The sequence below is a fragment of the Stappia sp. WLB 29 genome (assembly GCF_023507705.1).
Classification (GTDB): domain Bacteria; phylum Pseudomonadota; class Alphaproteobacteria; order Rhizobiales; family Stappiaceae; genus Stappia.
The window spans coordinates 167,322-222,580 of record NZ_JALBGD010000005.1; the positions used below are offsets into that span (position 1 = coordinate 167,322).

The 55,259-nt window shown below is 65.6% G+C and carries 56 protein-coding genes (1 of these 56 only partly in view); 30 read left to right on the forward strand and 26 right to left on the reverse strand.

Translation table 11 applies throughout. The features are described from left to right. Nucleotides 1-73 precede the first annotated feature (73 nt). Complete coding sequence (locus MNI96_RS11870) at nt 74-685, reverse strand: HD domain-containing protein (protein ID WP_249693362.1); 612 nt, start codon at nt 683-685, stop codon at nt 74-76. Between the two features lie 46 nt (nt 686-731). Continuing rightward, nucleotides 732-1,652 carry a CAF17-like 4Fe-4S cluster assembly/insertion protein YgfZ gene (gene ygfZ, locus MNI96_RS11875; RefSeq protein ID WP_249693363.1) on the reverse strand — a complete coding sequence of 307 codons (921 nt, stop codon included), beginning with the start codon at nt 1,650-1,652 and terminating at the stop codon, nt 732-734. A gap of 299 nt (nt 1,653-1,951) precedes the next feature. On the opposite strand from ygfZ, the gene MNI96_RS11880 reads away from it, so the two are divergent. After that, nucleotides 1,952-2,776 carry a class II glutamine amidotransferase gene (locus MNI96_RS11880; RefSeq protein WP_249693364.1) on the forward strand — a complete coding sequence of 275 codons (825 nt, stop codon included), beginning with the start codon at nt 1,952-1,954 and terminating at the stop codon, nt 2,774-2,776. 63 nt (nt 2,777-2,839) lie between these two features. On the opposite strand, the gene MNI96_RS11885 is transcribed toward MNI96_RS11880, so the two are convergent. After that, nucleotides 2,840-3,598, reverse strand: a complete 759-nt coding sequence (locus MNI96_RS11885; protein ID WP_249693366.1) for a hypothetical protein — start codon at nt 3,596-3,598, stop codon at nt 2,840-2,842. Between the two features lie 341 nt (nt 3,599-3,939). Here MNI96_RS11885 and MNI96_RS11890 point away from each other — a divergent pair, with 341 nt between their 5' ends. Beyond that, a complete protein-coding gene (locus tag MNI96_RS11890; protein WP_249693368.1) occupies nt 3,940-5,202 on the forward strand; it encodes a L,D-transpeptidase family protein in 1,263 nt (420 codons plus the stop codon). Between the two features lie 84 nt (nt 5,203-5,286). On the opposite strand, the gene MNI96_RS11895 is transcribed toward MNI96_RS11890, so the two are convergent. Beyond that, nucleotides 5,287-5,973, reverse strand: coding sequence for a hypothetical protein (locus MNI96_RS11895; protein ID WP_249693370.1), 687 nt, complete (start codon nt 5,971-5,973; stop codon nt 5,287-5,289). Between the two features lie 245 nt (nt 5,974-6,218). On the opposite strand from MNI96_RS11895, the gene MNI96_RS11900 reads away from it, so the two are divergent. Then, nucleotides 6,219-6,803 carry a LysE family translocator gene (locus tag MNI96_RS11900; protein ID WP_249693372.1) on the forward strand — a complete coding sequence of 195 codons (585 nt, stop codon included), beginning with the start codon at nt 6,219-6,221 and terminating at the stop codon, nt 6,801-6,803. 28 nt (nt 6,804-6,831) lie between these two features. On the opposite strand, the gene MNI96_RS11905 is transcribed toward MNI96_RS11900, so the two are convergent. The 4 genes from MNI96_RS11905 to MNI96_RS11920 form a co-directional block, all read right to left on the reverse strand. After that, nucleotides 6,832-7,104, reverse strand: a complete 273-nt coding sequence (locus MNI96_RS11905) for a hypothetical protein (RefSeq protein ID WP_120268737.1) — start codon at nt 7,102-7,104, stop codon at nt 6,832-6,834. 142 nt (nt 7,105-7,246) lie between these two features. Beyond that, nucleotides 7,247-7,675, reverse strand: coding sequence for a TIGR02301 family protein (locus MNI96_RS11910; protein WP_249693374.1), 429 nt, complete (start codon nt 7,673-7,675; stop codon nt 7,247-7,249). Between the two features lie 67 nt (nt 7,676-7,742). Further along, entirely contained in the window at nt 7,743-8,168 is a 426-nt protein-coding gene (locus MNI96_RS11915) for an NUDIX hydrolase (RefSeq protein ID WP_249693375.1), read from the reverse strand. A gap of 69 nt (nt 8,169-8,237) precedes the next feature. Then, complete coding sequence (locus tag MNI96_RS11920) at nt 8,238-8,744, reverse strand: hypothetical protein (RefSeq protein WP_249693377.1); 507 nt, start codon at nt 8,742-8,744, stop codon at nt 8,238-8,240. 128 nt (nt 8,745-8,872) lie between these two features. Here MNI96_RS11920 and MNI96_RS11925 point away from each other — a divergent pair, with 128 nt between their 5' ends. Continuing rightward, complete coding sequence (locus MNI96_RS11925) at nt 8,873-9,640, forward strand: SOS response-associated peptidase (RefSeq protein WP_249693378.1); 768 nt, start codon at nt 8,873-8,875, stop codon at nt 9,638-9,640. A 5-nt stretch (nt 9,641-9,645) separates the two neighbouring features. Here the strand turns inward: MNI96_RS11925 and MNI96_RS11930 are convergent, their stop codons facing one another. Next, nucleotides 9,646-11,070 (reverse strand): FAD-binding oxidoreductase, encoded by a 1,425-nt coding sequence (locus MNI96_RS11930; protein ID WP_249693381.1) that lies wholly within the window; start codon nt 11,068-11,070, stop codon nt 9,646-9,648. 223 nt (nt 11,071-11,293) lie between these two features. On the opposite strand from MNI96_RS11930, the gene fabI reads away from it, so the two are divergent. Both fabI and MNI96_RS11940 read left to right on the forward strand, forming a co-directional pair. Further along, complete coding sequence (gene fabI, locus MNI96_RS11935) at nt 11,294-12,112, forward strand: enoyl-ACP reductase FabI (protein WP_158195178.1); 819 nt, start codon at nt 11,294-11,296, stop codon at nt 12,110-12,112. Nucleotides 12,113-12,207: 95 nt separating this feature from the next. Then, nucleotides 12,208-12,834, forward strand: a complete 627-nt coding sequence (locus MNI96_RS11940) for a histidine phosphatase family protein (protein WP_249693383.1) — start codon at nt 12,208-12,210, stop codon at nt 12,832-12,834. Between the two features lie 13 nt (nt 12,835-12,847). On the opposite strand, the gene MNI96_RS11945 is transcribed toward MNI96_RS11940, so the two are convergent. Next, the gene (locus tag MNI96_RS11945) at nt 12,848-13,108 is read right to left on the reverse strand and encodes a DUF1344 domain-containing protein (RefSeq protein ID WP_249693384.1); all 261 of its coding nucleotides are present in this window, start codon (nt 13,106-13,108) and stop codon (nt 12,848-12,850) included. Between the two features lie 298 nt (nt 13,109-13,406). Further along, the gene (locus MNI96_RS11950) at nt 13,407-14,267 is read right to left on the reverse strand and encodes an alpha/beta fold hydrolase (protein ID WP_249693674.1); all 861 of its coding nucleotides are present in this window, start codon (nt 14,265-14,267) and stop codon (nt 13,407-13,409) included. Between the two features lie 318 nt (nt 14,268-14,585). Here MNI96_RS11950 and MNI96_RS11955 point away from each other — a divergent pair, with 318 nt between their 5' ends. The 12 genes from MNI96_RS11955 to MNI96_RS12005 all read left to right on the forward strand — a co-directional run bounded on the left by MNI96_RS11955 (nt 14,586) and on the right by MNI96_RS12005 (nt 28,123). After that, nucleotides 14,586-15,044 (forward strand): MarR family winged helix-turn-helix transcriptional regulator, encoded by a 459-nt coding sequence (locus MNI96_RS11955; RefSeq protein ID WP_249693386.1) that lies wholly within the window; start codon nt 14,586-14,588, stop codon nt 15,042-15,044. A 137-nt stretch (nt 15,045-15,181) separates the two neighbouring features. Next, nucleotides 15,182-16,390, forward strand: coding sequence for a DUF3095 family protein (locus tag MNI96_RS11960; protein WP_249693388.1), 1,209 nt, complete (start codon nt 15,182-15,184; stop codon nt 16,388-16,390). Between the two features lie 95 nt (nt 16,391-16,485). Continuing rightward, nucleotides 16,486-17,571 (forward strand): chorismate synthase, encoded by a 1,086-nt coding sequence (gene aroC / locus MNI96_RS11965; protein ID WP_249693390.1) that lies wholly within the window; start codon nt 16,486-16,488, stop codon nt 17,569-17,571. Nucleotides 17,572-17,639: 68 nt separating this feature from the next. Continuing rightward, nucleotides 17,640-18,959 (forward strand): 3,4-dihydroxy-2-butanone-4-phosphate synthase, encoded by a 1,320-nt coding sequence (gene ribB / locus MNI96_RS11970; RefSeq protein ID WP_249693392.1) that lies wholly within the window; start codon nt 17,640-17,642, stop codon nt 18,957-18,959. A gap of 423 nt (nt 18,960-19,382) precedes the next feature. Further along, the gene (dxs, locus tag MNI96_RS11975; protein WP_249693394.1) at nt 19,383-21,302 is read left to right on the forward strand and encodes a 1-deoxy-D-xylulose-5-phosphate synthase; all 1,920 of its coding nucleotides are present in this window, start codon (nt 19,383-19,385) and stop codon (nt 21,300-21,302) included. Nucleotides 21,303-21,548: 246 nt separating this feature from the next. Further along, nucleotides 21,549-22,973: an MFS transporter gene (locus MNI96_RS11980; protein WP_249693396.1), complete on the forward strand. Its 1,425-nt coding sequence runs from the start codon at nt 21,549-21,551 to the stop codon at nt 22,971-22,973. Nucleotides 22,974-23,571: 598 nt separating this feature from the next. Beyond that, nucleotides 23,572-24,087: a copper chaperone PCu(A)C gene (locus tag MNI96_RS11985; protein ID WP_249693398.1), complete on the forward strand. Its 516-nt coding sequence runs from the start codon at nt 23,572-23,574 to the stop codon at nt 24,085-24,087. Nucleotides 24,088-24,093: 6 nt separating this feature from the next. Next, the gene (locus MNI96_RS11990) at nt 24,094-24,711 is read left to right on the forward strand and encodes an SCO family protein (RefSeq protein ID WP_249693400.1); all 618 of its coding nucleotides are present in this window, start codon (nt 24,094-24,096) and stop codon (nt 24,709-24,711) included. A 38-nt stretch (nt 24,712-24,749) separates the two neighbouring features. Further along, nucleotides 24,750-24,872 (forward strand): hypothetical protein, encoded by a 123-nt coding sequence (locus tag MNI96_RS21865; RefSeq protein WP_283776454.1) that lies wholly within the window; start codon nt 24,750-24,752, stop codon nt 24,870-24,872. Nucleotides 24,873-24,875: 3 nt separating this feature from the next. After that, nucleotides 24,876-25,619 carry a TlyA family RNA methyltransferase gene (locus MNI96_RS11995; RefSeq protein WP_249693402.1) on the forward strand — a complete coding sequence of 248 codons (744 nt, stop codon included), beginning with the start codon at nt 24,876-24,878 and terminating at the stop codon, nt 25,617-25,619. A gap of 70 nt (nt 25,620-25,689) precedes the next feature. Continuing rightward, the gene (locus MNI96_RS12000; protein ID WP_249693404.1) at nt 25,690-26,949 is read left to right on the forward strand and encodes a class I SAM-dependent RNA methyltransferase; all 1,260 of its coding nucleotides are present in this window, start codon (nt 25,690-25,692) and stop codon (nt 26,947-26,949) included. Between the two features lie 43 nt (nt 26,950-26,992). Then, nucleotides 26,993-28,123 carry a class I SAM-dependent methyltransferase gene (locus tag MNI96_RS12005; RefSeq protein WP_249693405.1) on the forward strand — a complete coding sequence of 377 codons (1,131 nt, stop codon included), beginning with the start codon at nt 26,993-26,995 and terminating at the stop codon, nt 28,121-28,123. Between the two features lie 12 nt (nt 28,124-28,135). Here the strand turns inward: MNI96_RS12005 and MNI96_RS12010 are convergent, their stop codons facing one another. From MNI96_RS12010 to MNI96_RS12020, 3 genes are all read right to left on the reverse strand, one after another. Beyond that, nucleotides 28,136-28,390: an exodeoxyribonuclease VII small subunit gene (locus MNI96_RS12010; RefSeq protein ID WP_158195192.1), complete on the reverse strand. Its 255-nt coding sequence runs from the start codon at nt 28,388-28,390 to the stop codon at nt 28,136-28,138. 107 nt (nt 28,391-28,497) lie between these two features. Beyond that, nucleotides 28,498-29,427, reverse strand: coding sequence for a histone deacetylase family protein (locus MNI96_RS12015; RefSeq protein WP_249693408.1), 930 nt, complete (start codon nt 29,425-29,427; stop codon nt 28,498-28,500). A 443-nt stretch (nt 29,428-29,870) separates the two neighbouring features. Next, nucleotides 29,871-30,863, reverse strand: a complete 993-nt coding sequence (locus tag MNI96_RS12020; protein WP_249693410.1) for an L-threonylcarbamoyladenylate synthase — start codon at nt 30,861-30,863, stop codon at nt 29,871-29,873. A 170-nt stretch (nt 30,864-31,033) separates the two neighbouring features. Here MNI96_RS12020 and MNI96_RS12025 point away from each other — a divergent pair, with 170 nt between their 5' ends. Next, entirely contained in the window at nt 31,034-32,803 is a 1,770-nt protein-coding gene (locus MNI96_RS12025) for an acyl-CoA dehydrogenase family protein (protein ID WP_249693413.1), read from the forward strand. A gap of 21 nt (nt 32,804-32,824) precedes the next feature. After that, on the forward strand, nt 32,825-33,568 hold the full coding sequence (locus MNI96_RS12030; RefSeq protein WP_249693415.1) for a crotonase/enoyl-CoA hydratase family protein: 744 nt from the start codon (nt 32,825-32,827) through the stop codon (nt 33,566-33,568). A gap of 26 nt (nt 33,569-33,594) precedes the next feature. On the opposite strand, the gene MNI96_RS21870 is transcribed toward MNI96_RS12030, so the two are convergent. The 11 genes from MNI96_RS21870 to MNI96_RS12080 form a co-directional block, all read right to left on the reverse strand. Continuing rightward, the gene (locus tag MNI96_RS21870) at nt 33,595-33,726 is read right to left on the reverse strand and encodes a hypothetical protein (protein ID WP_283776455.1); all 132 of its coding nucleotides are present in this window, start codon (nt 33,724-33,726) and stop codon (nt 33,595-33,597) included. A gap of 8 nt (nt 33,727-33,734) precedes the next feature. Next, nucleotides 33,735-34,727, reverse strand: a complete 993-nt coding sequence (locus MNI96_RS12035; protein ID WP_249693416.1) for a DnaJ C-terminal domain-containing protein — start codon at nt 34,725-34,727, stop codon at nt 33,735-33,737. Nucleotides 34,728-34,886: 159 nt separating this feature from the next. Continuing rightward, nucleotides 34,887-35,264, reverse strand: coding sequence for an RT0821/Lpp0805 family surface protein (locus MNI96_RS12040; RefSeq protein ID WP_249693418.1), 378 nt, complete (start codon nt 35,262-35,264; stop codon nt 34,887-34,889). Between the two features lie 306 nt (nt 35,265-35,570). Beyond that, the gene (locus MNI96_RS12045; RefSeq protein ID WP_249693420.1) at nt 35,571-36,572 is read right to left on the reverse strand and encodes a class I SAM-dependent methyltransferase; all 1,002 of its coding nucleotides are present in this window, start codon (nt 36,570-36,572) and stop codon (nt 35,571-35,573) included. 61 nt (nt 36,573-36,633) lie between these two features. Further along, on the reverse strand, nt 36,634-37,608 hold the full coding sequence (locus MNI96_RS12050; RefSeq protein WP_249693422.1) for a magnesium transporter CorA family protein: 975 nt from the start codon (nt 37,606-37,608) through the stop codon (nt 36,634-36,636). Nucleotides 37,609-37,741: 133 nt separating this feature from the next. After that, on the reverse strand, nt 37,742-37,888 hold the full coding sequence (locus tag MNI96_RS12055; protein WP_249693424.1) for a hypothetical protein: 147 nt from the start codon (nt 37,886-37,888) through the stop codon (nt 37,742-37,744). A 243-nt stretch (nt 37,889-38,131) separates the two neighbouring features. Then, on the reverse strand, nt 38,132-39,103 hold the full coding sequence (locus MNI96_RS12060) for a DUF1499 domain-containing protein (protein WP_249693426.1): 972 nt from the start codon (nt 39,101-39,103) through the stop codon (nt 38,132-38,134). Between the two features lie 91 nt (nt 39,104-39,194). Continuing rightward, nucleotides 39,195-40,823 (reverse strand): long-chain-fatty-acid--CoA ligase, encoded by a 1,629-nt coding sequence (locus MNI96_RS12065; protein ID WP_249693428.1) that lies wholly within the window; start codon nt 40,821-40,823, stop codon nt 39,195-39,197. A 110-nt stretch (nt 40,824-40,933) separates the two neighbouring features. Continuing rightward, nucleotides 40,934-41,650 carry an HAD family hydrolase gene (locus MNI96_RS12070; RefSeq protein WP_249693430.1) on the reverse strand — a complete coding sequence of 239 codons (717 nt, stop codon included), beginning with the start codon at nt 41,648-41,650 and terminating at the stop codon, nt 40,934-40,936. Between the two features lie 2 nt (nt 41,651-41,652). Next, a complete protein-coding gene (locus MNI96_RS12075; RefSeq protein WP_249693431.1) occupies nt 41,653-42,360 on the reverse strand; it encodes an HAD family hydrolase in 708 nt (235 codons plus the stop codon). Nucleotides 42,361-42,479: 119 nt separating this feature from the next. Next, entirely contained in the window at nt 42,480-43,400 is a 921-nt protein-coding gene (locus MNI96_RS12080) for an MBL fold metallo-hydrolase (protein ID WP_249693433.1), read from the reverse strand. A gap of 346 nt (nt 43,401-43,746) precedes the next feature. Between MNI96_RS12080 and MNI96_RS12085 the strand changes: the two genes are divergently transcribed. The 6 genes from MNI96_RS12085 to MNI96_RS12110 all read left to right on the forward strand — a co-directional run bounded on the left by MNI96_RS12085 (nt 43,747) and on the right by MNI96_RS12110 (nt 49,430). Continuing rightward, on the forward strand, nt 43,747-44,865 hold the full coding sequence (locus MNI96_RS12085; RefSeq protein ID WP_249693434.1) for an extracellular solute-binding protein: 1,119 nt from the start codon (nt 43,747-43,749) through the stop codon (nt 44,863-44,865). A 99-nt stretch (nt 44,866-44,964) separates the two neighbouring features. Further along, nucleotides 44,965-46,062, forward strand: coding sequence for an ABC transporter ATP-binding protein (locus tag MNI96_RS12090; RefSeq protein WP_249693435.1), 1,098 nt, complete (start codon nt 44,965-44,967; stop codon nt 46,060-46,062). Continuing rightward, nucleotides 46,055-47,332 (forward strand): ABC transporter permease subunit, encoded by a 1,278-nt coding sequence (locus tag MNI96_RS12095; RefSeq protein ID WP_249693437.1) that lies wholly within the window; start codon nt 46,055-46,057, stop codon nt 47,330-47,332. Before MNI96_RS12090 ends, MNI96_RS12095 begins: the two co-directional genes overlap by 8 nt. Further along, nucleotides 47,329-48,174 carry an ABC transporter permease gene (locus MNI96_RS12100; protein WP_249693439.1) on the forward strand — a complete coding sequence of 282 codons (846 nt, stop codon included), beginning with the start codon at nt 47,329-47,331 and terminating at the stop codon, nt 48,172-48,174. Before MNI96_RS12095 ends, MNI96_RS12100 begins: the two co-directional genes overlap by 4 nt. A gap of 63 nt (nt 48,175-48,237) precedes the next feature. After that, a complete protein-coding gene (locus tag MNI96_RS12105) occupies nt 48,238-48,723 on the forward strand; it encodes an SRPBCC family protein (RefSeq protein WP_249693441.1) in 486 nt (161 codons plus the stop codon). Beyond that, the gene (locus MNI96_RS12110) at nt 48,720-49,430 is read left to right on the forward strand and encodes a hypothetical protein (protein WP_249693443.1); all 711 of its coding nucleotides are present in this window, start codon (nt 48,720-48,722) and stop codon (nt 49,428-49,430) included. Before MNI96_RS12105 ends, MNI96_RS12110 begins: the two co-directional genes overlap by 4 nt. A gap of 6 nt (nt 49,431-49,436) precedes the next feature. On the opposite strand, the gene MNI96_RS12115 is transcribed toward MNI96_RS12110, so the two are convergent. Next, nucleotides 49,437-50,045: a tetratricopeptide repeat protein gene (locus MNI96_RS12115; RefSeq protein WP_249693445.1), complete on the reverse strand. Its 609-nt coding sequence runs from the start codon at nt 50,043-50,045 to the stop codon at nt 49,437-49,439. Between the two features lie 242 nt (nt 50,046-50,287). Here MNI96_RS12115 and MNI96_RS12120 point away from each other — a divergent pair, with 242 nt between their 5' ends. The 4 genes from MNI96_RS12120 to pstA form a co-directional block, all read left to right on the forward strand. Continuing rightward, entirely contained in the window at nt 50,288-51,697 is a 1,410-nt protein-coding gene (locus tag MNI96_RS12120; protein ID WP_249693447.1) for an ATP-binding protein, read from the forward strand. A gap of 109 nt (nt 51,698-51,806) precedes the next feature. Beyond that, on the forward strand, nt 51,807-52,847 hold the full coding sequence (locus tag MNI96_RS12125) for a substrate-binding domain-containing protein (RefSeq protein WP_249693449.1): 1,041 nt from the start codon (nt 51,807-51,809) through the stop codon (nt 52,845-52,847). 72 nt (nt 52,848-52,919) lie between these two features. Beyond that, nucleotides 52,920-54,380: a phosphate ABC transporter permease subunit PstC gene (pstC, locus tag MNI96_RS12130; RefSeq protein ID WP_249693451.1), complete on the forward strand. Its 1,461-nt coding sequence runs from the start codon at nt 52,920-52,922 to the stop codon at nt 54,378-54,380. Continuing rightward, nucleotides 54,377-55,259 carry the 5' portion of a phosphate ABC transporter permease PstA gene (gene pstA, locus MNI96_RS12135; RefSeq protein WP_249693454.1) on the forward strand. 482 nt of this gene lie beyond the right edge of the window, so the window shows 883 of its 1,365 coding nt (coding positions 1-883); the start codon lies at nt 54,377-54,379; its stop codon lies off the right edge, out of view. The genes pstC and pstA overlap by 4 nt, the downstream gene beginning before the upstream one ends.

The window sequence follows — 55,259 nt, forward strand, 5'->3', positions numbered from 1 at the left end:
ATGACGTGCGGCCGACGCCGCATCGGGTGCCACGGCGTCCACCTGAATTATTTAGGGCCTGTGCCCGCGCCTGTCACCGGCTTGACGCGGCGCGCATCCGGTCGAGTTCGGAAAACCGGTCGAGAAACAGTTGCTGAGCCGTTGCCACCGGCAGGGCTTCCAGCCCGAGGCGTGGGGGCTGGCCGCGCCGCTTCGGGAAACCGGTCGGCTCGCCGAACAGGCGGCATGCTTCCTCGTCGCTGAAGCCGGCGAGTTCCACCGCCTCGAAATAGGCGGCGACATGATCCGCCTTCTTGGTCAGCCTGCGCAGGATGGCCGGCGTGGTTGCCGGTAGGGCGAAGCGCATGTGAATTGCCGCCTGCAACCGCGCCTCGATCTCCTTGTAGCTACCGCCCATTACCGCCTTGAACGGCGAGATCATGTCGCCGATGACGTATTCGGGAGCATCGTGCAGCAGGATCGTCAGGCAGCTGTCGGGCGACAGGCCCGGCTCCATCTGCAGCGCAAGCCGTTCCACCAGCAGCGAATGCTCGGCGACGGAAAAGGCGTTGTCGCCGATGGTCTGGCCGTTCCAGCGCGCCACGCGCGCAAGACCGTGGGCGATGTCCTCGATCTCGACGTCGAGCGGGGAGGGGTCGAGCAGGTCGAGCCTGCGGCCGGACAGCATGCGCTGCCAAGCCCGCATCGGCTCCGCCTTCTTTCCGGCCGCGCGGCTCACGGACGCGCCGCCGTCATTCGGCCGTTTCCGGATTGGCGGCGGTCTCCGGCCAGGTGAAGCGGGCGAAGTCCGGCAAGGCCGGCTCCAGCTGCACTCCGCCGGCGGTCACCGGCTCGCCGCGGACCCGGGCCTGGGCGATCCTGTCGAGCCGGACGAGCGCAAGGCCCGCAGTGCCGTCGACGGTGCCGAGCGTTCCGGCAGTTTTTTCGCCTGCAAGGATCTCCGTTCCCGGGGCTGGAAGGTTGCCCATGCCGGTCACCTTGATGATGCGGCGGCGCGCGGTGCCGCGATGGCGCATCCGGCTCACCACCTCCTGGCCGATGAAGCAACCCTTGTCGAAGGCAACGCCGTTGAGGTCGTCCATGTCCGCATCGTGCGGGAACGCATCACCGAGCGCGAAGTCGAAAGGCGCTTCCGGTACGCCGGCTGCGACGCGGCGCGCATGGTACTGCGGTTCGGTCCCGCCGGCAGCCAGGGCGTCGATGACGGCGGGCGGGCCGATCACGCGCCAGCCGAATCCGGCAAGGCGCGGGTCGGCGACGACGAGGCAGCCCTCCGCCTTCGGTTTCGGCCCGAAGGCTGCCGCGACCTTGTGCGTCTCGCTGACATCGGCGATTTCGACCTTGGAGCGCAGCTTGTAGAAGCCGAGCCGGCGGGCGAAGTCGCTCGCCGTCTCCTGCGCCGTGTCGAGCAGGTAGCCTGCCTCGTCCGCCAGCACCAGAAAGTCGAACAGGATCTTGCCCTGTGGTGTCAGCAGGGCCCCGTAACCGGCCCCTTCCGCGTCGACATCGTCCATGTCGCAGGTCAGAAGGTTTTGCAGGAAGCTATGCGCATCCGCCCCGGCGACGCGAAGAACCGCGCGCGAGGGGAGGGAGACGAGGGCACTGTCGCCCTCATCCGTCGGCGCCGGCTGGTTGGGTGTGTCTTCACTCATCGCGTCGCCGCTCCTCGGTGTTTCTCGCGGTGAATGCCGATGGTGCAAGCCGACTCAGGCCGGCTGCAATCCGTTTCTCGCGACATAGGCCGGAACGCGGCGCCCAACAAGGGGAGCGGGCTCGCCAGTGGGGTTACGGGAAAGCTGCGCAAAAGCGCGAGACGCCGGGTGTCCTGCCGAAAATTCGACACGGTTTGTTACCCTCTTCGCATTACGATCCGTTTCGGGTCCGTTGTCACCCATTTCCCGCTCTCGGGCCCTGTTGCCGGCATTTCCGGCAGTTTCTGGGGTTTGCTGCCATGTGCCGCCTGGCTGCCTATATCGGTACCGAAATTCCGCTGGAAAACATCATCGCCCGGCCGCGCCACTCGCTGCTGGTGCAGAGCCAGGACGCCCAGGAGGCGAAGCTGCGCGTCAACGGCGACGGCTTCGGCATCGCCTGGTACGGCCATCTGCCCGAGCCCGGCCTGTTCAAGGACGTGCTGCCGGCCTGGGCCGACACCAACCTGCCGAGCATTTGCCGGCTGGTGCGCTCTCGCCTCTTCCTGGCGCATGTCCGAGCCGCCACCACCGGCGCCTCGTCGCGCGAGAACTGCCACCCGTTCACCCATGGCCGCTGGGCGTTCATGCATAACGGCGGCATCGGCAATTTCGGGCATCTGCGGCGGGACATGGAGGCGCTGATCGGCGACGACTATTACGCGCTGCGCCGCGGCACGACCGATTCCGAACTGTTCTTCCTGATGATGCTGTCCAATGGGCTGGACCATGATGCGCCCGCCGCGCTGCAGAAGACGCTGGTCCAATTGCTCGGCATTGCCGAGCGGCGCGGGACGGCCGGCCAGCCGATCCGCCTGACTTGCGCATTCAGTGACGGTGCGCGGATCTTCGCGTTCCGCTTTGCCGACGACCGTCAGGCGCCTACGCTCTATCTATCCGATTGCCTCGACCATGGCGGGCGCGCCTTCGCGTCCGAGCCGCTGGAGGGACCTTGCGCGCGCTGGCGCACCGTCGAGCAGGATCTGCTCTACGAGTTGGCGCCGGACAGGCTCGACGTGCACGCCATCGCAGCCGCTCCCACGTCGATGGCGGTCGTGGCTCCGCTGCGGTCGCTATCCTCGTAAAAACGCTCCGCACCTTTCGGGCGGGGCGTTCGGGTCGCGACGGGCCTGGCGGGAAAGTCGAGATCAGGCGGGGCTTGGCAGCGGGCCGCGGCCCTTGCCGAAGGCTGCGGTGATCGAGGCGATGCGGGCGCTCGCCGGGATCGGGCGAATGGTGAAAAGGCGCGGGATGCGGTTGTGGCCGGCATCGCTCGCCAGAGCCATCAGCGATTCGACCTGCTCGCCGACCCGGCGATGCGTCTCCGTCTCGATGCGGATGCGCCGCCAGACGTGCCGCTGGACGACGAGGTCCAGACACGCCTTAATGTCGCCGATCAGGAATTCGAGATCGAGCGTCGGCAGGCCCAGATAGGCGCGCAATTCGTCGAACACGGTCTTCAGCACGGCCGCATAGGCGAATTCCTCGGAGGCGGGGCGCAACTCGTTGATGTCGAGGCACTGGATCTGTGCCTCTTCGCGGGCGGTTTCGATGAAGGCGGCGATCTGGCCGCTGGTAAGCGTCGCCGTGCCGTCCTCGAGTGCCAACTGCTTCATCAGCAGCGAGGCTTCGAAAATGTCCAGGATCCGGCGCGACAGCAGCTGTACCAGCTCCCGCAGGGCTCGCTCCTGGGCGGGATTGCACTCGACGAAATTCATCTCGACGATATCGAAGAGCCCCGCCTCGAAGGTTTCGCTCATGTTACGGAAGCACGCATGGTGGTGGAGCAGCTTGTTGACCGCCGGCAGCGCATCCACCTCCACCGGACAGTCCGACATGCAGATATCGTTGATGTCGGTGAAGCGCGGTGCAGTGGTGCGGTTCTGGCTATTCTGGCTCTTGAACACGGCAATCTCCTTTGCCGTCCCGCGTGGGGCGGCACGATCTCTCGTCTTGTCTTTTGGGTGTCCGGCCGGAGATGGCCGTCTTGGTTAAACGATTCCGAATCGTGATCTGAGTCGCAATTAGGAAACGCCGCACAAGGGCAAGGTTATTTCGCTCCTAGGTGGCGATTTCATGTGGACAATCGCGAATCGGGCACACAGGCGCACCAAGCGCCGGCATGTGACGACAATCACGGCAAGTTGAGCGGCTTCCAGGGCAAGATCTGCGGCAAATAACGAGGGGTTTACGGCTTTGCGCTAGATTTCGCTCAAGCCGCATCCGTGAGACTGCGAAGGTTGTTCGAATGATCGAGATTTCCCGCGAGACATTCCCCGGCGCCGGCCGGTTTCCGTCCGCCCTTGCCGCACTGCTGATCGCGGCGGGCACGCTGGCGATGGGCGGCGATGAAGCGGCCGCTCGCGATCCGGCGCCGATGACCCCGATCGCAGGCGCGAGCCTAGCGGCCGAGGCAGACGATCCGGACATGCCCTTGCAGATCCTGGTGTCGCTCGACGACCAGAAGCTCGACGTCTATCGCGGCACGAAGCTGATCGAGACCACGCGCATCTCGTCGGGCAAGCGCGGGTATGGCACGCCGACCGGCGTCTTCAGCATCCTGGAGAAGCGGCGGCGCCACTTCTCGAACCTCTACAACAATGCGCCGATGCCCTACATGCAGCGCCTGACCTGGTCGGGCATCGCCCTGCACGAAGGTGTCGTGCCGAACTATCCGGCTTCGCACGGCTGCATTCGCATGCCGCGTGCCTTCGCGCAGCAGCTCTTCTCGATGACCGATCGCGGCGCTCATGTGATCGTGACGCGCAAGCGGGCCGAACCTCGCTCCGTCACCCATGCGGCGCTGCCGGCCTTGCGCCTTCCGGAGACGGAGGTCGCGAGCCTCGCGGGCGAGTTGCGACCGGGCCTGCCCGGTGCCGTAACGGACGGCGATGCGGGCACCGTCGGCTCCATCGGTCCCGCCGAGCCTGCCCTGCAACTGCCTTCGCAGCCTTTGCGCATGCTGGTGACGCCGACCTCCGCGCAGGAGCGGCTGCGCGACATGCAGCGTGTTCTCGACCAGCTTGGCTACGACCCCGGTCCAGTCGACGGGGTGATGGGGCGAAAGACCCGCGCGGCGATCCGCCTGTTCCAGGAAGGGGCCGAGCTGCCGATCACCGGCGAGCCGACCGACCTTGTGCTGCGTGCGCTCTACGCCGAAGCCGGAGAAGCGGGTCCGGCGACCGGCCGGCTTTATGTGCGGCGGAACTTCAGGGAAGTCTATTCAGCCAACGTCGTGCTGAAGGAACCGGACCAGCCGCTTGGCACGCATCTGTTCACTGCCATTGCCGGCCTTGCCCCCGGCGCCGAGCCGCGCTGGATGGCGGTGGTGGCGGACGAGGCAGAGAACCGCACGCCTGAGGCGGTTCTCGACCGGATCGAATGGACGCCGGAGGCACGTGCCTTCGTGGAGGAAAATCTCGCTCTCGGGTCGTCGCTGATGGTCACCGACCGACCGTTCCGCCTGCATTCGGGGCTGGGGACCGACTTCGTGGTGATGACGCGCCAGTAAGCCTCAAGGCGCTTCGCACAAACGAAAAAGCGGCGGAGGGGGAGCCTCCGCCGCTTTTTCATTGCGTGTCGCCCTGTCCGGCGCTCAATCGCCGGCGACGAAATAATGCAGCGTTCCGTCCGGGCCGATGCCGACGCGATAGAAGGTCCAGGCGCCGGTTGCCTCCATCTCGGCCAGATCACCGGACGTGACGACGCGGTACATCTCCACCTTCTGCTCCTTGGTCAACCGGGCAAGGGGAATACGCGAGAAATACGGCCAGATATACATTTCCTGCGCCGTGCCCTGGTCGACATGCACGTAGCCGGTCTCCAGCAACTCGGTCAGGATCGCCATCACCTCCAAGCCTTCCCCATCGCCGGAGCTGGTCTTGATGAACTCGATCGGGTCGTCCATCTCGCCGAAGGTGAGGGTAGGCATCATCTCGTTGCCCTCCAGCACCATGCGCAAGTGGTCGAGATCCCCGGCATGCGCCGCCTCCAGCAGTTGGGCGCGCGTGCGGGCCACCGCCTTGGGCAGCTCGGCATCGCCGTATTTCACGTCCGGAAGGTGGAGAGGCTGCACGCCATAGGCGCCCGAGGCGGCGGTGCCCGGTTCCGGTGCGGCGGCAGGAGCCTCCAGAGCGTCGGACGGGATCCGGGTCGTGTCCGCCGGTGCTTCGGTCGGCGTCACCTGGATCCGTTCCGTCCGCACGGTTGCCGCTTCCGCACTTGCAGACGTGTTGAGCGCAACGGTGAGCAGAAGGGCGGCAAGGGCCGGACCAGCGTGCATGTCGATCATCCTTTTGTCGGGGCGGGCTCTCGTCGGCAGACCCTATACCAAGCAGGGAGCGGGGGAAATCACGCCTTGCCGATCAAGGATTGCACTCTGTCCCCGGCCGGTTCGGCCGGAACGGTTGAGCTTGCCGGTGCGGTTGGTTAGGGATGAGCGGGAGCAGGCTGCGGGGCTGTCCGCTGGCAGGGGGTCGGGAGCTTTTGCAGGAACCGTTCTTCTTCTTCATCGGGCTGGGCATTGGTATGGCCACCAGTGCGCCCGTCGGTCCCGTCAATATCGCGGTCATTCAGCGCGCGTTCCGCTCGGGGCTTTTGCCGGGCCTGTGTGCGGGCTTCGGCGCCATGCTCGCGGACGGGCTCTATGCGACCTTTGCGGCCTTCGGCGTGACCGTGGTCTCCGATTTCGTCGAACTGCACAGCAGGATCATCCAAACGGTCGGCGGCGCGCTGGTGATCCTCTTCGGTCTTCGCACCCTGATGACACGGCCGCATTTCGAGGCCGGCGACGAGGCGCCGCAGGGGCTGATGTCCGGCCTGGTCGGCGGGTTCGCGATGACCGTCACCAATCCGGGCGTGGTGCTCGGATTCCTGGCGATCTTCGGCAGCCTCGGCGAATGGGCGCCGGATCCGGGCAACTATATCGGCGCCGCCACGCTGGTGCTCGGCGTGCTGACAGGCGCGCTGGGCTGGTGGATCCTGCTGGCGTCGCTCGTTTCGCACTTGCGCGAAAGGATGAACGACACCTGGCTGTTGTGGATCAATCGCGTCGCCGGCGGGGCGCTCTGCGCCTTCGGCCTGGCGATCTTCGCCCATCTCTACCTTTTGTGAGGGCGCCTCTTGCGGGCCCTCAGAATCGTCAATGCATGGGCTTGAACAGCGTGTAGTCACCCCGGCGGACCCGCTCCGGCAGTCCCTCGGCAAGCTGCGCGACAGCCTCCTCGCCATAGGTAGTCACGAGGTCGACAAAGGCGGTGAACAGTGCCGCATGGGCGACAGCCGCAGAATCGAGACCATCGGCGACGGCTTCCGCAAACGCATGATCGATGTAGCCGAGCGCCATTCGCCGGATGTCCTGATCTGTGACCGGGCCTTCATCGAACTCGGTTTCGGTGTTTTCGCTGTCGTGCATAAGGGCTGCCTGATTTCCTGTCGACGCGTCCGGTCGAGGCGTCGTGCAGCCCTCACTGTGCGTGAGTCGTGGCAGGACCGTAAAGAAAAGCTTAAAACCTTCGCTAAATTCCGAAGAATATGGTTAACGCCGCTTCAGGATTTCAACGGTTGTAGCGGGTGGTGACATTGCGGATCAGCGCGCCGCCTTCCTCGATATAGCGGACAAGTGCCGCCTCTGCTGCCGGCGTGCATTTGACGTAGACCGAGGAGAAGCCGCGATAACCCTGGTTGAAGCGTTCGATGAAGCGACGTCGGCGCTCATCGTCCTGAACTTCCGCATTCAGCAGGGACTCCATCTCATCGCGCCAGACGGTGCCGTCCGGCGATCCGCAGAGCGGGCGGAGGTAGTGGAGTGCGCCGAGAATCTCCGACAGCCGCATCAACTCGGCCTCGTAGGGCGGATCCTCCACCCTTACGGGCACCTGTGCAGCGCTCGGCGCGACTTGTGCGGCGAGCAAGGCGAAAGCGAGCAGCGCGACGAGCGGGAGCAGGTGCATCTGAGGGGAGAGCAGGCGGATCGGGCGTTTCATGGCCGGCAAGATGCGCCGTCTGGTGCCTTTCCGCAAGGGGAGGCGAGCTTGCCTCGGCGCTCCGCAGTCATGACGCTGAGGCATCGCCGATCAGGCGCAGGAGGCGCGCCGCCGTGCCAGGCGTCATGGTGAGATCGGCGAAGGCGTCGGGCTCGAAAAAGGCCGCATCGGCTGCGTCGTCGCCCGGCTGAAGCGTGCCTTGCGGATGGCTCGCCCGGAACACCGCTATCACGAAATGCCGCCCCGGCGCGTGGTCCTCGGGCACCAACTCGACGAGCTCCGCAGGGGCCGGCTCGAACTGAGCCGACAGACCGGTCTCCTCGAAGAGTTCGCGCGCTGCTCCCTCGCGCAGCCTTTCCCCGAATTCCACCGACCCGCCGGGCAGGCTCCAGTATCCGGCGAAGGGGTCCTTGCCGCGTTTCACCAGCAGGACTTTGTCTTCGTGCCGAAGGAAAACGCTGACGCCGAGGCGGGGATGGTTCGAATCGCTCATTGCCGAAGCATGCCACGGCGCGTCAAACCGGCAAGGCGGATAAGCCGCGGAATGGACCAGGGGCAGGCCCTAGGCGAACAGCGCGTCGATGGAGGCTTGCGAGTCGGTCTCGGTGCCGCTCGCCGGGTCCAGATGGCCATGGATGATCGCGCTGGCGGTGGCGATCAGCGGCTTGACCTCCTCCACCGTCTGCATGGCGATGATCGGTGCGATGGCCGCGATGTCGTTGCTCTCGCGCAGGCGCCCCTGCTTCTCGCAAACGGCGGTGTCGAGCGTCGCCACCACATCCTTCAAGGCCTTGCGCACGGCCGCAGGAGCTGCGCGAAAGGCCTCGACCGCAAGGTGCTTCTCGGCGAAGTTCGATGCCTCGAAATGCTGTTCGTAGCTGAGCGGCTGCCATTGCATGACGTCTTCCACGCAATCCGGCATGTCGGGGAGCATCTCGAGCAGCATGACCACCTCGTTGAAATGGTTGAGGTAGTCGGTCGCAAGGCCGGTGCGGGGATTGATATTCGCCGCAGCCAGCCTGTCAGCCGAAAGATGCCCTTCTCCCAATGTCGGTACCGCGAGGGTCATTTGACGTCCTTTGACGATCCAGTCCCCGCCGTTTTAACTGCTTCGGGTTTCAATTTGCCTAATTACGCGAATACGATAACAAGCCAGCAGCCCGCCGGCGGGCTGCTGGCCAGGAAGGATTGGATTTCATGTGCGGCCGTTTCGCCCTGAAAGCCTCCGCGGAGGAGCTGCGAAATGTCTTCGGGTATCTGGGTGCCGCTCCAGGTGCCGAAGGCATGCCGCCGCGCTTCAACATTGCGCCGACCCAGCCCATCGCGACCATCCGCCATGCCCATGGGGCGCGGCGCTTCGCGCTGGTCCGCTGGGGGCTGGTGCCGGCATGGGTGAAAGACCCTTCCGCCTTCTCCCTGCTGATCAACGCAAGGGCCGAGACGGTCGCCGAGAAGCCGTCCTTCAGGGGAGCAATCCGCCATCGCCGCTGCCTGGTTCCTGCCAGCGGCTATTATGAGTGGCATCGCCCGTCCGACGGGTCGAAGCAGCCCTGGTACATCCGGCCGCGCGACGGCCAGATGGTGGCCCTCGCGGGCCTTTGGGAGGAATGGTGCGACCCCGACGGCGGCGAGATCGAGACGGGAGCACTGCTCACCGTTCCGGCCAACGCAGCGCTCGCGCCGATCCACCACCGCATGCCCGCGGTCATCGCCCCGGAGGATTTCGACATCTGGCTCGACGTCGGCGGCACGTCGGTGAAGGAGGCGGTCGCCCTGCTGCGGCCTGCCCCGGAGGACTTCTTCGAAGCCGTTCCGGTATCCCAGCGGGTCAACTCCGCGCGCGACGACGACGAGACGCTCACCGAGCCGGCGGCGCTGCAAGACGCGCCGCCCGAGGCGGGTTCGGCCGCAACGCCGCAGAGCAAGCCGGTCGGACGCGATGCCGGCCAACTCGATCTCTTCTGAAGACCCTAGAGGACGCGACCGGGATTGAGCGTGTTGTTGGGGTCGAAGGCGGCCTTGATCCGGCGCATCAGGTCCATCTCGACCGGGCTCTTGACCTCGCCGAGAAGATCCCGCTTCAGCCGGCCGATGCCATGCTCGGCCGAAATCGACCCGCCGTATTTCAGCACGATGCCGTGGACGAGTGCGTTCATCTCGTCCCAGCGAGCGAGAAAGGCCGCCTTGTCGGCGCCCACGGGCTGGCTGACGTTGAAGTGGATGTTGCCATCGCCCATGTGGCCGAAGGGGACGGGCCGGCACTCCGGCACCATGGCCTCGACGGCCGCGATCGCCTCGGCCAGGAAGGCGGGAACGCTGGCGACCGGCACCGACACGTCGTGCTTGATCGAGCCGCCTTCTTCGCGCTGCACCTCGGACATGCCGTGCCGCAGGTGCCAGAAGGCCGCGGCCTGAGCGACTGATTCGGCAAGTGCGGCATCTTCGACCAGCCCGGCTTCATAGGCCTCGCCGAGAATGGTCTCCATCAGGTTGCGTGTCGGGTTCTCGCCCTCCTCGCCTTCCGTGCCGGAGGAGAGCTCCATCAGGATATACCAGGGAGAGGGCACCTGCAGCGGATCGCGGGCACCGGCGAGATGGCGGACGGAAAATTCCAGGCCGACGCGAGGCATCAGCTCGAACCCGGTCAACATGGCGCCGGCGCGTGCACGTGCGCGGGTGAACAGCTCCAGCGCATCTCCCGGCGACGCCAGTCCGACGAAGGCGACGTCCTGTGCCCGCGGCCGTGGATAAAGCTTCAGGACGGCCGCCGTGATGATGCCGAGCGTGCCCTCCGAACCGATAAATAATTGTTTCAGATCGTAACCGGTATTGTCCTTGCGCAGGCCCCTCAGGCCCTCCACGACGCGGCCGTCAGGCAGCACGACCTCCAGTCCGAGAACGAGATCGCGGGTGTTGCCATAGGCGAGCACGGCGGTGCCGCCGGCATTGGTGGCGATGTTGCCGCCGATCTGGCAGGACCCCTGCGAGCCGAGCGTCAGGGGAAACAGACGCTCCACCTCGTCGGCCGCATCATGGATCGCCTGCAGCGTGCAGCCGGCCTCCACGGTCATCGTGTAACCCTGCGCGTCGACCTCGCGGATGCGATTGAGCCGGCTCAGGCTAAGCACGATTTCCCTAGCGGAATCATTGGGAATTTGCCCGCCGACCAGTCCCGTATTGCCGCCCTGCGGCACGATCTTGAGGCCTGTCCGGTCGGCATGGGCGAGGATCGCGGACACTTCCTCGCGGCTGCCGGGGCGCAGCACGAGAAGGGTCTGGCCCTGATACAGGTCACGCCACTCGCGCAGGTAGGGTGCCATGTCGGCAGGATCGGTCAGCGCGTTGCGCGGTCCGACGATATCGACGAGCGGGGAGAGGAGGCTTGATTCGAGCATGGCTGGACCGGCGTGGTGGAAACGGGAAATGCGGAAATTCCGGCGGTCACGCATATCACATTTTGCGGTGCAGTCGACGCGGGACAGGCGGTTGCCAGTGGCTTGATGCGGTGGGGGGGCTGTGCCATAGGAACCGTCCCGGACTGCCGGTTGCGGTGCGGGGCGGTTGGCGTTCGGCCCGTGTGGCGACCGACGCGTGTATGGACTTGCTGGAGACTTGAGCATGGCGATGACGCAGGGACTGATGGCTGGGAAGCGCGGCCTTATCATGGGTGTCGCGAACAATCGGTCCATCGCTTGGGGGATCGCCAAGGCGCTCGCCGATGCGGGAGCCGAAATTGCCCTTACCTATCAGGGTGATGCGCTGCGCAAGCGGGTAGAGCCGCTGGCCGGCGAACTCGGTGCGCAGGTCGTCGGCCACTGCGACGTGCTGGACGAGTCCACCATCGATGCCGTCTTCGCCCGCATCGAAGAGATGTGGGGAAAGATCGACTTTCTCGTCCACGCGGTGGCTTTCTCCGACAAGGATGAGCTGACCGGCCGCTATGTCGACACGTCCGCAGACAACTTCCGCAACACGATGCAGATCTCCTGCTACTCCTTCACCTCCGTCGCACAGCGCGCCGAGAAGCTGATGACGGAAGGCGGCTCCATGCTGACCCTCACCTATTACGGTGCCGAGAAGGTCATGCCGCATTACAACGTCATGGGCGTTGCCAAAGCAGCGCTCGAGGCGAGCGTGCGTTACCTCGCGGTCGACCTGGGCAAGGCCGCCATCCGCGTGAACGCCATCTCCGCCGGCCCGATCAAGACGCTTGCCGCCTCGGGCATCGGCGACTTCCGCTACATTCTCAAGTGGAACGAGTACAACTCGCCGCTGCGCCGTACCGTTACGATCGAGGAAGTCGGCGATGCCGCCCTGTTCCTGCTTTCCGATCTCGGCCGCGGCGTGACCGGAGAAATCCAGCACGTCGATTGCGGCTACCACGTTGTCGGCATGAAGTCGGTGGACGCTCCCGACATCTCGGTGGTCAAGGACTGACCTTTTCCGAACAATCGCAAGAGTGCCGCAATGCGGCGGGGCCTGCCAGGGGGGCGGGCGGCCGTTCGCCGTCGCATCGCGACTTCGGAGGTACGATGAGCAATGCCGGTGCGGGCGCGTCCCGCTTCTTTCCCCCCTTCCTGGTCTTCATCCGCCACGGGCAGACGGACTGGAACGCCGAAGGCCGCATGCAGGGCCAGCGGGACATCCCGCTCAACGATACGGGCCGCGGCCAGGCCAGGCGCAACGGTGCCGCCCTTCGGGATTACCTGAAGGAAAACGGCATCGCCCTCGAGGATCTCTCCTATTTCGTCTCCCCCCTGTCGCGGGCCGTCGAGACGATGGAACTGGTCTGCGGGGAACTCGGCCTGTCGGCGGATCTTTGCCAGCGCGACGAGCGGCTGCGGGAAATCACCTTCGGCGCCTGGGAAGGCTATACCATTCCGGAACTGGCGGAGCGCGCTCCTGACCTGACCGCCGCCAGAAAGGCCGACAAGTGGGGCTTCGTGCCCCCGGAAGGCGAGAGCTATCGCATGCTGGCGAGCCGCATCGATGCCTGGCTGGCGACGGTCACGCGCCCTGCCGTCGTGGTGTCCCATGGCGGCGTGATGCGCGTGCTGCAGGGGCGCCTCCTGTCGGTGCCGCAGCCGGAGATTCCGACACTCGACACGCCGCAGGATCGCTTCCTCGTCTGGAAAGATGGGGAACTGGCGTGGGTCTGACCGCCTGAGGCGATCAGTCCAGGACCTGGACGTCGGTCAGCATGCGATTGCTGGTGGACTCGTCATAGAACACCAGCACACGCATGCCCGGCTTCAGGTCATCGACGAAGAAGTCGACCGGAATCGCGTAGGTCTGGCCGTCGGACAGGATCATCACCGAAGCATCCGGGCGGATCTCGACGATCGTCGCCTCAACCTCGCCTGCCAGCGCGGCTGCGTTTCCAGCCAGCGACAGCATGATGGCGGCAAGGGTCATCTGCAGCATGCGTTTCATCGTGTTCTCCGTGGAGCCGCCCGTTTGGCTCGGAGCAGGATCGAACAAAACCCGGGCTCCGGCGTCAAGTGGCGGTCAGCAGAAGCGCGGATGGAAGTTGCTGGTTCATCGGGGGTTTGGGCGCCGAGGCACGGTCTGCCATGGGGCCGACGGCTGCGCCCGGACCTGGATGCGACCGGCGAACGGAGCGGGTGGTAAGGGTCAAGCGTGGCCTTTCGATGGCGGCATGTGGTTCCTTGCCTGAAAAGGGTCAGGGCCGCCAACCGGCGGCCCTGTGCCTGATCGCTGGGCGAGGGGGTCAGGCCCCGCGGATGAAGTCCAGAACGTCCGCGTTGAACTGTTCCGCCTGAAGCTGAGCAAGGCCGTGGCCTCCGCCCGGATAGACCTTCAGCGTCGAGTCACGCACGATCTTCGCCGCGCGGTAGGCCGTTGCCTTGATCGGGACGAGCTGATCGTCGTCGCCGTGGATGATCAGGGTCGGCCTGTCGATTGCCCTCAGGTCGTCCGTGTAGTCGATTTCCGAGAACTCGCGGATGCAGTCGTACTGCCCCTTGATGCCGCCGGCCATGCCCTGCAGCCAGAAGCTGTCGCGCAGGCCCTGGTTGTTCGCGACGCCCTCGCGGTTGAAGCCGTAGAAGGGCGTAGTGATGTCCTTGTAGAACTGCGAGCGGTCAAGCGAAGTCCCGCGGCGGATATCGTCGAACACCTGCATCGGGACGCCGTCGGGATTGTCTGCGGTCTGCAGCATCAGCGGCGGAATGGCGCCGACCAGGACCAGCCTGGCGACCCTGTCGTTGCCGTGGCGACCGACATAGTGGGCGACCTCGCCGCCGCCGGTGGAATGGCCGATCAGGATCGCGTCCTTGAGGTCGAGATGCTCGATCAACTCGGCCANGTCCTTGAGGTCGAGATGCTCGATCAACTCGGCCAGGTCGTCGGCATAGCGGTCCATGTTATTCCCGTCCCAGGGCTGGGAGGAGCGGCCATGGCCGCGCCGGTCATGGGCGATGACCCGGTAGCCGTTCATGCCGAAAAAGAGCATCTGCGCGTCCCAGGCATCGCCCGACAGCGGCCAGCCATGGGAGAAGAGGATCGGCTGGCCCGATCCCCAGTCCTTGTAGAAGATCTCGGCGCCGTCGCTGGTGGTGAAGGTGGTCATGGTCATGTCTCCGTGTTCTGCGGCCTGTGCCGCCAGGGTCAAACCCAGGTTGGGAAGAAGGGTGAGGCCGATGCCGAGCGCGCCGCCGCCGATCAGAGCGTTGCGACGCGTAAGCTGGAAGCGTGAGCTCGAGTTCGTCATGGGGTCCATCCATTTTGATCGCAGGCGATTTAATCGTTGACGGTTTGTTGTGTAACCGATGTCCGAAGAGAATGTCAATCGCTATCGATTAAATCGTGCACGATTTTTATTAATGATGGGAGGTTGCGATATGATCGTGCGCGACTTATATGGGTAACATGCACAAGGAGAGCGGATATGGCGCCCGACAAGACGACTGACGACGATGCGACCTGCGGCCTGCCGGAGGAGATGCTGTGCTTTTCCGTCTATGCGGCGTCGCATGCGTTCAATCACCTGTATCGCAAGGCGCTCGCCGACCTGGGCCTGACCTATCCGCAATACCTGGTCATGATGCTGCTGTGGCAGGCCGACAACCGGATGGTGAAGGATATCGGCCGGCACATGGACCTTGAGTCGAACACTCTGACACCACTCCTCAAGCGGCTGGAGGTGCTCGGCTTCATTCGTCGCTCGCGAGATGCGGAGGATGAGCGCGTCGTGCGGGTCCAGTTGACGGCAAAGGGCCGCGAACTGGAGCAGGTCGCCCGCTCGGTGCCGGAGTGCATCGCCGCGGCCGTCGATCTGGATCCCGACGAGTTGAAGGATCTCTCGCGACAGCTCAACGGGCTGCGATCGCGCTTGCTCGAAGCCTGACGGGCGTCTGCCTGCCGGCCTTGGTTTTTTCCTGGAAGTTTCAGGTCTGCCCGCGCTATCGCCTGCGCGGTAGACACGCCGCCTTGCACGCCTCGCGCGGCTGGCGGACACTGCGTTCGGGGCGGAACGGTGATGCCATGACGGATGTGAGTGCGGAAAGCGAGCTCTTCTACCAGTTCCTGCCGGTGTTCAGCGATTTCGCCAAGGTCAGCGATGCAGCGGCCTTTGTTCCCTTGCCCGAAGACTGGACACTGCTGGCATCCGATATCGTGCGCTCGCGCGATGCGATCGCAGCAGGTCGCTATAAGGACGTCAACATGGTGGCGGCGGCAGTGGTTGCCGCCGTACTGAATGTTGCAGGGCGTGCTGACCTTCCGTTCGTATTCGGTGGCGACGGGGCGCTGGTCGCAGTGCCGCCCGGCCTGGTGGACGCTGCCAGCAGTGCACTTGTGTCCGTTCGCGTGATGGCGCGCGAGACCAGCGGCCTTCGGCTTCGCGTCGCCGCCATCCCGGTTGCGGCCTTGCGCAAGGCGGGTGCGGATTTGCGGGTCGCGAAGTTCGAACTCAGCCGGGGCAACAACCTCGCGATGTTTTCCGGCGGCGGCATCGAACTGGCGGAGGCGATCCTCAAGGACGAGGACCGCGTGGAACCTTACCAACTGGCCGAGCCGGATGTGGTGGAAGCTGCGCCTCTGGATGGCCTGTCCTGCCGCTGGGAGCCGTTGCCGGCGCGCCGCGGTCGCATGGCGACACTGCTCCTGAGGCCCGCCAGCGGCCGGGTGGAGGAGTTGAGCGGAATCCTGGAGGATCTTCGCGGAATGCTCGGCATCGACCTGACAGGGTCGGATCCTGCCAGCGCGCCGGTGCGGCGCAGTTCGCTGCGATTCCGCTTTCCGCCGGCCGGGCTGAAACTGGAAGCACGGATGGTCGGCTGGAAGAAAGGTCGCTGGCGGACTTACCTGGCTGGGCTGGCGGCCTGCGCTGCCTTCGTCTTCGGGGTTGCCACAGGGCGCCGGGTCGGACCTTTCGAGCCCGAGCGCTATCTGCACCAGGTCGCACTCAATACCGACTTCCGCAAGTTCGACGACACGCTACGCCTGGTACTGGATCTCGACCCGCGCGAGTTGGCGGCGCTAACGGCGTATCTGGTCCGCGAGGAGGTTGGCGGGCGCCTCTCCTACGGTCTGCACGTCTCCGACGAAGCGCTGATGACCTGCCTTGTCTTCAGCCTGGAGGACAACCGTCATATCCATTTCATAGACGGTGCGGATGGCGGTTATGCGCGCGCGGCCCAGGACTTGAAGCAGAGACTTGCCGACGGAATGGCGCGAGGTGCACCTGCCTGATCCGCGCCGATTTGCTTTTGCGGTTTCCCTCGGCGGCGCGGCGCTTTAGAAGACCTGTGCCAACCCGCTTGTCGGCCATGTACCGGATCACGCAGATGTCGCACAATACCTTCGGTCACCTTTTCCGCGTCACCACCTGGGGCGAAAGCCACGGCCCGGCGCTGGGCTGCGTCGTCGACGGCTGCCCGCCGCGGATCGAGCTGACCGAGGCGGAAATCCAGGCCTTTCTCGACAAGCGCAAGCCCGGCCAGTCGAAGTACACGACCCAGCGGCGCGAGGCCGATGCGGTGCGTATTCTCTCCGGCGTGATGAGCGACGACCATGGCGTGCAGCGCACCACCGGGACACCGATCTCGCTCATGATCGATAACACGGACCAGCGCTCGAAGGACTATTCCGAGATCCGCGAGAGCTATCGTCCCGGCCATGCCGATTTCACCTATGACGCCAAATACGGCATTCGCGACTATCGCGGCGGCGGGCGCTCGTCCGCCCGCGAAACGGCCGCCCGGGTCGCTGCGGGCGCCATTGCCCGGAAGGTGGTCCCCGGTCTTCTCGTGCGCGGTGCGCTGGTTCAGGTCGGTCCGCATAAGGTCGACCGCAGCCGCTGGGACTGGGACGAGATCGGCAACAATCCGTTCTTCTGCCCCGATGCGACGACGGCCGCGCGCTGGTCCGAATATCTCGATCAGATTCGCAAGGACGGCTCCTCGGTCGGCGCTGTCGTCGAGGTGGTTGCCGAGGGCGTGCCGGCGGGGCTGGGCGCTCCGCTTTACGGCAAGCTGGATCAGGAGATCGCCGCCGCCCTGATGTCGATCAACGCGGTGAAGGGGGTGGAGATCGGCAACGGCTTCGAGGCCGCAGCCCTGACCGGCGAGGAGAACGCGGACGAGATGCGCATCGGCGCCGATGGGCGTCCCGTCTTTCTGTCCAACAATGCCGGCGGCATTCTCGGCGGTATTTCCTCCGGCGAACCGGTGGTCGCGCGCTTTGCAGTCAAGCCGACCTCGTCGATCCTGACCCCGCGCCGTTCCGTCACCCGCTCCGGCGAGGATGTGGACGTGCGCACCAAGGGGCGGCATGACCCTTGCGTCGGTATCCGTGCTGTGCCCGTTGGCGAGGCCATGCTGGCCTGCGTGATCGCCGACCACTACCTGCGTCACCGCGGGCAGGTCGGCTGATTTCAGTATTACTGAATTATGTGATCATTTTTATTGCTACTGAAAATTCACTGCAGTAGCATGCCGGCATGCGTCTAGATGCTTGGCTCACCCTCAACAAGGAAACCCGGTCGGCCTTTGCCCGCCGCGCCGGCCTGTCGCCGGCGGCCGTGACCGCCCTGTGCAATGACCCGGGCGTTTGGGTTTCGCGTGAAAGCGCGGAAAGGATCGCTGCCGCCACCGGCGGCGAGGTCACTCCGAACGACCTGCTCGGCTTGAAAGGATCTACCAACGTGGACATGTCCCAGACACGTGTCGCGGAGGCGCTGCGCGCCTTCGAACGCGGCGAAATGCTTGTGGTTACCGATGATGACGACCGGGAGAACGAAGGCGACCTGATCGTCGCGGCCTCGCTCATCACTCCGGAGCAGATGGCCTTCATGGTCCGCCATACCTCCGGTATCGTTTGCGCTCCTATGACCCGGGACAATGCGCGCCGCCTGCGGCTCGACCCGATGGTCGCCGACAATGACGCGCCATTGTCGACGGCCTTCACCATTTCGGTCGACTATCGCCACGGGCTGACAACCGGCATCTCCGCCGAGGAGCGGTGCTCGACCGTGCGCGGCCTCGCCAATCCGAATGCGGGGGCGGCGGATTTTGCGCGTCCCGGACACATCTTCCCGCTGGTGGCTCGCGAGGGCGGCGTGCTGATGCGCTCCGGCCATACGGAGGCGGCCGTGGATCTCTGCCGCCTTGCCGGCCTGCCGGAGGTCGGCGTGATCTCCGAACTCGTCAACGACGACGGCACGGTCAAGCGTGGCCCCCAGGTGGCCGAGTTTGCCGCCCGTCACAATCTCAAGTCCGTTTCGGTGGCCGATCTCATCGCCTGGCGTCAGCGCATGGAGCGCTTGGTCGAGCGGATTGCCGAACAGCCGATCGAGACCATTGCGGGCCCGGCCTATGCGGTCACCTATGCGACGCCCTATGATCCGATGCACCACGTTGCAGTGGTCTTTGGCGATATTCTGGACGGCCGCAATGTGCCTGTCCGCCTCCAGTTGGAATCGGTTCTCGACGACGTCTTTGGCGATGCGCGGGTGATGGACGACGTGATGCGCGACTTCGCCGCACGCGGTCGCGGTATCGTGGTCTATCTGCGCGAGGGCTCGGTCGGCGTTGCACGCCAGGCGCGTCGTGCGCGGACGGATCTTGCGGCTGCGGAGGCGGAGGAGCACCATTCGGCTCAGGCGCGTGAGGAGCAGTGGCGGGAAATCGGTCTCGGCGCGCAGATCCTGAAGGATCTGGGCGTCAATTCGATCACCCTGCTTGCGTCCCGCCAGCGTCGTTATGTGGGCCTGGAAGGCTTTGGCATCGCCATCGAGTCGACCGAGATCCGCGAAGCTTGAGGGGGGCGGCTGCCCTGCGGCGCATCCACGCAAGGGACAAGATACGCTCCGCCGCATAAAAAGGAGGCCGTGCCAATGGCACGGCCTCAAGTCGATCACTGTGCACGTGGCCCCATCGACCACAACCTGTATTTAGTATCTTTTTTGACCCATTGCATCACCTAAATGCTAGATAAAAGTCATATTTTTCCGTGGTATCAGAAATTCCTACAGGGTCTTATTTACCCAAGGTTGTATTGCTCTTGTTCGAATGCGGGTGTCTGAGCTTTGTGGTTGCCGAACCTTGCGGCAAGCGCAAAGAGGGGGTGCGCCGCGCGGATTTGCGCCCTATGTGAACATGGTGGTATTCACCGACATGGCCGCCACACGTTCGGGAGTGCTCCGACCTCCCGTGCCTCGCGTCGAACCTCTGGGATCGCTTCCGTGTACAAACGCCCCGAAACGCCTTTGCTCGACACTGTCAGTTCGCCGAGCGATCTTCGCCAGCTTCCCGAGCGCGAGTTGCGCCAGCTTGCAGACGAGCTGCGGGCGGAAGTGATCGATGCCGTCTCGGTCACCGGCGGCCATCTGGGCGCGGGCCTCGGCGTGGTCGAGCTAACGACGGCGATCCACTACGTGTTCAACACGCCAGACGACCGGCTGATCTGGGATGTCGGTCACCAGTGCTATCCGCACAAGATCCTGACCGGCCGGCGCGACCGTATCCGCACCCTGCGCCAGGGCGGTGGCCTGTCCGGTTTTACCAAGCGTTCGGAGAGCGACTACGATCCCTTCGGTGCAGCGCATTCCTCCACCTCGATTTCCGCCGGACTCGGCATGGCCGTGGCGCGCGATCTCGATGGACGCGCCAACAACATCATCGCGGTGATCGGCGACGGTGCCATGTCCGCCGGCATGGCCTATGAGGCGATGAACAACGCGGGCGCCCAGCATTCGCGGCTGATCGTCATCCTCAACGACAACGACATGTCCATCGCGCCGCCGGTCGGCGCGATGAGCGCCTATCTGGCTCGTCTCGTTTCCGGGCGGACCTATCTCACGCTGCGCGATGCGGCCAAGCAGCTGGCCAAGGTCCTGCCGCGCCATCTGCAGCAGAAGGCGGCCCGCGCGGAAGAATATGCCCGAGGTTTCTGGACCGGAGGGACGCTCTTCGAGGAACTCGGCTTCTATTATGTCGGTCCAGTCGACGGCCATAACCTCGATCACCTGCTGCCCGTTCTGAAGAACGTGCGCGACACCCACCAGGGGCCGGTGCTGATCCACGTGGTGACCCGCAAGGGCAAGGGCTATGCGCCGGCCGAGAATTCCGCCGACAAGTATCATGGGGTGGCGAAGTTCGACGTCATCACCGGCGAGCAGTCGAAGCCGAAGGCCAATGCGCCCAGCTACACGCGTGTCTTCGCCGAGAGCCTCGTGGAAGAGGCGCGCCACGACGAGCGCATCGTCGCCATTACCGCCGCCATGCCCGACGGTACGGGGCTGGACCTCTTCGGCGAAGCCTATCCGGAGCGTACTTTCGACGTCGGCATCGCCGAACAGCATGCGGTGACCTTCGCGGCCGGCATGGCGACAGAAGGCTACAAGCCGTTCTGTGCGATCTATTCCACTTTCCTGCAGCGCGGCTACGACCAGGTGGTGCATGATGTCGCCATCCAAGGTCTGCCGGTCCGCTTCCCCATCGACCGCGCCGGGCTCGTCGGCGCCGACGGTCCGACGCATGCGGGCAGTTTCGACACCGCCTATCTCGCCTGCCTGCCGGGGTTTGTCGTGATGGCCGCCGGCGATGAAGCAGAGCTTCGTAACATGGTCGCGACCGCTGCGGCCTATGACGAGGGGCCGATCTCCTTCCGCTATCCGCGCGGCGAGGGGGTCGGCATCGACTTGCCGCAGCGCGGTCAGGTGCTCGAGATCGGCAAGGGCCGCGTGATCCGCGAGGGGACAAAGGTCGCTCTGCTGTCGTTCGGCAGCCGTCTGCGCGAATGCCTGCTGGCTGCAGACGAACTGGACGCAGCCGGTCTGTCGACCACGGTTGCCGATGCGCGCTTTGCCAAGCCGCTCGACGAGGATCTGGTTATGCGGCTCGCCCGCGAGCACGAGGTTCTGGTGCTGGTCGAAGAAGGCTCGGTGGGCGGTTTCGGGTCCCATGTGCTGCAGTTGCTGGCCGAGCGCGGTGCGCTGGATGCCGGCCTCAAGGTCCGCCCGCTCTGTCTGCCCGCCCGCTTCATCGAGCATGATCGGCCGGAGCGCATGTATGCCGAGGCCGGGCTGGATGCCCGCGGCATTCTGCAGACGGTCTTTGCGGCGCTGGGCCGGGATACGGGGACGGCCGCGCGACTGGCCTGAAGCCGGCACAGGGCGGCAGGGTTTGTGACCCATGCCCTGAGCGGGCGGCGCCATGCATTGCCTGCGCATTGACACTTCCGCGCGAATATTGAAACGGTCCCGGCAGGTTCGGGCACGCGCTCCTTTTGCGCATGCCCTTGGTCTGCACGCGTCGGGCACCTGCGCGCTGTGCGCCGGTTGAACCATCCGCAACGCCACGGTCGGACTGGGCCAGCCCCGTCCCGCACAGTCAGGAAAGAGCGAGCCATGGCGCAGGCGTTGGCCCCTGTATCGGCCCTTCTCATAGCGATCACGCTGCTCGTCATCGGCCATGGTCTGCAGAGCACGCTGATTCCGCTCGCCGGTTCCCAGGCCGGCTTTTCCGACCTGCAGGTCGGTCTCGTGTCGTCGAGCTACTTCTTCGGCCTCGTCCTCGGTTGCCTCGGCGCGCCCTACGTGATCATGCGCGCCGGCCATATCCGCGCGTTTGCTGCGCTTGTCTCGCTGATGTCGGCGGCGGCCATCCTGCACCCGATCATGGTGGACCCGCTCTCCTGGAGCGCAATCCGCATCATTTCCGGGTTCTGCCTGGCCGGCTTCTACATGATCGTCGAGAGCTGGCTGAACGAGCAGGCATCGAACGAGAACCGTGGCACGATCATGTCGATCTACATCGTTCTGGTCTATGCGGCGATGACGACCGGTCAGCTGTCGCTAACGTTGATGGACATCACCACCTTCGTGCCTTTCGCCATCGCGTCGGTCGCCGTCAGTCTGGCGGTTATTCCGGTCTCGCTGACGACGGCCAATCAGCCGGCTCCGATCACGGTGGTTCGGTTCCGCCCGGTAAAGCTTTACCGCAACTCGCCAACGGCGCTCGTCGCGGTGCTGCTGATAGGCGTCACGCAGGGTGCGCTATGGATGCTGGCGCCGCTCTATGCGATCCAGATCGGGCTCACGACCAGCCAGGCGGCCTATTTTGCGGCCGCCTTCGTAGGCGCCGGCGCGATCACGCAGTGGCCCATCGGCCGCCTGTCCGACCGACTCGACCGCCGGCTCGTGCTGCTCGGCCTTGCCACGTCTGCCGTCGTGGTCAGCATCATCTTCATGACGGTGCCCATCGAGGGTGTGACCATGGCGATCATGCTCGCGCTGCTGGCGGGCGTCGCCACCCAGCCGGCCTATGCGATCGCCGCCTCGCACGCCTTCGACCATGCGGACCGCAACGACTATGTCGAGACATCTTCGGGCATGAACCTCGCCTTCGGTATCGGCTCGTCCTTCGGTCCGCTGACCGCATCCTACCTGATGCAGTCGGTCGGCTCCTGGGGCCTGTTCCTCCAGGTCGCGGCGATCCAGGCCTTGATGGGGCTTTACATCCTTTCCCGCCTGTTCCAGAGGGCCGGTCCGTCGGTCGAGGAAAAGACGGACTTCGACTACGCCGCCTCGGCACAGGTCGGTACGGTGCTCAGCCCCGAGCCGCTCGATCTCGAAGATCCTTCGGTCATTCCGCCGGAAGAGTTCCCCGCCTACGACTACATCACCGAGGAGAGTTCCGAGGAGGCGCCCGCTCCGGTCAGCGAGGAGTTCTGGACGAGCGCGACCAATGAGCCCGCCGTGGAGGAAGACGGGGTTGCCTCCCCATCGCCGGAGTCTGCGCGCGATACCGAGGCCGGCTCGCGCCGGGACTGAGCGTGGTCTCGCAATCCTCTGAGCCTGCGGCATCTCATCTCTCGACCCGCGGCATCGCATGGGGCATTGTCGCGCCATGATCCGGAGCGAGACCATGATGGGCGTTTTGCGCCGCGAGGCCCTGCCGTTCGTGCTGGCCTGCGCGCTCGCTCTCATGCTGCAGCTGGCGGCCATGCCGCTCACTCTGGCAAAGGCCGGGGGCGAGGGGGGCGAGGCGCTGTCGTCGCTCTGCCTCGGTGGTTCCGGGACCTCTGCCGACGAGGCGCAGCCCGCTTCCAGTCCGCCGCATCACGCGCCCGGCTTCTGCCCCTGTGGTCCGGTCTGCGCGCACTCGGGGTCACTCGTCTCTGCGGCAGTACCGTCCGCGGCAGAGCCGGCCCCCCGCGCACTTTCGTCGAACCTCAAGCCGCTCAGCCTTCGCAGCGAGCCGGCTGTCTCAGGCCGCGTGCAGCGGTCTGGCGCGATCCGCGCGCCACCTTCCGTCAGGACCTGATCCGGCGGCGCCGATCTTGCGGCCGCCGGCAATCTTCTCCGTCCTTGCGCCATGTCCATGTCGCCGCAAGACGGAGCTGCTAGACGTCCATCGGGAGACGATGCCATGACCAGATTTGCCAAGCTTGCCCTTGCCGCTCTGATTGCGGTCGCCACATTGCCCGCCTTCAACCCGCCTGCGTTCGCCGCCGACGTGACCGCCGGAAACCTGACCCTCTCGGGAGCCTGGACGCGCGCCACCCCGCCGCGTGCCCGCGCCGGCGGCGGGTTCCTCACCATTGCCAATTCCGGCGAGGCCGACCGCCTCGTTTCCGCGTCTTCGCCGGTTTCCACCCGGACGGAGATCCACGAGATGGCCGTCCAGGACGGCGTCATGAAGATGCGCGAGATGGCGAACGGTATCGAGGTGCCTGCCGGCGGAACGCTCGAACTGAAGCCGGGCAGCTACCACCTGATGCTCCTGGAACTGGCCGGTCCCTTGAAGGAAGGCGAGAGCGTGCCCGTTACCCTCACCTTCGAGAAGGCGGGTGCGGTCGAGGTGTCGCTCACGGTCGAGAAGATGGGGGCCAAGGGCATGTCCGGCCACGGAATGGGCCACGGCCAGCACGGCGCGAAGGAGTAAGCCAGAATGTCCGCACTCAAGATCCTTCGCTACGTCGCCTGGGCAGCGGTGATCGTCCTGCTCGGCGCCATGGGCTTCGTCGGCTACAAGCAGTATGTCGCGCCGGAAGGCGAGGGGCTCATCGCGCCTCTCGCCAGCATCGGGGGGCCGTTCACGATGATCGACGCCTCTACCGGCAAGACGGTCACCGATGCGGATTTCCGGGGCAAGCCGTCTGCCTATTTCTTCGGCTTCACCTTCTGCCCGGATGTCTGCCCGACCACCCTGGCCGAAACGCAGATGTGGATCGAGCAGCTCGGCCCGGATGCCGACAAGATGAACTTCGCCTTCGTCTCGGTCGATCCGGAGCGCGACACGCCGGAGGTCATGCGCGACTATGTGGCCGCTTTCGACAAGCGCATCCGGCCGCTGACCGGGACGCCGGAACAGACCGAGGAGATGGTCAAGGCGTATCGCATCTATGCCCGCAAGGTGCCGCTGGATGACGGGGACTACACGATGGACCATTCCGCGGCAGTTTTCCTGATGGACCAGGACAACCGGTTCGTTGGCACCATCGCGTATGACGAGGACCCCGAGAATGCAATGGCCAAACTGCGCCGCCTGATCGATAATGCCTCCTGACACGCGATGTGAACCGGACCTTCAAGATGCGCTCGGACTTGCTCCTTCCTGTCGGACTGTTCTTCGCGGCGGCCTTCGTCGCGACGGGCGCCCTGTGGTGGGTGTATGGCGAGCGCATCTATGTCGACCGGCTGCTCACCGGCATTGCCAATTGCTTCTGACCCATGGCGGAGCGTGAGCGGCTGGACCAGCTTCTGGTGGCGCGCGGGCTTGTCGAAAGCCGTGCCCGTGCCCGCGATGCGATCTTGCGTGGTCACGTGCTTGTCGACGGGACGGCCGTCGACAAGCCGGGGCAGAAGGTGGCCGTGGGCGCCCGGCTCGACGTGAACGATCCTGCCGGCGGTTACGTTTCGCGCGCCGCGCTCAAGCTGAAGGCAGGGCTCGAGCATTTTTCCCTCGATGTTTCCGGCCGGATTGCCCTCGATCTCGGCGCGTCGACCGGCGGTTTCACGCAGGTCCTGCTGGAGGCCGGCGCTTCGAAGGTCCATGCCATCGATGTCGGCCACGGGCAGATGCACGCCTCCATCGCGAACGATCCGCGCGTGGTCAGGCGTGATGGGATCAATGCCCGCGCGTTGACGCGCGATGATCTGGATGGCGAGCACCCGGCCACCGTCGTCTCCGACATGAGCTTCATTTCCCTGCGCCTTGCGCTGCCGCCCGCACTGGACCTTGCGGCGCCGGGCGCGTGCGGCCTCTTCCTCGTGAAGCCGCAATTCGAGGCTGGCCGCGAGGCGGTGGGCAAGGGCGGTCTCGTGGACCCGCAGGTCGGCGAGGAGGTTGCCCGCGATCTCGCACGCTGGCTCGCCGGACTGGGCGGCTGGTCCGTTCTCGGCCTGGAACCTTCGCCGATTACCGGCGGTGACGGCAACCGCGAGTGGCTATTGGCCGCACGCAAGGACGCCTGAGCGCGTTCCTTTTGGCCGCTCTCTCGTATCGCTGCTTGCGCCTACATCGGCGGCAGAGTAACCGGTGCCCATGACCCAGGACGCGACACTCGACATCACCGCTCTTGCCCACAAGGGCGAGGGCAGGGCGGACACTCCGGACGGTCCCGTCCATGTTCCCTTCACGCTGCCCGGCGAGACCGTACGGGTCCGCCGGGAGGGCGCGCGTGCCCGGTTGCTGGAGGTGGTGTCTCCCTCGCCGGATCGCGTGGAGCCTGTCTGCCCGCATTTCGGCACCTGCGGCGGCTGCGTGCTGCAGCACATGGATCAGGCCGCGATCCTCGAGTGGAAACGCCAGCAAGTCGTCGCAGCACTTGCCGCACGCGGGCTCGAGGGGCTCGAGCCCCTGGTCGAGCCGACGGTGGATGCAGGCGGGCGCGGCCGTCGCCGTGCCGTCTTTGCTGCGACGCGTGGCGGCGCCCGCATTCTTCTCGGCTTCCATGAACGCTCCAGCCACCGGCTCGTCGATGTCTCCCGCTGTCCGGTCTTGGTCCCGGAAATCGTCGAGCTGTTGCCGGTGCTCAAGGCGCTGGCCGCCCGCGTGATGCCGCGCAAGGGCGAGGTGACGCTTACCGTCCTTGCAACGCCTGCCGGTGCCGATCTGGCGCTTGCCTCGCCGGCGAAGATCGAGCTGCGCGCGACGGCGGGTCTGATCGAAGAGGCGATGGCCGCCGGCATTGCCCGCCTTTCGCTCAATGGCGAGGTTCTCGTGGAGGCGCGCGCGCCGGCCATCGACATGGGCGGCATTCCCCTCGTTCCGCCGCCCGGTGCATTCGTTCAGGCGACGGAAGCGGGCGAGGAGGCGCTTGCTGCACGCGTGCTGTCCGGCGTCGGCAAGGCGCGTAAGGTCGCAGATCTCTTCTGTGGTTCGGGCACGTTTGCCTTGCGGCTTGCCCGCAAGGCGACGGTGCGCGCGGTCGAGGGAGAGGCCTCGGCGCTTGCCGCGCTCGGCCGGGCGATGAGGTCCGGTGCAGGGGCGCTGCGAGAGATTCGCGCCGAGCGACGGGACCTCTTCCGCAACCCGTTGACTGCCGTGGAGCTCGACGACTACGGCCGCGGCATGGAGGCGGTGATCTTCGACCCGCCGCGTGCCGGTGCCGAGGCGCAGGCGAGGGAGATTGCCCGCTCGAAGGTGCCGACGGTGGTCGCTGTTTCCTGCAATCCGGCAACGCTTGCCCGCGACCTGCGCATCCTCGTCGATGGCGGCTACCGGATCTCGTCGGTCCTCCCGGTGGATCAGTTCCGCTTTTCGCCCCATATTGAGGTTGTCGCGGTTCTGTCGCGCGGCTGAGCAAGCCGCCGCGGCGACCCGGGTCGAAAGACGGGAGAGCGCCATGGCGGAAACAAGCCTTGCCGGACTTGCCTTCAACTGGGGCCGGAGGGCGCGCTATGCCGCCCGCCAGGGCTCCCGCGTCGCCTGGTTCGCCGTCCATGGCGAAATCGCCCAGTCGATCTCCCGCCGCATTGTCAGGGCCGCACGCGACGACAGCAAGCCCAGGCCGAAGCAGCCCGGCGGCGAGGAAAGCAGGTCCGCGCCCCGGAAAAGCGTGTCCACGCCGGACCTCCGGCGCCTGTTCTCCCAGATCGGGGCGCTGTTCGCGCGCGATCTCGCCAATGTCGAGGCCGGGCACTATCCCATGCCAGAGGGCGAGTTCGGCAGCCCGCGCTCCTTCCTCGACCTCAGCCGGCGGTTTCTTGCCGATGTGCCGAAGGTTGCCCGGCGGCGCGTGGCCGGCGGGCATCAGGAAGTCTATGAGACCACCGGCGAGGGGACGTCAGGCCTGCCGCGTTACTACCGGCAGAACTTCCACTTCCAGAGCGAAGGCTGGCTGTCGCGCGACAGCGCTCGCATCTACGATTTCCAGGTCGAGGTGCTGTTCAAGGGCGCGAGCGCGGCGATGCGGCGGCAGGGGCTGGTGCATCTGTCGCAGCTGGTGCGCCGGAAGGACCAGCGGGAGATCGTCTATGCCGACATCGCCTGCGGGACGGGCGGGCTGCTGGCGCCGGCTCTTGCTGCCTTCCCGCGCCTTCGCGGTGTCGGCATCGATCTGTCGTTACCGTATCTGGAGCATGCGCGCGAGATCCTGCCGAAGACAAGGGCGCGGCGGGCGGGTTTCGTCAATGCCAATGCCGAGAGTCTGCCCTTTGCCGATGCCAGCCTCGATGCGGTGTCCTGCGTCTATCTGTTCCACGAACTGCCGCCGAAGATCCGACGCGTGGTCGCCCGCGAGCTTGGCCGGGTGTTGAAACCGGGCGGGAGGCTGATCTTCATCGACAGCCTGCAGCGCGGCGACCTGCCGGAGAATGACGGCTTGCTGGAACTGTTCCCCGATCTCTTCTACGAGCCGTATTACCGCAGCTATCTGGAAGAGGATCTCGACGCCCTGTTCGAAGCAGGCGGACTGCATCGCGCGGACCTGTCGGTCGCCTTCTTGTCGCGCATCGCGCTTTATCTCAAGGAATAGCGAGCGCCAGCCTCAGTCGACGTCGAGCGGGGCGGTGCCGGTGGCGCTGCCGTCCTCGGCCAGCTGGATGCGTTCGACCTTGGCTTCCGCCGCCTTCAGCAGCTTGTCGCAGTGGCGGCGCAGCAGGTCGCCGCGCGAATAGAGCTTGATGCTCTCTTCCAGCGGGACGTCGCCGCGCTCGAGCCGGCCGACGATCTCCTCAAGTTCCTTCAGGGCAACCTCGAAGGCGAGCGCCTCGATCGCCGGGTCGATATCCTCTCGGGCCACGCGTCGGCTCCTGCTTGCTGCCTTGTTTGGAGTGCCAACCTACAGGGCGTCCCGGTGCCGGGCAAGGCAGCCGGCGGCTCCCTGCTCGCAGCCTGTGGACGGGGGCGTCACGCCTTCATCAGCGTCATGATATGGGCGGCGGCCGAGCGGGCAAGGCCCTCCAGATCGTAGCCGCCTTCCAGGACGGACACGACTCGGCCGCCGCATTGACGGTCGGCAATGTCCATCAGCTTCATCGTGGCCCAGGCAAAATCCGCCTCGACCAGGTTCAGCCCGCCGAGCGGGTCGCGAGTGTGGGCGTCGAATCCGGCGGAGATGATCACTAGGTCCGGTTGGAAGGTCTCGACCCGCGGCAGGATCGCAAGATCCATCGCCTCGCGAAACTCCTCGCCGCCGTCGCCGGCCGCCAGCGGTGCGTTGACGATGGTGTCGGCTTCGCCGCGCTCGCTTGCCGCGCCGGAGCCTGGATAAAGCGGCATCTGGTGAGTGGAGCAGTACATGACGGTCGGGTCGGACCAGAAGATGTCCTGAGTGCCGTTGCCGTGGTGCACGTCGAAATCGATGATCGCGACGCGCTCAGCGCCGTGCTCCTGCTGGGCGTGCCGCGCCGCCACGGCGGCATTGTTGAACAGGCAGAAGCCCATGGCGCGCGCCGTTTCCGCATGGTGCCCGGGGGGGCGTGAGGCGGAGAAGGCATTGCCCGCCTTGCCGCTCATCACCTCGTCCACCGCCTGGCAGGCACCGCCTACGCCGCGCATCGCGGCCTCCCACGTGCCGGGCGACATGGTCGTATCGGCATCAACGCGCACCAGCCCATCCTGCGGCGCCATCGTGTGCAGCATGTCGATATAGGAGGAGGGATGCACCCGTGCGATGTCTTGGACCCGCCCCATCGGCGCGATTTCGCGCTGCAGCGTCTGGAAGCGCTCATGTTCCAGGATGCGGTCGATGGCTCGGAGTCTGTCGGGGCGTTCGGGGTGTCCGACCGGGGTGAGGTGGTCGAGATAGGCAGAGTGATGCAGGTAGAGGGTTGCCAAGGGTGTTTCCTTGCTTGGGCCGTTTGCGGGCGCTTGGTGGCTCATCTGACCGGCCGCAGTGGGACGTGTCAATGAGCCAAAGGCAAGGGAACAGCGGTGATGCAGACAGGCACTCGCGAGCTGTAGACAAAAGAAAGCCGGGGCGGCTCGAAAGTGCCGGCCCCGGGGAGAGGTGCGGGCGCGCTAAGGCCCGTAGGGGAGGTCCGCTGCATCGCCTGTGAAGGCAATGATAATACTAATTGATTCGTAGCCGTTTCAGAAGGTGGAATATGCCAAAAAATGGAAATCTACTTGATAAAATGTTCTCTCCCCCAAGATGCTGACAATTTTTCAGTGTAAGAAATGACAGTGTCTTAAGTTGAAGTTTGCGTCACCTTTTGATGACGCTGCGTTATCGGGTGGCCGACGCGAAGCCCGTGTCGCCAGGCCCGGCGAGGGTGCCGTCAGTCGCGAGGGGCGGCCGCGCGGCGCAGCCGGTCGTTGATGGCCTCTCCCAGTCCCGTCTCGGGAACCGGCATGGCGGCAATGCGCGCCACACCGTCGGCATCCAATCGGCGCATGGCCGTGAAGAGATGCGCCGCGGCTTCCTGCAGGTCGCCGCTCTCGCTCAGCTGTACGATGGCGGCTGCGCGCTCTGCGCCCTCGGGAAGGGGCGTTCCGAAGGCGAGCAGGGCCTCGCCAGGCTCCACATGGCCGGCATTGAGCCTGAGGCCGGCGCGCGGGGCATAGTGCGACGTCAGCATGCCCGGTGCCTCCGGTGCTGTTCCGGCCGCCTGCGCGGGGGCTGCAAGTTTTTCTCCGAGTGCGGCCTCTATCTCCTCACGGGCGATACCGCCCGGCCGCAGCAGCGTTGCCCGGTTGCCGGCAAGGCCGACGATGGTGGATTCCAGACCCACCGGCGTCGGTCCGGCGTCGATCAGCAGGGCGAGGTGCTCGCCGAGGTCGCCGGCGACAGCATCCGCTGTTGTGCCGCTGATACGGCCCGAGCGGTTGGCGCTGGGCGCTGCAATGGGCCGGCCGCAGACGTGAGAGAGCTCCCGCATGATCGCCGCAGCAGGCACCCGCAAGGCTATGGTATCGAGACCGGCGGTCGCGAGATCGCAGACCGGACTGCCGGGGCGCTTCGGTACGACCATCGTCAGCGGTCCGGGCCAGAAGGCGGCCGCCAGCTTCTGTGCGCGCTCATCAAGCACGCCGTGCTGCTCGGCAGCCTCGTTGGAGGCGACATGGGCGATCAACGGGTTGAAGCTCGGCCGCCCCTTGGCAGCGTAGATCGCGGCGCAGGCGCGCGCGTTGGTGGCATCGGCTGCCAGCCCGTAGACGGTTTCCGTGGGTATTGCCACCAGCCGCCCGGCGAGGATGTCGGCAACGGCGGCTCCGAACTCCGGCATATCGCGCCAGTCGGTTCCCAGCGGATCGATCTGCCAGCGCCGCATGTTCGTTTTCCTGCTTCCCATGGTGCCGTTTGGAGACCCGGTCGGTTTTCGCCACGTCACGTGTTGACGTTTACGTTAGCCGCAGCCATCCTCGCGCCCGAAATGATGCCGGGCGGTTCTGCGGCCTTAGCCGTCTTTCGTCAAGCGCCGGCCTGTCAAGGGAGTGAGACATGTACCGTGCCCCCGTATCGGAGATCGCCTTCACGCTGAAGCAGGTGGCGGGACTGGGAGAGGTTCTGGCCCATCAGCACCATGGCGAGGTGACCGACGATCTGGTGGACGCGATCCTGGAGGAAGCCGGTCGCTTTGCTGCCGAAGAGATCGCCCCGCTCAATGTCGTCGGCGACCGGCAGGGCGCCCGGCTTGAAAACGGCGTGGTGACGATGCCTGACGGCTGGCGCGACACCTACAGGGCGTGGATCGACGGCGGCTGGAACGCCTTGACTGGCGCGCCCGAATTCGGCGGGCAGGACCTCCCCACCATGCTCCACGCCGCCGCGCTGGAGATGTGGAACTCGGCCTCCATGGCCTTCGCGCTCGGTCCGACCCTGACCATGGGCGCGGTCGAGGCGCTGGAAAAGCATGCAAGCAAGGACCTGCAGGAGACTTATCTCGCCAAGCTGATCTCCGGCGAGTGGATGGGCACGATGAACCTGACGGAGCCGCAGGCCGGCTCGGATCTCAATGCCTTGCGAGCCCGCGCCGAACGCGCCGACGACGGCACCTATCGTATCTTCGGCCAGAAGATCTTCATCACCTATGGCGAGCACGATTTCACCGACAACATCGTCCATCTGGTGCTGGCCCGGTTGCCGGATGCGCCGGCCGGTACGCGCGGTATCTCGCTGTTCCTGGTGCCGAAGTTCCTCGTCAACGCCGACGGCTCGCTGGGCGCGCGCAACGATGTGCGCTGCGCCGGCATCGAGCACAAGCTGGGCATCCATGCCTCGCCGACCTGCACCATGGCCTATGGCGACAATGATGGTGCCATCGGTTGGCTGATCGGCGAGGAGAACCGCGGTCTTGCCTGCATGTTCACGATGATGAACAACGCGCGCCTTGCCGTCGGCATCCAGGGACTCGGCGTTGCCGAACGCGCCACCCAGCAGGCGCTGGCCTATGCGCTTGACCGGCGGCAGGGCCGGGCGGCCGGTCAGACCGGTGAGGGCATGAGCCCGATCGCCGCACATCCCGACATCCGCCGCACCCTGCTGGATATGCAGGCCTGGACGCAGGTTGCCCGGGCGATCTGCTACGCCAATGCCCATGCCATCGACATGGCGCGGCTTTCTGTCGACGAGGCCGCGCGCAGCCATTGGAGCGAGCGGGCGGCCACGCTGACCCCGCTTGCCAAGTCCTTTGCGACCGACATCGGCGTCGAGGTCGCCTCCCTCGGCGTGCAGGTACATGGCGGCATGGGCTTCATCGAGGAAACCGGGGCAGCCCAGCACTACCGCGACGCCCGTATCGCGCCGATCTATGAGGGCACCAACGGCATCCAGGCGATCGACCTGGTGACTCGCAAGCTGCCGTTGTCCGGCGGCGAGCAGTTTCGCGGCCTGATCGGCGAGCTGTCGGCAGTCGCTGAAGCCGCGCGCGAGGCCGGCGGAGAGTTTGCAGATACCGGTGATCGCCTGAGCAAGGCGCTGGCAAGCCTGTCGGATGCGACGGAGTGGATGCTGGCTGCGCTCGCCGACGGCCGCCAGCAGGAGGCACTGGCCGGGGCCACGTCATTCCTGCGCCTGTTCGGCATCGCCTATGGCGGCGCCATGCTGCTCAAGGGTGCGCTTGCCGGGCGCGGCGATGCATCGCCCGGCACGGCCCGCAGGCTGCTGCTGGCCCGCTATTTCGCCTCGGCGCGTCTCGCGGAGACCGCCTCGCTCAAGGAGCAGGTCGTCTCGGCTGCCGCTGCCGTGCTCGACTACGATCCGCTGGCCTGAGTGCGAGGAAAAGGACAGGCGATGATCGAGATCGAGCGGGACGGGGGCGTCCAGCGCATCCGACTGAACCGGCCGGACAAGAAGAACGCGCTGACGGGCGAGATGTACGCAGCACTTGCCGAGGCGCTGGAGCGGCCGGGCGACGGCGTGCGCGCGCATCTCTTAAGCGGCGTGCCCGGCGCTTTCACGGCCGGCAACGACATTGGCGACTTTCTCGCCATGGCCGAGGGAGGAATGCAGGACACGCCGGTGGTGCGGTTCCTGCGGGCCCTGGCCTACTGCGAGACCCCCATCGTGGCGGCGGTCGACGGTCTTGCCATCGGCATCGGCACGACGCTGTTGTTCCACTGCGACATGGTGATTGCAAGCCGGCGTTCGGTGTTCCGCACGCCGTTTCTCGATCTCGGGCTCGTGCCGGAAGCGGGGGCAAGCCTGCTGGCACCACGCACCATGGGACACGCGCGGGCTTTCGAGCTGCTGTGTCTCGGCGAGCCGTTCGATGCGGCGCGGGCGCAGGCCGCAGGCTTCGTCAATCACATCGTGGCGGAAGGCGAACTGGAGGCCCGCGCCCTGGCCGCCGCCAGCGCCATCGCAGCCAAGCCGGCGGAGGCTATGCGCGTGTCGCGCGCCCTGCTGTGGGGCGATCGCGCGGAATTGCGCCGCCGGATGGAGGAGGAGATCCGCCTCTTTTCCGAACGGCTTACCTCCGAGGAGGCGAAGGCCGCCTTCACGGCCTTCATGGCTCGCTCGCGAAAGGGCAGCTGACGGGGGAAGGGGGGCGGTGCGGGCTGCTACCAGCCCACCGCCTTCCAGAAGAGGGCTCCAAGAAACGCACCGGCGCAGAGCGCGAAGGCCAGCCACCGCAGCACCGGGTTCTCGCGCTTGCGCGGGTCGCTTCTAGCTGGCCGTGGATTCTCAGCCATCGCGGGCCTCAGTCGAACTCAGGTCCGCGCGCACGGTAAGGACGCAGCTCCTTCCAGGCCCGCATCAGGGTCGCCAGTTCCTCGTCGCCTTCCTCCGGCAGCACGATCCGCAGCGTCACCAGCAGGTCGCCGCGGCCGCCGGTTCGGTTCGGCAGGCCTTTGCCCTTCAGCCGCATCGTCTTGCCGGCCTTCGCGTTCGGCGTGACGGTGAGGTTCACAGCCCCGTCGAGCGTCGGGACGCGCACCTTGGCGCCGAGCACTGCCTCGTAAAGCGTGATCGGCAGGTCGAGCCGCAGATCGTCGTCTACCGGCATGAACAACGGATGACGGGCAAGGCGCACCTCGACGATGGCATCGCCCGCAGGTCCGCCGTTCTCGCCGGGTTCGCCCTGTCCGCGCAGGCGGATCTTCTCGCCGTCGCTCGTGCCGTCCGGCAGCTTCACATCCAGCGTCTTGCCGGAGGGCAGGGTCACCCGTGCCTTGCGGTCGTGGACGAGTTGCTCCAGCGTCACCCGCGCGGTGACGTTGGCATCGTTCCCGCGCCGGGTCGGGCGTGGTCGCGGTCCGGCACCGGGGCCCGCGCCTGCACTTGCACCGGCACCGGAAAAGCCGGCGCCTCCGCGCGCACGCCCGCCAAGGCCGCCGAGAATATCGTTCAGGATGTCGTCGAATCCGCCGCCCTGCCCGAACCCGCCGAAGCCGGACGACTGGCCGCGCGACTGGCGGAAGATATCGGACTCGTCGAAGCCGCCGCCGAAGCCGTGCGCCTGAAAGCGCGGCTTGCCTTCGGCGTCGATCTCGCCTCGGTCGAACTGGCCGCGCTTCTCCTTGTCTCCAAGGATCTCATAAGCCTGGTTGGCCTCGGCAAAGTGCTCCTTCGCCTTCGGATCGTCGGCGTTCTGGTCCGGGTGATACTTTTTCGCGAGCTTCCGGAAAGCTCGCTTGATGTCGGCCTCGCTCGCCGATTTTGCGACGCCGAGAACGGAATAGGGATCACGCATGGTTCAGACCGCGATGGTGTGTGGTGCAACGGGTATACACCCGCGCTGTGCTCGGGAACCATATGGTTGTTGATAGGAATAAAATCCAGAGGCTGGGCGCCTCGCGCCCTGTCGGAATTTGCAAGGCAGTGCGCAAGTTCCCCGCAGGCGGGGCGGCGATCAACCCGCGCTGTCCGCCTCGGCGTTTTTCACCGCAAGGTCGATGATCGCCCATTCCTGCATGAGATCGCGGCAGGCGGTGCCAAGGTAGGCGCGCACGCCGCCGACCGTATTGGCTGTCGTCTCGAAGCGCGTGCAGCCGGTGCCGCCGGCCTGGGTGTCGTCCTTCACGGCGACGATGGTGCCGGAATTGCCGGTGATCGGGTTGCTCCAGGAGAAGGGCGGCTCGGCCTTGCCGGCTTCGTGCGCCGTTGCGATGGCACGGGCGATGATCGCCCGGTCCTGCGAGCTGATGTCCACATCCGCTGCGTTCTGCTGGGAATCGATGGAACCTGTCAGGTCGAGCGGCGTCTCCAGATCGGAGCTGCCGATGGGCATGGAGACGCTGCTGCAACCGGCAGCGGCCAGCGGCAGAAGGAGGAGGAGTGCGAATACGCTGCCCCTGCGGCTCGCGCTGTCGAGACTGCTGGGGATTGTCGTGACCCGGTGGTTTGTCATGGCGATACCGTTCCGACGCTGGCTGCTCGGCCTCGCAAGCGAGGCTGTTGCCCCTTTGCAACAGTATCGGGGAAAGCAATTAACAAACGGTAACCCGGCTCATATAGCGATTCTGTTTCCACTGTCGGGGCAGGGGCTTGTGGATTGCTTGAGTGGTCGGCGCCCATGGGGAAGCCGGAGGAAGACTCAGCTGTCTTTGCCCAGCACCGCGCAGAATTCGCTGACGAGATAGGGGGTTGGGTAGACGCGGTACGGCGTGAGGCCGGTCATGCCGAGCCCATTCAGCGTGGTGATGATCTGGGCGAAGCTGTCGGGCGTGAAGCGCCAAGCGTGCACGTCGATATAGCTACCCTTGCTCTGCTCCCATTCGCGGATCGCATTGCGCGTGCGTGCGACCGTGTGCTCGAGCGTACCGTGGTCTCCCTTCCAGTGGCGGGCTGCGTCGTTATGCGTGGTCAGCGCGCGCATCTCGACGACGCTGCGCAGGGTGTGAACCTTCGGGTTCTGATGATGCGCCTCGATCACTTGGCCCAGGGTCGAAGGCGGAATGAAGTGGTCGAAGCAGAAGCGGCAGTCCGGGACGATCATCGCGTAGACGCCGCCCTTGTCGAGAATGCGCTCCACATGGGCCAGATGCGCGACGAGATTGGGCTGATGCTCGATCACGTGCGAGGAGACGATCATGTCGAACGGTTCGTCGACGACGGCAAGGTCGCCCGACGGTGAGACGAAGTCGATTTCCGGGATGCCCTCCGGCCTCTCGCCGATCGCCTTGGCTCGCTCCACCAGTTGGGCCCGAGGCAGCACGTCGAAATGCTTGGTATGGGCGCCCCGCATCAGCGGTCGGTGAAAGGCGCCGAGTTCCAGCGAGCGCTCGTCGCCTTGCAGCGCGTCGACGAAATAGCCGCGGGCGGCGAGCGGCGAGGCGACCCGTCCCTCGGCACGGCCTGCTTCGCGATAGTGGCGCTCCAGCTCTTCGTCGTCGAACTCGGCAAGGTCGGGATAGAGGGCGCGGTAGTAGTCGGGATCGAATTCGGGAAGGAACCTGTCGCGTAAGGACAAGGGGGCCACCCGTTCGAGCACGGCCTCGCGCGACCAGCAGCCCGAGGTCTGCGGGCGCCGCGATGCAGGGGAGCGGCGCCTGCCGAGGCGCAGGGCGCCAGCGATCTTTTCGGCGAGGCTCGTCATCGATTCGTTTCGGCTTTCAGCTTGTTCATCGGCAGGCAAACTAGGGCAGGGGCGCTGGCGCTCAAAGCAACTTCTTCCAACGGAAGTAGAGAAAGGTAAGGGCCACCGATGCCACCATGATGCCCAGAGAGAAAGGGTATCCGTAGGTCCAGGTGAGTTCCGGCATGATCTCGAAGTTCATGCCGTAGATCGAGGCAATCAGCGTCGGCGGTAGGAAGATCACGGCGAGAACCGAGAAGATCTTGATGATCTGGTTCTGCTCCAGGTTGACCAGGCCGACCGTTGCATCCAGCAGGAAGTTCAGCCGGGCGTCGAGCCCGCCGGCATGTTCGCGGATCGAGCGGATGTCCCGGCCGAGTGTCTTGGCGGCGCTCTTCTGCTGGCTGTTGAGGTTCAGCGTCTTGGCATGCAGGGACAGGAAAAGAAACAGCCGCTCCAGGCTGGCGCAGGCATCGTGCATGCGGGCGATCTTGAGGCCAATATGTCCGATCTTCTGGATGGTCGCCTTGTATTGCGCGCTCTTGCGGGTATCGAGCCCGACCCCGAAGACCTGGCTCGAGACCGCGTCGAACTCGGCCGAGCATTCTTCCACCACATCGGCGGCCCGGTCGGCGATGGCATCGAGCAGCGTGAAGAGAATGTCGCAGGCGGAGCGGATCGGTACCCCTTCATGCTGGATCCGCCGCACCGCGATCGCGACTGCAGCGGGCTCGCCATGGCGCAGGGAGACGAGGCGATCCTTCGTTGCCACCAGGGTCATGGCCGCGGACTTGGGATCGGGATTGCGGGCAATGAGCGGCATGACCGCCGTCATGATCAGCGCCGACTGGAATTCATAGAGCCGTTCGGAGGTCTCGATCGCCGCCATTTCCTCGCGCGTCGGGATCTCCGTACCGATCCAGGCCTCCGCCAATGCCCGTTCTTCATGCGTAGGCGAGAACAGGTCCACCCACAGGGCCAGGTCGGGGATCCGCATTTCGCTGGAGCAGCGGATCTCGACGATGATGCCTGCGTCGAGCGTATAGGCGGTGATCATGCGAAAAGGCTCCGGGAGTGTTTCGTTTCCGATCCCGGCAACCTATAGCGCTTTCTTGTCGGATTCGCCGCACTTCGGGTCAGGGGACGCCCAATGGGCGCCGCCACCTGATCCCACCCGGCAGCTACCGGGATCACTTGGCCTTGGGGGCCGTCGCATTGACCATGCCGGTCTTGCAGATGTTTGCGGCCGTGACGGCACCGATGCCGACCGGCTTGTAGAGCGAAGCGAGGCTCGGTCGCGGTGCGGGAGCGGCGGCTTGGGGGGACTTGGAAGTCATGACAGGGTCCGGGTTTTGGTTGCGCCGGGGAACATCCCTTCGGCGGAGCTCACAAATCCTCTGTGATTTGGACAAAACTAAGGATGCCGCAAGAAAAGGCTGTGATGCCAGTCACACTTCCTAACGTCCTGTAACCTTTCGCGATTTTTGGCTGCCGTCAAAATGGCTCAAAGATGAGCGAGTAGGCTTTTCTTTTCTCCAAAGAAGACATGAAATCAAGAGGGTGACGAAATCCATAAGGCGTCACCGTGTCGGCGCCGCGTCCCGGCGGTCTTCCTGATAAATTTCCGACAGATCGTCGGGCAACTGCTCCAGCGGCGCACGATCCTCGCTGCCGACGGTTTCGGCCTCTTCCTGTTCCTGCGATTCCGGCTTGGCGCCGGGCAGCGGCGGGAGGCCGTTATCGCGCTGCTGGGCATTGGGATCCAGCAACGGCAGGTCGGGCGGCAGTTCCTCGTCCTCCTCCACCGGCTCGAGCGTGCCGTAGGCAGCAACGAGCACGGCGTCGAGATCCTCGAAGAAGTTGCGGATTCGATTGGCGTTGGCGCCAAGATCATGCGCGCCGAAGCGCGAGGCGGAGCGGATGTCGAGTTTGGCGCCGACCGGATCCGGCAGGATGCGCAAGGCGATGTCGTCGCGAAAGGCGAATACGAGCGAGGTTGCGACCGCCTGGAAGCGGGTCGGGTCGTCCGGCATGCCGGGCGGCAGTTCTGCGGTCACCGTCCAGCGGCTGCGCATGGCGACCTGAAGCGCTGCCCCGTGCAGATCGGCCGGTGGGATGCGAAAGCGCCGCGATACGAGGTCGGGATAGGCCGAGGCCTGCGATTCGCCGTTGGTGAAGGGGCGCCCGCTCGCCAGTTGCGGCGGGGTGTCCGTGTCCGTGCTTATGTCGGCGAGACGGGGATAGATCGCAAAGGCATAGAGCGCGACGAAGGCCGGCGAGAGCGCGATCAGCCCGTAGAGGAAACCGCGCACCGCCTTGGCCCAGCCATGGCCACCGCGCTGCCACAGCACCAGGCCGGCGGCCAGCGCCGAGCCGCAGGCCAGCGCGCCCAGCAACAGGCCGAGCGTCAGCAGCACAAGGAATTGCGGGGTCGTGACGATGTCGGCCCGGTGCACCAGCGCGGATATCACCAGCACGGGCAGGGCCAGCCGCCCGAACTGGAGACTTGCTGCCGCGAGCCGCGACCGGAAGGGGGGCAGGATCTTGCGCATGCGGCGGGCGGAAACTTCCCTGTGACGTCGACCGCGTTTCGTTCCAACCGCTTACCACGGCCGGAGCCGAATGCGAACCGCCTTGCGTCGATCAGCCCGTGTCGGCAAAGCGGAAGTCGGCAAACTGTTCGCGCAAGGCGGTCTTCTTGATCTTGCCCGTCGCCGTGTGCGGGATCTCGTCGACGAAGACCACGGCGTCCGGCATCCACCAATTGGCGATCCGTCCTTCCAGCACGTTGAGGATCGCCTTTTCAGAGGGCGTGCGCCCTTCCTTGGCGACCACCACCAGCAGCGGCCGCTCGTCCCACTTCGGGTGCGGTACGCCGATGACGGCGGCCTCCGCCACGTCCGGATGCAGCAGGGCGAGGTTCTCCAGATCGATGGTGGAGATCCACTCGCCGCCGGATTTGATCACGTCCTTCGCGCGGTCGGTGATCTGCATGTAGCCGAAGGCATCGATGTGGGCGACGTCGCCGGTGTCGAAGAACCTCTCGTCGTCGAGGATCGGCGTGTCCTCTTCCTTGAAATAGGTTCGTGCCACCGCCGGGCCGCGCACTTTCAGGCGGCCGAAGGTCTTGCCGTCCCAGGGTTGTTCCCTGCCTTCGTCGTCGGTGATCTTCATTTCCACGCCGAAAGGCGCAAAACCCTGCTTCTCCTGCAGGTCGAGCAGGGCTTCGCCCTCGAGATCCGCCACTTCCGGCCGGGTCGCGCAGACCGAGCCGAGCGGGCTCATCTCGGTCATGCCCCAGGCATGGCGCACCTGGACGTCGTAAATTTCCTCGAACGCCTTGGTGATCGCCCGCGGGCAGGCGGACCCGCCGATCACCACCCGCTCCAGATAAGGCAGGGTGCGCCCGCTCGCCTCCAGATGCTGCAGCAGCATCAGCCAGATGGTCGGCACTGCGGCGGTCAGGGATACTTTTTCCGCGTCGAGCAGTTCCCATAGGGCCTCGCCGTCCATGCGCGGCCCCGGCATCACCAGGGCTGCGCCGGCCATCGGCGCGGAAAAGGCGAGCGACCAGCCATTTGCATGAAACAGCGGCACGACCGGCATGACGCGATCGCGGGAGGACAGCCCCAACATGTCGGGCGTTGCCGCGGTCAGGGCATGCAGCACGTTGGAGCGGTGCGAGTAGACGACGCCCTTCGGGTTTCCGGTCGTGCCGGACGTGTAGCACATGCCGGCCGCCGCATTCTCGTCGAGCTCTACCCAGGCGAAGTCCGCGTCGGTTTCGGCGAGCCACTCCTCGTAGGGAACGGCATCGAAGCCGGTCGCCGGCAGGTGCTCCTCGTCGGTAAGCACGATCACCTGCTCGATGGTGGTCAGGTGCGGCAGCACCTTCTCCACCAGCGGCAGGAAAGTCAGGTCGACCAGCAGGAACCGGTCCTCGGCGTGATTGATGATCCAGATGATCTGGTCGGGAAACAGCCGCGGATTGACCGTATGGTAGACGGCGCCGATGCCCATCAGCCCATACCAGGCCTCCATGTGGCGCCAGGTGTTCCAGGCAAGCGTCGCCACGCGGTCGCCCTCGCGTATTCCGGCCTTCTGCAGCCGCTTGGCGAGTTGCAGCGAGCGCGTGCGCAATGTCCTGTAGGTGGTGCGGTGGATCGGTCCTTCGACCGATCGCGAGACGATTTCGCGGTCCGGGTGGTTGCGCGCGGCATGGTCGAGAATGCGGGTACAGGTCAGCGACCAGTCCTGCATCAGACCGCTCATCCTCGGCTCTGGCATCTGTTTCCTCTCCGGCAAGTGCCTCTTGTAGCAAGGCTTTTCTTGCGGAGAAGCATAGCACCGGCCACCGGGGCCCTGTCCAGCGGCTGCCGCCGTCAGTCTCGGACGATCAGCGTCTCGATCCAGTCGATGGCGGCGCTCAAGGAGCCGGCGACATGATCCGCATGCGGGGCGAGAACCTCGGCCCCGACGGTTCCGGTCGTGACCGCCAGCGTGCGGGTGCCGGCGGCCTGGCCGGCATGCATGTCGTGCAGGCTGTCGCCGACCATCACCACTTCCTGCGGATCGAGGCCGAGGGCGGCACAAAAGCCCGAAACCATGCCGGGCGAAGGCTTTGCGCCGTGACCGCTGTCGAAGCCGATTACTGCGGCAAAGCGCTGCGTCAGGCCGAGGGCGTCGAGTTGCGCCAGGGCGGAGGCTTCCGCGTCGTTGGTAGCGATGCCGAGCGCCAGTCCGTGGCCGGCGAGCCGGTCGAGCGCCGGTACCAGATCGTCGAACGGGGAGAGGTGCGGCAGGCTCATGGCACCGATGCGGGCATTGATGTCCTCGGCAAGCGCCTTGGGATCGGACAGCCCGAGGATCTCGGCGAAGGCATCGGCGATGTCGTCGTTGGAGCCGGCGATGAGCACCGAGTCCGCCTCGAAGCGCACGGCCGCCAGGTCGAAGCCGGCGGCAGCCGCCAGCCGCTCTGCCTTCAGCCTGTCCCCTGCCGCAAGCTCGCTCATCAGGGTGTGGAACGTCGGCGCCCAGGTGTTCTGGAAGTCGATCAGCGTGCCGTCTTTGTCGAACAGCACTGCGCGCACGGGTGTCATCGTCAGGCTGCCTTGCCGAGCGCCACGGGCAGCAACTCGGACATGCGCTCGATCACCAGATCCGCCTCTCCGACGAGCCGCTCGCGCGGGATCGCGCCGGTGGTCACCGCAATGCGCATCATGCCGGCGGCCTTTGCCGCATGCATGTCGTGCAGGCTGTCGCCGACCATGGCGATCTCGCCCGGCTCGAGGCCGACGTGGCGGGCAAAGGCGAGAAGCTGGCCGGGCTCGGGCTTGGACCCGTGGCCGCTGTCGTAGCCGGCAAGAAAGCCGAAGGCCTCGCCGAGGCCGAGGGCCTGCATCTGCTTGCGCGCGGAGGCCTCGGTTCCGTTGGTGGCGATGCCGAGCGGCATCCCGTTGAGATTCAGCGCGGTCAGCGTATCCACCACACTGTCGAACGGGGTGACCGTGCGGTCGCAATGCTCCAGCAGGATCGTCTCGATGCGCTCCAGCATCGCCTGCGGGTCCGGCTCGCCGATCACCTCTGCCCAGCCGGCCGAATAGTCCTTCGGCGACTGCACCTTGAGGATCGAGGGCCCGGTGAACCGCGCGGCGGCGACATCGAACATGGCGAGTTCCTGCAGCGTGGCCAGAAGCGTTTCGTCACCACGCGCCAGGTCCTTGAGCACCAGCGCGATGGCGGGGCCCCAGGTGCTGTCGAAGTCGGTCAGGGTTCCGTCGCGGTCGAACAATACGGCCTTGATGCGCATTCAGGTCTCGTTCGGTGGGAGATGTCGGACGGGCCCTGGCCCGCGTTTCGCCGTCACATGCCATGTTCCCCGTCGCCCGTCAAAGGCGATGGAGCGTGGAAAGGAGTTCGGGCCGCCGGTCAGGTCAGTTCCAGCCGGCTTGCCAGCGTCAGCGTCCGGCTTTCGCGGGGGACAATGCCGACCAGCCCGCGTTCGATCAGCCATTCGACCTGTGCCAGCACCGACAGCGCTGCTGCCCCGTGCAGCGAACGGTCGACATCGGCGTAGATCGTGGCCACCATCTCCGGGATCGTCCGGTCCCCGGCGGTGAGCCGGTCGAGGATCGCTTTCTCTCGCGCCTGCCGGTGCGCGACGAGACCGGCCACATACTCCGCCGGAGCCGTGACCGCTCCGCCATGGCCGGGCAGGTAGCTGGCATCATCGCGCTGCGACAGTCGTGCCAGCGAGGCCATGTAGGCGCTCATCGAGCCATCCGGCGGGGCGACGATCGAGGTCGACCACGCCATGACATGGTCGGCGGAAAAGAGCACGCGGCCCTCGTCCAGAGCGAAGGCAAGGTGATTGGCGGTATGTCCGGGTGTTTCCACTGCGGTGAGGGAGAGGCCGTCGACGCTCACGCTGTCGCCGCCATGCAATTCGCGGTCGGGCGTGTAGTCGGTGTCGGCGCTGGCATCCAGCGGGTTGGTCTCACCCGGCAGCAGAGCGCGTGCCGCCCGGTGCGGACCGCAGCCGACCAGCGGTGCGCCGGTCATCTCCTTGAGCAGCCGGGCGCCCGGCGAGTGGTCCACATGGGTGTGGGACACGAGGATCGTCGAGATGCGGCCCGCGCCGGCCGCGGCCACGAGCGCCCGCACGTGTTCGGGATCGGCGGGGCCCGGGTCGAGCACCGCCACCTCGTCGCGGCCGATCAGGTAGCTGTTCGTGCCGTGCCAGGTGAAGGGACCGCGATTGGGGGCCGTGAGGCGGCGTACCGCTGCTGAAATCTCGACCACCTCGCCGTGGCGCGGGTCGAAATCCCGATCATGTCGCAGGGAAACCATAGCTTTTGGGGGTCCGTTTCTGTTTTTCGCCTTTGCCCTTCGGGAAAAAGTCGGGCCTGGCAAGTGAGCGGGGAGCTCGTCGATTGCTTCGCAGCCGGCTAATCTTTCGGTTGAAAGATCATTTCTGCACCCATAACGTCAGTCTCGCATGCGAGGGGCGGTGTTGCTGGACAGTGCCGCGCGAGGAGTCCGTCGTGCTCCGGTCGCGCCGGCTGGTTCGCCAATGTCACACCCTTCCGTGTCACACTAACGTTGTCAAACTGACCTATGGCCGAGCAAGCGATGCGGGGAGGAGACCCGCCATTCCGTCGCCGCTCGCAAGACCAATGAAACGGAGAGGTCCGACATGTCCATTTCCCGCCGTTCGGTGCTCAAGGGCTCCGCAGCTGCCTCGACCCTGCTTGCCGCCCCGGCCCTTTTGAAGGCCGGCGACGCACTGGCCTCGTCCGGCCAGGTCAACGTCTTCGCCTGGGGCGACTATATCCAGCAGAACATGATCGACAAGTTCGAGGGCGACACCGGCATCAAGGTGAACCTGTCGACCTACGGCTCCAACGACGAGGCCGAGCAGAAACTGCGTGCCGCCGGCGGCAAGGGCTTCGACGTGATCTTCCCGTCGATCACCAACGGCAACAACTACTATCCGGACGGCCTGCTGCAGCCGGTCGACGAGAGCAAGCTCGCCCTCGACAAGCTGATCCCGTCCATGCTGCGCGACAGCGTCCAGCTGGGCGGCACCTATCGCGGCAAGCGTATGCTGCTGCCGTTCAACTGGGGCACCGAGGCGATCACCCTCGACAGCAGCCAGTTCAACGCCGATGACGTCTCCTACGGCACCATGTGGTCGCCGGAAGCTGCCGGCAAGGCCGCCTTCCGCCAGAAGTCGGTGATTATGGGCGTCGGCCTCTATCTGGACGCCACCGGCGAGGTGAAGTCCAACCGCATGCTCGACGTCTACAAGACCGAGGAAGACGCCCGCCGCGTGTGGGACGCCTGCGCCAAGTTCATCATCGACCGCAAGGCCAACATCGCCGCGTTCTGGAACAATGCGACCGAGGCCACCAATGCGTTCAAGCAGGCCGGCGCGACCATCGGCCAGACCTGGGACACCACCGGTCTCCTGCTGAACCGCGAAGACGCCAAGTGGAAGTACCGCATGCCCAAGGAAGGCGGCATCACCTGGATGGACTCTATGGGCATTCCGTCGGGCTCCGAGAATCTGGAGCAGGCCTACGCCTTCCTCAACGCCATGCTGGACCCGCAGATGGCCGGCATGCTGGCGATGAACACCGGCTACAACTCGGCCGTTGCCGGCGCCGCCGAATACGCGGGCGACAACTACAAGGCCCAGTTCGCCGACGTCTACAATGCCGAGAACCTCGCCAACCTGTGGTGGTGGCAGGCCGACACGCCGTGGTTCGCCACGCTGCGTGAGGAGTATGTGGACAAGATCACCAACGCCTGAGGCGTTTGAACCTCGCGGATCGCGGCCCTTTGCCGCGATCCGCTTTTTGCTTCCGGTCGCGTGCTTTCGGGGCCGGGCCACGTGCCAGACGAGGGGCCAATGCACGGACAAGACGTCGTTCTCGACGGGGTGTCGATGCGCTTCGGCGATTTCACTGCCGTTCAACCGACCGACCTGACGATCAATGCCGGGGAGTTCTTCTCCATTCTCGGGCCTTCGGGCTGCGGCAAGACCACGATCCTGCGGATGATCTCCGGGTTCCTCGACCCGACCGCCGGCGATGTGCGCATCGGCGGTGCCAGCATGGCCGGCATCCGCCCCAATGCCCGCCCGACGGCACTGATCTTCCAGAACCTCGCGCTCTTTCCCCTCATGAGCGTGTGGGAAAACGTTGCCTTCGGCCTCGAGGCACGGGGCGTGCCGAAGAAGGTGCGTCGCGAGCGGGCCGAAGAGCTTTTGGCCATGGTCGCGCTGACCGGCCAGGGCGAGAAGAAGCCGACCGAGCTGTCCGGCGGCCAGCGCCAGCGCGTCGCCATCGCCAGGGCGCTTGCGGTCGAGCCGGCCGTGCTGTTGCTCGACGAGCCGCTCTCCGCCCTCGATCTCAAGCTTCGCCAGCACATGCGCAGCGAGTTGAAGGACTTGCAGCGCAAGACCGGCGTCACCTTCATCTACATCACTCATGATCAAGGCGAGGCCCTGACCATGTCCGACCGCGTGGCGGTGATGAACCGCGGCGTCGTCGAGCAGGTCGCTTCCTCCGACGAGATCTACAACCAGCCGGCAACACCCTTCGTCGCCAGCTTCGTCGGCGAGCAGAACGTCTTCCGCGGCCGCCTTGCCGGGGTCGACGGCGAGGTTGCGCGCGTCGACACACCACAGGGCGAGATGCTTGCCCATCTGCGCGGTAAGGCCGGCGTCGGCGACGAGGTCATGATCTTCGTGCGTCCCGAGCGCATGGGGCTCGGCGCGAACGGCGCCGGTAGCGAGCCGCGCAACCGCCTGCGCGCCACCATCGAGCGCCGCGACCTGGAAGGGCCTTTCGTGAACCTGCATTGCCGGGCCGGCGATACGTCGGTGACGGTTCATCTGCCGAATTCGGGCGATGCGGCCTCTTCGCTTGCCTCCGGCGAGACGGATCTGGGCTTCCGGCCCACCGATGCCATCGTCATGGCGGTCGGGGAGCTCGCCCGTGAATAGCCTGGTCAAGAGCTACGGCAAGGGCCTGACCGCAGTCTTCCTGGCCCTGACCGCCGTGTGGATTGCCGTGCTGATCGTGCTGCCCCAGGCGCGCATGATCGAGCGTGCCTTCACCTATGTCGACCGTTCGGGCGATGCGGCGACCCTGTCGCTCGAGATCGACCGCGCCTATACCCGCGTCTTCGACATCGACACGGACCTGCGGGACCTGAACGGCCAGCTTGCGGCCGGGCAGGCGGGCGATGAAGCCTCCTCCGGCGGCTTGCCGACACCCTCGCTTACACCATCGCCGTCACTGGTTCCTTCGCCGTCCCCGGTCCCCTCGTTGCCAAGCCCCTCGCTCTCTGCGCCATCGCCCGCGACGCCCGCGCCGGGCGTTGCCCCGAGCCCCTTCGCCTCGCCGCAGGAAACCTTGCCGCGCGAGGAGATCGAGGCCCGTATCGCCGCGCTGGAGGAGGAGAAAGCCGGTCTTCAGGCCCGCATCGCCGAACTGGAGGTGCAGGAGGCCGAGTTGACCTCGACCGCCGGCACCAGCGAGAGCTATTCGGCGAAGAACTTCACCAACATGAGCGAGCTGCACTTCCGCATCTTTCTCTCGACCATCGTCTATGCGCTCTGCGTGACGCTGTTGTCCTTCGTCGTGTGCTACCCGGTCGCCTATGCCGCCGCCACGGCCAGGAGCGCCAACAAGGTGGCGCTGATGATGCTCGGTCTCGTGATCCCCTATGCGATCAACGAGCTGCTGCGCATCTTTTCCTGGGTGATGATCCTGGAGAAGCAGGGCATCCTCAACGGGGTCCTCGACCTCATGGGCCTGATCGATATGCAGGCGGGCGAGGGCATGCGCTTCGTCGCGTCCAACGGTGCTGTGTTCACCGTGATGGTCTATGCGTACGTGCTCTTCATGGTGTTCCCGATCTACAACACCATCGAAACGCTGGACAAGAACCAGATCGAGGCGGCGCGCGACCTCGGCAGTTCCACCTGGCGCATCCATTGGCGCGTGGTGCTGCCCCATGCCAAGCCCGGCATCGCCGTCGGCGCGATCATGACCTTCATGCTGTCCGCAGGGTCCATCGCCGTGCCGGAGATCGTCGGCCGCGGCCTGCATCCCGACTGGTTCGCGCAAGTGATCTATCGCCGCTTCTTCGAGGCGGGCTCGTGGAACGAGGGTGCGGCCTATTCGCTGGCGCTGCTTGTGGCCTGCATCATGTTCATCCTCATCAACATGGCCGTCTTCCGCGTCGGCATCAGGGACATCGCGAAATGACCGTCGTCACCGCAGAGCCCGCCGTCAGGGAGATAGCGCCGCGCCGTCGCCGGACCAGGGACTGGTCGGACGCGGTGCTTTCAGGCTACCTGCTGTTGTTCTTCGCCTACATGTTCCTGCCGCTGATGTTCATGGTCGCGGCCGCGTTCAACGCCAATCCGACGCCGTCCGTCACCGACTGGCAGGGCTTCACGCTGAAATGGTTCGAGGCGCTGCCGCAGGACGCGCGCTTCGTGCAGGGTCTCTTACATTCGCTGGCCATCGCCGGCGGCGTCATCGTCATCTCGATCCCGCTCGGCCTTGCCGGCGCTCTGATCCTGACGCGGCTGCAATCGCGTGCCTCGACGCTGCTTTACACCGTGCTGGTCTCGCCGATCCTCACCCCGGGCATCGTGCTCGGCGCCACCACAATGATCTTCTGGCGCGATGCTTTCGGGGTGGAGGCGGGCCTGTTCACTGCGGCGATCGCCCAGGCGGCCTTCATCGCGTCCTACTGCATGCTGATGTTCATGGCGCGCCTGCAGCGTCAGGATCGCGCGCTGGAAGAGGCGGCGCTCGACCTCGGCGCGTCCTCGGTCTTCGTGTTCCGCCGCATCACGCTGCCGTTCCTGATGCCGACCGTCCTCACCGCCTCGCTGATCTCCTTCCTGCAGTCGATCGAGAACTACAACACGACCTTCTTCGCGATCGGCTCCAGCTGGACGCTCGTCACCGAGATCGGCGCGCGCATGCGCTTCGGGTTGTCGCCGATGATCAACGTGATCGGCGTGATCTTCGTCGTCATCACGGTGGTTGCGGCTACGGCCTGGGTGCTGGCCAAGCGGCGTTCGGGCAACGGTTGACGGGCCAGCCGGTCGACTGCGACCCTGAGGTTCTTTCTTCCGGCGATTCATTCGGGAGCTGACATGTCCGAAAGGGACGGGCCCATCGTCTTTGAGCGCACGCTGCCATTGGCACGCGAGGCGGCCTTCGATCTCCTGGTCGACCAGATCGGCGACTGGTGGCCGCGCGAGCTTACCTTCTCGCGCGATCCCGCAGCCGATCTGTCCATCGAGCCTGTCGCAGGCGGCGCCTGCACCGAGCGACTGCCCGGCGGTTCGCGCCTTGTATGGGGCACAGTCCTGTCCATCGAGCGCCCGCTCTACCTGCGCCTTGCCTGGCAGATCTCGTTCGACCGCAAGCCGGTGCCCGATCCCGCCGCTGCCAGCCGTGTGATGATTGAGTTCCGCCAGATGGCCGACGGCACCCGCATCGAGCTGGTCCATGGCGACTTCCTGCGCCACGGCGAGGACGGCATCGCGTATCGGGAGGCAATGGCCTCCGCCGAAGGCTGGCCCGCCTGCCTCGACGCGCTCGAAGCGGCTGCCCGCGCCCGCCCGGCACGGCGATGAAGCTCTTCTTCCGCTGCCTGCCGGAACTGGCCGGCCACGTGCCGGAGCCGGTTCCGGCCCGCGCCAGCCTGCCCGACTGGCTGAAGGCGGCACCTTCGCTCGTCGCCAGCGACGTTCTGGGCGGCGCCGAGGTCCGCACCTTCAAGCATTGTCCGCCGCTGATAGACGCGCTGGCTCAAGGGGTGATGTTCCGCCTTGCCGCCGATCTCGATATCGCGGGCGGCGAGATCTCCTGGGACTGGTCGCCGCCGGTCACGCAAGCGGCGCGCCAGACCCGCTCGCCGGTCGGCCTGCATGTGCCGGAACAGGCGCAAGGGCTGCCGTTCGGGCTTCCCAATGGGCAGTTCGTGCTGAAGTTCACGAACTTTTGGACAGTCGAGGCGCCGGACGGCGTGTCGCTGCTGTTCACCCATCCGCTCAACCGCGAGGATCTGCCGTTTCGCACGCTCGCGGGCCTTGTCGACTGCGACCGCTATCGCGACGGCTTCGTCCATTTCCCGGCCATCTGGCAGGATGCGGGCTTTTCCGGGCACCTGCCGGCAGGCACCCCGGTCGCGCAGGCCTTTCCGATCCGCAGGGAGGCGTTGGAGCTGGATATCCGCGCCATGGACAAGGGCGAACTCGCCCGACACCTGGAGGTGCAGGACGGCCTGCAGGACGATCCGGGGCTGTATCGAAAGAGCTTCCGCGCGCCGCGCGAGCGGTGAGGCGGCTCAGCCGGCAGCCGGTGCCTTTCCGGTCAGCGCGAGGCTCGAAAGCGGGATCGTCCCGCGCGGTCCCTGGCTGATCGCCTTCAGCAGTCGGGGCCGCTCGTCCGGCAGGTCGGCGAAGAGGGCTCTGAGGTTCGCCGCAGCCTCCGCCCGCCCCAGCCGCAATCCAGCCTCCGCCTTGCCGATCACGGCATCCCGGTTCGACGGGCGCAGCGCCAGCACCCGGTCGAAGGCTTCTTCCGCCTCGCTCGCCGCATCGCGGCGCAGGCGCAGCCGGGCAAGGTTCAGCCATCCGTCCGCATCCTGCGGGGCTCTTCCCACATAAAGCGCAAACCCGGCTTCCGCGGTCTCGTGCCGGCCCGCATCCATGGCGGCGGCAGCCTTCTCGAACAGGGCGTTGAGGTGATCCGGCGAAAGTTTCAGGGCCGCCGCAAAGCTTGCCTCGGCCGCGTCCGTGTCGCCGAGCCGGCGCATCACGAGGCCAAGGTTGTAGCGCAGCGAGGCATTGCCGGGATCGGCTCGCAGCAGGCGCTTCAGCGCCTTGCGGGCCGTCTCCCAATCCTGTGCGGCCAGCGCCTGCGGTAGCAGCTCTGCCGCCTTGGCCGGTGTCATTGCGCCAAACCTCCCAGATATCGTGCCCGCCGGGCGATGCGTCCTTGGCCAGATAGCATCCGCAAAGGGGTTCGCAAAGCCGCCCGCCCGATTGTTTCCCGTCTTCGGTTTCCGTCTTGGGTCTGTCATGTTGACCATGCTATTCAGGGCGTCCCGTTTCCGGCCGTTCCGCTCAGCGTCTTTCCGCCGCCCGCGGGCGCAACCGCCGGAAGGCAAACCGAAACACCCGACCGGCGACCGGAATGAGCGACGACACCACAGAGCGCCCCGCAGCGCGTTTCGGCCTGCGCAGCCGGCTTCGCGACCGCATCGCGGAACAGCGCTGGGTGCTGGCCGCGCTGGTCGTCGTCGCGCTTCTTGCCGTTTTCGTCGCCGGGGTGCCGCCGCTGTCGGTCGCCAGCGGCGGAGTGCTCTTGCTGCTTGCTGCTCTGGTTCCTCCCACGCGTCGTCTCCTGGTTACCCGCCGTCGCCGTGAGGCCCGCTCGCTTACGCCCTGGCCGGAGACCGGTATGAAGCAGCTGGCCGACGCGCTTCCCAATCCCTGCTTTATCGTCGACCGGCGCGGCATCACTCGCTACGTCAACCGGGCGGCACGCGTGCGTTTCGGCGATCCGCTGCCGGGCGATCCGATTTCGCTGCGCCTGCGCGTGCCCGTTCTTCTGGAGGCGCTCGACAAGGTCATGGCCGGCGGTCCGGCGCAGCGAATCGAGTGGAGCGAGCGGGTGCCGACCGAAAGCTGGCTCGAGGCCTATGTCACCCCGGTTGCCGAGTTGGTTTCGCCGCCTGGAGAGCCCGCGCGGGCCGGGGCCGGCGGCGGAGCAGGGCGCTTCGTTCTCGTGACCCTGCAGGACCTGACCGAACAGCGCCGGCTGGAGCGCATGCGGGCGGACTTCGTCGCCAATGCCAGCCACGAACTGCGCACACCGCTTGCCTCGCTCACCGGCTTCGTCGAGACGCTGCAGGGGCCGGCCCGCGACGACCCCGTCGCTCGCGACCGCTTTCTCTCCATCATGCTGCAGCAAGGCGACCGCATGCGGCGGCTGATCGACGATCTGCTGTCGCTGTCGCGCATCGAGCTGAAGGCGCATGTCCAGCCCGAGACGGTGCTCGATCTTGCATCCCTACTGCGGCAGGCATGCGATGCGCTGAAGCCGGTCGCCGACGAGGCTGGCGTTCTTCTCGACATCGAGACACCCGACGCGCCCTGCCTGGTCAGGGCGGACCGGGACGAACTCATCGAGGTGATCGAGAACCTGGTCGAGAACGCCATCAAGTATGGCGCTATCGGCAAGAAGGTCGAGATCCGGCTGGCGCTGGCGCCGCAGGCGGCCGAGGGCGCGCGTGCCGGCGGCATGTTCGTCCTGAGCGTCCGGGATTTCGGCCCCGGCATTGCGGCCGAGCACCTGCCGCGGCTGACGGAGCGCTTCTACCGGGTGGACGCATCGCGCAGCCGGGAAACCAGGGGCACGGGCTTGGGGCTTGCCATCGTCAAGCACATCCTGACCCGGCATAAGGCGAGGCTGGACATCGACAGCGCTCCCGGCAAGGGGGCGGTCTTCACCGTTAGGTTTCCTGTCGCAAAAAGCGCCGAAATTCCTGCGGATGTCGAAAAAGACGTTTCCAATCAACATATTGAATTGTCACAAAACTGATACCGGATCTTCATATAAGCATCACGGGCCAGGACTAGGGTGCCCTCGACCTCGCGGGAATAAGTCCGTGGGGGAACGTGAGAAATCCTGAAATCCAGGGAGAGGTCAGGTGAACATCAAAGCTCTTCTCAGCGCGACTGCGGTCGCTTCGGTCGCCTTCGCTGGCGCCGCCATCGCTCGCGACCAGATCCAGATCGCCGGCTCCTCGACGGTTCTTCCCTATGCCTCCATTGTTGCCGAGGCCTTCGGCGAGAACACCGACTTCCCGACCCCGGTGGTCGAGTCGGGCGGTTCGGGCGCCGGTCGCAAGAAGCTGTGCGAAGGCGTGGGCGAGAACACGATCGACATTGCCAACTCTTCGTCGCGCATCAAGCAGTCGGATATCGACAACTGCGCCGCCAACGGCGTGACGGAGATCCAGGAAGTCCGCATCGGCTATGACGGTATCGTCTTTGCTTCGGACATCAACGGCCCGTCCTTCGCGTTCACGCCGGCCGATTGGCACAACGCTCTCGCCGCCAAGGTCGTCAAGGACGGCAAGCTCGTCGACAATCCGCACAAGATGTGGAACGACATCCGCGCCGACCTGCCGGCTCAGCCGATCCTCGCATTCATCCCGGGCACCAAGCACGGTACCCGTGAAGTTTTCGACGAGAAGGTCCTCATCGACGGTTGTGAGGAGAACGGTGCGTTCGAGGCGCTCGCCGCTGCCAACAATGGCGACGAGAAGGCTGCCGAGAAGGCCTGCATGGCGCTGCGGACCGACGGTGCGTCGATCGACATCGACGGCGACTACACCGAGACGCTCGCCCGCATCGACGCCAACAAGGATGGTATCGGCGTGTTCGGCCTGTCGTTCTACGAGAACAACACCGACAAGCTGAAGGTCGCGACCATGAACGGTATCGTGCCTACCACCGAGGCGATCGCCAAGGGCGAGTACCCGGTTTCGCGTCCTCTCTACTTCTACGTCAAGAACGCGCATCTCGACGTTATCCCGGGTCTCCAGGACTACATCGAGTTCTTCGTCTCCGACGAGATCGCCGGTCCTGACGGCCCTCTGGCTCAATACGGCCTCGTCTCCGACCCGGAACTGGCCAAGACCCAGGAGATGGTCAAGAACCGGACTCCGATGGGGCCGCTGAACTGACACTGAAGCACATCCGGCGGTGCGGTCTTCGCACCGCCGGTCCTGTTTTGGCGGCAAGCGGCGGACGATTCCATGAACGCTGGATTTCTTATTTTGATCGTGCTGGGCGTCTCCGCGCTCGGCTATTTTTTCGGCAGGCGCCGAGCCCTCGCGCTTTCGGCAGCCAGCGGGCGTCGTCTGCACTCGCTACCCACCTATTACGGGCAACTTGTGGCCTTGTTCGCCGGCGTGCCGGCATTGCTGCTTCTGCTGACCTGGCTTTTCGTGCAGCCCATCGTCCTCCATGGGCAGGTGAGCAGCCTGATTCCCGACAGCGCGATCCCGGAGGGCGGTGCCAGAAGCCTGGTGATGGCCGATGTCGAGCGTATCGCCGGCGGCCTTGATGCCTTGATGCAGGCCCGTGGCCTCGGCGAGGCCGAGCTGGACCGCATGCGCGCCGACATGACCGACATTCGTTCGCGCCTCGCCGATGTCGGAGTTGCGCTGGGCTCCAATGTCCCGGTGGAGGTTTTCGAGGCTGCCAAGGCCTACAGGAGCGCTCACCGCAATGGCGAAATGCTGATGACGGCGTCGGTTCTGATCCTGTCCCTCGGCCTCGCCTTCCTTGCATATCGCCGTGTGTCGCCGGAGTTGAGGGCCCGCAATACCAGCGAGACCTTCGTACTCTCCTTGCTCATCGGCTCGTCCTCGGTGGCGATCCTCACCACCGTCGGCATCTTCGGCTCGCTCGTGTTCGAGACCTACAACTTCTTCCAGATGTATCCGGCGGAGGATTTCTTCTTCTCCACCGTCTGGAACCCGCAGTTCCGGGGAGGATCGGATCTCGGCATCCTGCCGCTTCTCTGGGGTACGTTTTACGTCTCTCTCGTCGCTCTTTTCTTCGCTGTGCCGATCGGTCTGATGATCGCGATCTATCTGTCGGAATATGCCGGCAGTACGATGCGCAGCTTCGCGAAACCTGCGATCGAGATCCTGGCGGGCATCCCGACCATCGTCTACGGTCTGTTCGCCCTGATCACCGTCGGACCGTTCCTGCGTGATTGGATCGCCCAGCCGGCCGGTCTTGGAAGTTCCTCTTCCTCCGTGCTGACGGCCGGCCTGGTGATGGGTATCATGCTGATCCCCTTCGTCAGCTCACTATCCGACGACATCATCAACGCCGTGCCGCAGGCAATGCGCGACGGCTCCTACGGCCTTGGCGCCACCCAGTCCGAGACCATCAAGCAGGTGATCTTGCCGGCGGCGCTGCCCGGTGTGGTCGGAGCGATCCTGCTGGCGGCAAGCCGGGCCATCGGCGAAACGATGATCGTGGTTCTTGGCGCGGGCGCTGCCGCCAAGCTCGACCTCAATCCCTTCGAGGCGATGACCACGGTCACCGTGAAGATCGTCAGTCAGCTTACCGGCGACACGGAGTTCGCCTCGCCCGAGACGCTGGTTGCCTTCGCCCTCGGCCTCACGCTCTTCGTCTTCACGCTGGGCCTCAACGTTCTCGCCCTCTACATCGTCCGCAAGTATCGGGAGCAGTACGAATGACCGACGCGACAATCCCGGCATCCACCGCCGGCAGCGGGTCTGCGTCTGCCCGCAGCTCACTTCTCACGGTCGACACCCATACCAGGCGTCGTCGCAGTTCCGAGGCTCGCTTCCGTCTGCTCGGGCTGCTAGCGGTCAGCCTCGGCGTGCTGGCTCTGTTGGGCCTGCTTGCTTCCATCTTCTCAAATGGACTGTCGTCCTTCCAGCAGACCTATATTCGGCTCGATATCCATCTTGATGCCGCCCGGCTGGACAAGGCTGGCGATCGAAACCCGGAACAGATCGCCAAGGTCTCGACATTCGGTTATGCGCCGCTGATCCAGAAGGCGATGGAAGAGAAGATGGCGGCGGCTGGCATCGCTATTGATGGCCTCTCCGCGAACGCCGCCGCCGAGTTGATTTCGAAAGAGGCGCCTGCCGAGTTGCGTCGCTATGTCCTTGCCGACCCCTCCCGCATCGGCCAGACGGTGCCGTTCGACCTGCTCGCCTCGGGCCGGATCGACGGCTACTACAAGGGCCGGGTGACGATGGCCAGCGCCGAGCTCGACCGGAACGTATCGCCGCAGCAGCTTCAACTCGCCGATCAGCTCAAGGAGGCAGGGATCCTCGAGACCAGGTTCAACTGGAGCTTCTTTACGGCTCCGGACGCCTCGGATACGCGGCCCGAGGCCGCCGGTCTGGGAGTGGCGATCCTCGGTTCGGCCTACATGATGCTGATTGTGCTGGCGCTGTCGCTGCCGATCGGCGTCGCCGCCTCGATCTATCTCGAGGAATTCGCGCCGAGGAACCGCTTCACCGACCTGATCGAGGTGAACATCGCCAATCTCGCGGCGGTTCCCTCCATCGTCTTCGGTATCCTCGGCCTGGCGGTCTTCATCA

Excerpts from the sequence above, each read along its gene's own strand:
- MNI96_RS11870 (WP_249693362.1), bottom strand. The coding sequence starts at position 685 with ATGCGGGCTTGGCAGCGCATGCTGTCCGGCCGCAGGCTCGACCTGCTC.
- ygfZ (WP_249693363.1), bottom strand. The coding sequence starts at position 1,652 with ATGAGTGAAGACACACCCAACCAGCCGGCGCCGACGGATGAGGGCGAC.
- MNI96_RS11880 (WP_249693364.1), top strand. The coding sequence starts at position 1,952 with ATGTGCCGCCTGGCTGCCTATATCGGTACCGAAATTCCGCTGGAAAAC.
- MNI96_RS11890 (WP_249693368.1), top strand. The coding sequence starts at position 3,940 with ATGATCGAGATTTCCCGCGAGACATTCCCCGGCGCCGGCCGGTTTCCG.
- MNI96_RS11895 (WP_249693370.1), bottom strand. The coding sequence starts at position 5,973 with ATGCACGCTGGTCCGGCCCTTGCCGCCCTTCTGCTCACCGTTGCGCTC.
- MNI96_RS11900 (WP_249693372.1), top strand. The coding sequence starts at position 6,219 with ATGGCCACCAGTGCGCCCGTCGGTCCCGTCAATATCGCGGTCATTCAG.
- MNI96_RS11905 (WP_120268737.1), bottom strand. The coding sequence starts at position 7,104 with ATGCACGACAGCGAAAACACCGAAACCGAGTTCGATGAAGGCCCGGTC.
- MNI96_RS11910 (WP_249693374.1), bottom strand. The coding sequence starts at position 7,675 with ATGAAACGCCCGATCCGCCTGCTCTCCCCTCAGATGCACCTGCTCCCG.
- MNI96_RS11915 (WP_249693375.1), bottom strand. The coding sequence starts at position 8,168 with ATGAGCGATTCGAACCATCCCCGCCTCGGCGTCAGCGTTTTCCTTCGG.
- MNI96_RS11920 (WP_249693377.1), bottom strand. The coding sequence starts at position 8,744 with ATGACCCTCGCGGTACCGACATTGGGAGAAGGGCATCTTTCGGCTGAC.
- MNI96_RS11925 (WP_249693378.1), top strand. The coding sequence starts at position 8,873 with ATGTGCGGCCGTTTCGCCCTGAAAGCCTCCGCGGAGGAGCTGCGAAAT.
- MNI96_RS11930 (WP_249693381.1), bottom strand. The coding sequence starts at position 11,070 with ATGCTCGAATCAAGCCTCCTCTCCCCGCTCGTCGATATCGTCGGACCG.
- fabI (WP_158195178.1), top strand. The coding sequence starts at position 11,294 with ATGGCGATGACGCAGGGACTGATGGCTGGGAAGCGCGGCCTTATCATG.
- MNI96_RS11940 (WP_249693383.1), top strand. The coding sequence starts at position 12,208 with ATGAGCAATGCCGGTGCGGGCGCGTCCCGCTTCTTTCCCCCCTTCCTG.
- MNI96_RS11945 (WP_249693384.1), bottom strand. The coding sequence starts at position 13,108 with ATGAAACGCATGCTGCAGATGACCCTTGCCGCCATCATGCTGTCGCTG.
- MNI96_RS11955 (WP_249693386.1), top strand. The coding sequence starts at position 14,586 with ATGGCGCCCGACAAGACGACTGACGACGATGCGACCTGCGGCCTGCCG.
- MNI96_RS11960 (WP_249693388.1), top strand. The coding sequence starts at position 15,182 with ATGACGGATGTGAGTGCGGAAAGCGAGCTCTTCTACCAGTTCCTGCCG.
- aroC (WP_249693390.1), top strand. The coding sequence starts at position 16,486 with ATGTCGCACAATACCTTCGGTCACCTTTTCCGCGTCACCACCTGGGGC.
- ribB (WP_249693392.1), top strand. The coding sequence starts at position 17,640 with ATGCGTCTAGATGCTTGGCTCACCCTCAACAAGGAAACCCGGTCGGCC.
- MNI96_RS11980 (WP_249693396.1), top strand. The coding sequence starts at position 21,549 with ATGGCGCAGGCGTTGGCCCCTGTATCGGCCCTTCTCATAGCGATCACG.
- MNI96_RS11985 (WP_249693398.1), top strand. The coding sequence starts at position 23,572 with ATGACCAGATTTGCCAAGCTTGCCCTTGCCGCTCTGATTGCGGTCGCC.
- MNI96_RS11990 (WP_249693400.1), top strand. The coding sequence starts at position 24,094 with ATGTCCGCACTCAAGATCCTTCGCTACGTCGCCTGGGCAGCGGTGATC.
- MNI96_RS11995 (WP_249693402.1), top strand. The coding sequence starts at position 24,876 with ATGGCGGAGCGTGAGCGGCTGGACCAGCTTCTGGTGGCGCGCGGGCTT.
- MNI96_RS12000 (WP_249693404.1), top strand. The coding sequence starts at position 25,690 with ATGACCCAGGACGCGACACTCGACATCACCGCTCTTGCCCACAAGGGC.
- MNI96_RS12005 (WP_249693405.1), top strand. The coding sequence starts at position 26,993 with ATGGCGGAAACAAGCCTTGCCGGACTTGCCTTCAACTGGGGCCGGAGG.
- MNI96_RS12020 (WP_249693410.1), bottom strand. The coding sequence starts at position 30,863 with ATGCGGCGCTGGCAGATCGATCCGCTGGGAACCGACTGGCGCGATATG.
- MNI96_RS12025 (WP_249693413.1), top strand. The coding sequence starts at position 31,034 with ATGTACCGTGCCCCCGTATCGGAGATCGCCTTCACGCTGAAGCAGGTG.
- MNI96_RS12030 (WP_249693415.1), top strand. The coding sequence starts at position 32,825 with ATGATCGAGATCGAGCGGGACGGGGGCGTCCAGCGCATCCGACTGAAC.
- MNI96_RS21870 (WP_283776455.1), bottom strand. The coding sequence starts at position 33,726 with ATGGCTGAGAATCCACGGCCAGCTAGAAGCGACCCGCGCAAGCGCGAG.
- MNI96_RS12035 (WP_249693416.1), bottom strand. The coding sequence starts at position 34,727 with ATGCGTGATCCCTATTCCGTTCTCGGCGTCGCAAAATCGGCGAGCGAG.
- MNI96_RS12040 (WP_249693418.1), bottom strand. The coding sequence starts at position 35,264 with ATGCCCATCGGCAGCTCCGATCTGGAGACGCCGCTCGACCTGACAGGT.
- MNI96_RS12045 (WP_249693420.1), bottom strand. The coding sequence starts at position 36,572 with ATGACGAGCCTCGCCGAAAAGATCGCTGGCGCCCTGCGCCTCGGCAGG.
- MNI96_RS12050 (WP_249693422.1), bottom strand. The coding sequence starts at position 37,608 with ATGATCACCGCCTATACGCTCGACGCAGGCATCATCGTCGAGATCCGC.
- MNI96_RS12055 (WP_249693424.1), bottom strand. The coding sequence starts at position 37,888 with ATGACTTCCAAGTCCCCCCAAGCCGCCGCTCCCGCACCGCGACCGAGC.
- MNI96_RS12060 (WP_249693426.1), bottom strand. The coding sequence starts at position 39,103 with ATGCGCAAGATCCTGCCCCCCTTCCGGTCGCGGCTCGCGGCAGCAAGT.
- MNI96_RS12065 (WP_249693428.1), bottom strand. The coding sequence starts at position 40,823 with ATGAGCGGTCTGATGCAGGACTGGTCGCTGACCTGTACCCGCATTCTC.
- MNI96_RS12070 (WP_249693430.1), bottom strand. The coding sequence starts at position 41,650 with ATGACACCCGTGCGCGCAGTGCTGTTCGACAAAGACGGCACGCTGATC.
- MNI96_RS12075 (WP_249693431.1), bottom strand. The coding sequence starts at position 42,360 with ATGCGCATCAAGGCCGTATTGTTCGACCGCGACGGAACCCTGACCGAC.
- MNI96_RS12080 (WP_249693433.1), bottom strand. The coding sequence starts at position 43,400 with ATGGTTTCCCTGCGACATGATCGGGATTTCGACCCGCGCCACGGCGAG.
- MNI96_RS12085 (WP_249693434.1), top strand. The coding sequence starts at position 43,747 with ATGTCCATTTCCCGCCGTTCGGTGCTCAAGGGCTCCGCAGCTGCCTCG.
- MNI96_RS12090 (WP_249693435.1), top strand. The coding sequence starts at position 44,965 with ATGCACGGACAAGACGTCGTTCTCGACGGGGTGTCGATGCGCTTCGGC.
- MNI96_RS12100 (WP_249693439.1), top strand. The coding sequence starts at position 47,329 with ATGACCGTCGTCACCGCAGAGCCCGCCGTCAGGGAGATAGCGCCGCGC.
- MNI96_RS12105 (WP_249693441.1), top strand. The coding sequence starts at position 48,238 with ATGTCCGAAAGGGACGGGCCCATCGTCTTTGAGCGCACGCTGCCATTG.
- MNI96_RS12110 (WP_249693443.1), top strand. The coding sequence starts at position 48,720 with ATGAAGCTCTTCTTCCGCTGCCTGCCGGAACTGGCCGGCCACGTGCCG.
- MNI96_RS12115 (WP_249693445.1), bottom strand. The coding sequence starts at position 50,045 with ATGACACCGGCCAAGGCGGCAGAGCTGCTACCGCAGGCGCTGGCCGCA.
- MNI96_RS12120 (WP_249693447.1), top strand. The coding sequence starts at position 50,288 with ATGAGCGACGACACCACAGAGCGCCCCGCAGCGCGTTTCGGCCTGCGC.
- pstC (WP_249693451.1), top strand. The coding sequence starts at position 52,920 with ATGAACGCTGGATTTCTTATTTTGATCGTGCTGGGCGTCTCCGCGCTC.